Origin of the sequence: Stenotrophomonas sp. TWI1151, from assembly GCF_039673135.1 — a bacterium.
In the GTDB taxonomy this organism is placed as follows: domain Bacteria; phylum Pseudomonadota; class Gammaproteobacteria; order Xanthomonadales; family Xanthomonadaceae; genus Stenotrophomonas.
On record NZ_JBDJLA010000011.1, the window covers coordinates 56123 to 113793 of the forward strand.

46 protein-coding genes (2 of these 46 running past the window's edge) are annotated in these 57671 nt (G+C 67.4%); 24 read left to right on the plus strand and 22 right to left on the minus strand.

All coding sequences use genetic code 11. The annotated features are described in order from the left end of the window. The 5 genes from ABE422_RS13675 to gdhA all read left to right on the plus strand — a co-directional run. Positions 1-858, plus strand: partial view of a 2-isopropylmalate synthase gene (locus tag ABE422_RS13675; RefSeq protein ID WP_313219644.1) — the 3' portion only. 690 nt of this gene lie to the left of the window's left edge; only the last 858 of its 1548 coding nucleotides appear in the window; its start codon lies off the left edge, out of view; it ends in the stop codon at positions 856-858. 41 nt (positions 859-899) lie between these two features. Continuing rightward, positions 900-2321 (plus strand): 3-isopropylmalate dehydratase large subunit, encoded by a 1422-nt coding sequence (gene leuC / locus ABE422_RS13680; protein ID WP_313219643.1) that lies wholly within the window; start codon positions 900-902, stop codon positions 2319-2321. Further along, positions 2321-2899: a 3-isopropylmalate dehydratase small subunit gene (gene leuD, locus ABE422_RS13685; RefSeq protein WP_038686391.1), complete on the plus strand. Its 579-nt coding sequence runs from the start codon at positions 2321-2323 to the stop codon at positions 2897-2899. Before leuC ends, leuD begins: the two co-directional genes overlap by 1 nt. Further along, positions 2889-3950 (plus strand): 3-isopropylmalate dehydrogenase, encoded by a 1062-nt coding sequence (leuB, locus tag ABE422_RS13690; protein WP_313209155.1) that lies wholly within the window; start codon positions 2889-2891, stop codon positions 3948-3950. Before leuD ends, leuB begins: the two co-directional genes overlap by 11 nt. 110 nt (positions 3951-4060) lie before the next feature. After that, entirely contained in the window at positions 4061-5404 is a 1344-nt protein-coding gene (gene gdhA, locus ABE422_RS13695) for an NADP-specific glutamate dehydrogenase (RefSeq protein WP_346483153.1), read from the plus strand. 68 nt (positions 5405-5472) lie between these two features. Here the strand turns inward: gdhA and ABE422_RS13700 are convergent, their stop codons facing one another. The 3 genes from ABE422_RS13700 to ABE422_RS13710 form a co-directional block, all read right to left on the minus strand. Beyond that, positions 5473-6513 (minus strand): hypothetical protein, encoded by a 1041-nt coding sequence (locus tag ABE422_RS13700; protein WP_346483154.1) that lies wholly within the window; start codon positions 6511-6513, stop codon positions 5473-5475. A gap of 116 nt (positions 6514-6629) precedes the next feature. Beyond that, the gene (locus ABE422_RS13705) at positions 6630-9800 is read right to left on the minus strand and encodes an efflux RND transporter permease subunit (RefSeq protein ID WP_313209152.1); all 3171 of its coding nucleotides are present in this window, start codon (positions 9798-9800) and stop codon (positions 6630-6632) included. Positions 9801-9804: 4 nt separating this feature from the next. Continuing rightward, entirely contained in the window at positions 9805-10941 is a 1137-nt protein-coding gene (locus tag ABE422_RS13710; protein WP_346483155.1) for an efflux RND transporter periplasmic adaptor subunit, read from the minus strand. A 122-nt stretch (positions 10942-11063) separates the two neighbouring features. Here ABE422_RS13710 and ABE422_RS13715 point away from each other — a divergent pair, with 122 nt between their 5' ends. From ABE422_RS13715 to mgtE, 5 genes are all read left to right on the plus strand, one after another. After that, entirely contained in the window at positions 11064-11729 is a 666-nt protein-coding gene (locus tag ABE422_RS13715; RefSeq protein ID WP_346483156.1) for a TetR/AcrR family transcriptional regulator, read from the plus strand. A 131-nt stretch (positions 11730-11860) separates the two neighbouring features. Next, entirely contained in the window at positions 11861-12508 is a 648-nt protein-coding gene (locus ABE422_RS13720; RefSeq protein WP_313209149.1) for a protein-L-isoaspartate O-methyltransferase, read from the plus strand. A 16-nt stretch (positions 12509-12524) separates the two neighbouring features. Then, on the plus strand, positions 12525-13889 hold the full coding sequence (locus tag ABE422_RS13725; protein ID WP_121039628.1) for a TolC family outer membrane protein: 1365 nt from the start codon (positions 12525-12527) through the stop codon (positions 13887-13889). Between the two features lie 458 nt (positions 13890-14347). Further along, positions 14348-15016: a hypothetical protein gene (locus ABE422_RS13730; protein WP_346483157.1), complete on the plus strand. Its 669-nt coding sequence runs from the start codon at positions 14348-14350 to the stop codon at positions 15014-15016. A gap of 156 nt (positions 15017-15172) precedes the next feature. Then, positions 15173-16555 carry a magnesium transporter gene (mgtE, locus tag ABE422_RS13735; RefSeq protein WP_346483158.1) on the plus strand — a complete coding sequence of 461 codons (1383 nt, stop codon included), beginning with the start codon at positions 15173-15175 and terminating at the stop codon, positions 16553-16555. Between the two features lie 48 nt (positions 16556-16603). On the opposite strand, the gene waaA is transcribed toward mgtE, so the two are convergent. Beyond that, positions 16604-17902, minus strand: coding sequence for a lipid IV(A) 3-deoxy-D-manno-octulosonic acid transferase (waaA, locus tag ABE422_RS13740; RefSeq protein WP_313209146.1), 1299 nt, complete (start codon positions 17900-17902; stop codon positions 16604-16606). 95 nt (positions 17903-17997) lie between these two features. Here waaA and ABE422_RS13745 point away from each other — a divergent pair, with 95 nt between their 5' ends. After that, positions 17998-18918 carry an LpxL/LpxP family Kdo(2)-lipid IV(A) lauroyl/palmitoleoyl acyltransferase gene (locus tag ABE422_RS13745; RefSeq protein WP_313209145.1) on the plus strand — a complete coding sequence of 307 codons (921 nt, stop codon included), beginning with the start codon at positions 17998-18000 and terminating at the stop codon, positions 18916-18918. A 266-nt stretch (positions 18919-19184) separates the two neighbouring features. On the opposite strand, the gene ABE422_RS13750 is transcribed toward ABE422_RS13745, so the two are convergent. The 4 genes from ABE422_RS13750 to ABE422_RS13765 form a co-directional block, all read right to left on the minus strand. After that, positions 19185-19580, minus strand: a complete 396-nt coding sequence (locus tag ABE422_RS13750; RefSeq protein ID WP_346483159.1) for a transposase — start codon at positions 19578-19580, stop codon at positions 19185-19187. 71 nt (positions 19581-19651) lie between these two features. Further along, positions 19652-20896 carry an O-antigen ligase family protein gene (locus tag ABE422_RS13755; protein ID WP_346483160.1) on the minus strand — a complete coding sequence of 415 codons (1245 nt, stop codon included), beginning with the start codon at positions 20894-20896 and terminating at the stop codon, positions 19652-19654. Between the two features lie 58 nt (positions 20897-20954). Further along, positions 20955-22067, minus strand: coding sequence for a glycosyltransferase (locus tag ABE422_RS13760; protein WP_313219632.1), 1113 nt, complete (start codon positions 22065-22067; stop codon positions 20955-20957). A 15-nt stretch (positions 22068-22082) separates the two neighbouring features. After that, entirely contained in the window at positions 22083-22280 is a 198-nt protein-coding gene (locus tag ABE422_RS13765; protein ID WP_019183790.1) for a zinc-finger domain-containing protein, read from the minus strand. A gap of 388 nt (positions 22281-22668) precedes the next feature. Here ABE422_RS13765 and ABE422_RS13770 point away from each other — a divergent pair, with 388 nt between their 5' ends. Further along, entirely contained in the window at positions 22669-26019 is a 3351-nt protein-coding gene (locus ABE422_RS13770) for a GH92 family glycosyl hydrolase (RefSeq protein WP_346483161.1), read from the plus strand. Beyond that, positions 26016-26714, plus strand: coding sequence for a basic secretory protein-like protein (locus ABE422_RS13775; RefSeq protein ID WP_313209140.1), 699 nt, complete (start codon positions 26016-26018; stop codon positions 26712-26714). The genes ABE422_RS13770 and ABE422_RS13775 overlap by 4 nt, the downstream gene beginning before the upstream one ends. Positions 26715-27359: 645 nt before the next feature. Here ABE422_RS13775 and ABE422_RS13780 read toward each other — a convergent pair. Both ABE422_RS13780 and ABE422_RS13785 read right to left on the minus strand, forming a co-directional pair. After that, positions 27360-29651 (minus strand): NADP-dependent malic enzyme, encoded by a 2292-nt coding sequence (locus ABE422_RS13780; RefSeq protein WP_121039652.1) that lies wholly within the window; start codon positions 29649-29651, stop codon positions 27360-27362. A gap of 199 nt (positions 29652-29850) precedes the next feature. Continuing rightward, the gene (locus ABE422_RS13785) at positions 29851-31200 is read right to left on the minus strand and encodes a dicarboxylate/amino acid:cation symporter (protein WP_121039654.1); all 1350 of its coding nucleotides are present in this window, start codon (positions 31198-31200) and stop codon (positions 29851-29853) included. Between the two features lie 261 nt (positions 31201-31461). Here ABE422_RS13785 and ABE422_RS13790 point away from each other — a divergent pair, with 261 nt between their 5' ends. After that, positions 31462-32628 carry a porin gene (locus tag ABE422_RS13790; RefSeq protein ID WP_313209139.1) on the plus strand — a complete coding sequence of 389 codons (1167 nt, stop codon included), beginning with the start codon at positions 31462-31464 and terminating at the stop codon, positions 32626-32628. A gap of 75 nt (positions 32629-32703) precedes the next feature. Continuing rightward, entirely contained in the window at positions 32704-35349 is a 2646-nt protein-coding gene (locus ABE422_RS13795; protein WP_346483162.1) for a PAS-domain containing protein, read from the plus strand. 10 nt (positions 35350-35359) lie between these two features. On the opposite strand, the gene ABE422_RS13800 is transcribed toward ABE422_RS13795, so the two are convergent. Genes ABE422_RS13800 through ABE422_RS13815 form a run of 4 tightly spaced genes read right to left on the minus strand, consistent with a single transcriptional unit; the run spans position 35360 to position 39230 of the window. Then, positions 35360-36010: a response regulator transcription factor gene (locus tag ABE422_RS13800; RefSeq protein WP_346483163.1), complete on the minus strand. Its 651-nt coding sequence runs from the start codon at positions 36008-36010 to the stop codon at positions 35360-35362. Continuing rightward, positions 36003-37163 carry an ABC transporter substrate-binding protein gene (locus ABE422_RS13805; RefSeq protein ID WP_346483164.1) on the minus strand — a complete coding sequence of 387 codons (1161 nt, stop codon included), beginning with the start codon at positions 37161-37163 and terminating at the stop codon, positions 36003-36005. Before ABE422_RS13805 ends, ABE422_RS13800 begins: the two co-directional genes overlap by 8 nt. Continuing rightward, positions 37160-38542 carry a sensor histidine kinase gene (locus ABE422_RS13810; protein ID WP_313209198.1) on the minus strand — a complete coding sequence of 461 codons (1383 nt, stop codon included), beginning with the start codon at positions 38540-38542 and terminating at the stop codon, positions 37160-37162. The genes ABE422_RS13805 and ABE422_RS13810 overlap by 4 nt, the downstream gene beginning before the upstream one ends. Next, positions 38532-39230, minus strand: a complete 699-nt coding sequence (locus ABE422_RS13815; protein WP_313209135.1) for a response regulator transcription factor — start codon at positions 39228-39230, stop codon at positions 38532-38534. The genes ABE422_RS13810 and ABE422_RS13815 overlap by 11 nt, the downstream gene beginning before the upstream one ends. Before the next feature lie 156 nt (positions 39231-39386). Between ABE422_RS13815 and ABE422_RS13820 the strand changes: the two genes are divergently transcribed. Genes ABE422_RS13820 through phbB form a run of 3 tightly spaced genes read left to right on the plus strand, consistent with a single transcriptional unit; the run spans position 39387 to position 42703 of the window. Beyond that, on the plus strand, positions 39387-40568 hold the full coding sequence (locus ABE422_RS13820) for a porin (RefSeq protein WP_313219627.1): 1182 nt from the start codon (positions 39387-39389) through the stop codon (positions 40566-40568). Positions 40569-40608: 40 nt separating this feature from the next. Then, the gene (locus ABE422_RS13825) at positions 40609-41937 is read left to right on the plus strand and encodes a CitMHS family transporter (protein WP_070473693.1); all 1329 of its coding nucleotides are present in this window, start codon (positions 40609-40611) and stop codon (positions 41935-41937) included. A gap of 25 nt (positions 41938-41962) precedes the next feature. Continuing rightward, entirely contained in the window at positions 41963-42703 is a 741-nt protein-coding gene (gene phbB, locus ABE422_RS13830; RefSeq protein ID WP_019183776.1) for an acetoacetyl-CoA reductase, read from the plus strand. A 243-nt stretch (positions 42704-42946) separates the two neighbouring features. Here the strand turns inward: phbB and ABE422_RS13835 are convergent, their stop codons facing one another. The 3 genes from ABE422_RS13835 to rsgA all read right to left on the minus strand — a co-directional run bounded on the left by ABE422_RS13835 (position 42947) and on the right by rsgA (position 47801). Beyond that, positions 42947-45244, minus strand: coding sequence for a TonB-dependent receptor (locus ABE422_RS13835; RefSeq protein WP_313219626.1), 2298 nt, complete (start codon positions 45242-45244; stop codon positions 42947-42949). A 177-nt stretch (positions 45245-45421) separates the two neighbouring features. Continuing rightward, the gene (locus ABE422_RS13840) at positions 45422-46675 is read right to left on the minus strand and encodes a flavohemoglobin expression-modulating QEGLA motif protein (protein ID WP_259259171.1); all 1254 of its coding nucleotides are present in this window, start codon (positions 46673-46675) and stop codon (positions 45422-45424) included. 19 nt (positions 46676-46694) lie between these two features. Further along, positions 46695-47801 (minus strand): ribosome small subunit-dependent GTPase A, encoded by a 1107-nt coding sequence (gene rsgA, locus ABE422_RS13845; protein WP_265308967.1) that lies wholly within the window; start codon positions 47799-47801, stop codon positions 46695-46697. Positions 47802-47976: 175 nt separating this feature from the next. Here rsgA and ABE422_RS13850 point away from each other — a divergent pair, with 175 nt between their 5' ends. The 5 genes from ABE422_RS13850 (at position 47977) to ABE422_RS13870 (ending at position 51364) form a co-directional block, all read left to right on the plus strand. After that, positions 47977-49251: a pyridoxal phosphate-dependent aminotransferase gene (locus ABE422_RS13850; protein WP_313209132.1), complete on the plus strand. Its 1275-nt coding sequence runs from the start codon at positions 47977-47979 to the stop codon at positions 49249-49251. Continuing rightward, positions 49251-49871 (plus strand): GDSL-type esterase/lipase family protein, encoded by a 621-nt coding sequence (locus ABE422_RS13855; protein WP_313209131.1) that lies wholly within the window; start codon positions 49251-49253, stop codon positions 49869-49871. The genes ABE422_RS13850 and ABE422_RS13855 overlap by 1 nt, the downstream gene beginning before the upstream one ends. Positions 49872-49888: 17 nt before the next feature. Continuing rightward, positions 49889-50572 carry a class I SAM-dependent methyltransferase gene (locus ABE422_RS13860; protein WP_346483181.1) on the plus strand — a complete coding sequence of 228 codons (684 nt, stop codon included), beginning with the start codon at positions 49889-49891 and terminating at the stop codon, positions 50570-50572. Between the two features lie 68 nt (positions 50573-50640). Further along, a complete protein-coding gene (locus ABE422_RS13865; RefSeq protein ID WP_313219624.1) occupies positions 50641-51006 on the plus strand; it encodes a hypothetical protein in 366 nt (121 codons plus the stop codon). A 34-nt stretch (positions 51007-51040) separates the two neighbouring features. Beyond that, positions 51041-51364, plus strand: a complete 324-nt coding sequence (locus ABE422_RS13870) for a hypothetical protein (protein WP_313209129.1) — start codon at positions 51041-51043, stop codon at positions 51362-51364. 32 nt (positions 51365-51396) lie between these two features. Here the strand turns inward: ABE422_RS13870 and ABE422_RS13875 are convergent, their stop codons facing one another. Beyond that, entirely contained in the window at positions 51397-52173 is a 777-nt protein-coding gene (locus ABE422_RS13875; RefSeq protein ID WP_346483165.1) for a polysaccharide deacetylase family protein, read from the minus strand. A 58-nt stretch (positions 52174-52231) separates the two neighbouring features. Between ABE422_RS13875 and grxD the strand changes: the two genes are divergently transcribed. Next, positions 52232-53158: a Grx4 family monothiol glutaredoxin gene (grxD, locus tag ABE422_RS13880; RefSeq protein ID WP_121039705.1), complete on the plus strand. Its 927-nt coding sequence runs from the start codon at positions 52232-52234 to the stop codon at positions 53156-53158. 82 nt (positions 53159-53240) lie between these two features. Here grxD and ABE422_RS13885 read toward each other — a convergent pair whose 3' ends face one another. The 4 genes from ABE422_RS13885 to ABE422_RS13900 form a co-directional block, all read right to left on the minus strand. Then, positions 53241-53780 (minus strand): DUF924 family protein, encoded by a 540-nt coding sequence (locus tag ABE422_RS13885; protein ID WP_346466068.1) that lies wholly within the window; start codon positions 53778-53780, stop codon positions 53241-53243. 52 nt (positions 53781-53832) lie between these two features. Beyond that, positions 53833-54609, minus strand: coding sequence for an AMP nucleosidase (locus ABE422_RS13890; protein WP_088432404.1), 777 nt, complete (start codon positions 54607-54609; stop codon positions 53833-53835). 68 nt (positions 54610-54677) lie between these two features. Continuing rightward, positions 54678-55052 carry a hypothetical protein gene (locus ABE422_RS13895; protein ID WP_313219621.1) on the minus strand — a complete coding sequence of 125 codons (375 nt, stop codon included), beginning with the start codon at positions 55050-55052 and terminating at the stop codon, positions 54678-54680. 160 nt (positions 55053-55212) lie between these two features. Beyond that, positions 55213-57671 carry the 3' portion of an autotransporter domain-containing protein gene (locus tag ABE422_RS13900; RefSeq protein ID WP_346483166.1) on the minus strand. It continues 958 nt past the right edge of the window, so 2459 of the gene's 3417 nt are visible here — the last part of the coding sequence; its start codon lies off the right edge, out of view; the stop codon is at positions 55213-55215.

Here is a 57671-nt window from a genome sequence, read left to right on the forward strand (position 1 = left end):
GTCAACGGTATCGGCGAGCGCGCCGGCAACTGCTCGCTGGAAGAAATCGCGATGGTGCTGAAGGTACGCAACGCCTTCTACGACGAAGACACGCACATCAACACCCAGCGCATCGTCGCCACCTCGCAGCTGCTGCAGCGCCTGGTCGGCATGCCGGTCCAGCGCAACAAGGCGATCGTCGGCGCCAACGCCTTCGCACACGAGTCGGGCATCCACCAGCACGGCATGCTGCGTCACCGCGGCACCTACGAAATCATGCGCCCGGAAGACGTGGGCTGGGAATCCTCGCAGATGGTGCTGGGCCGCCACAGTGGCCGCGCTGCGGTCGAACAACGCCTGCGTGCGCTGGGCTTCTTCCTGTACGAGGAGGAACTGAAGCACGTCTTTGAACAGTTCAAGGCACTGTGCGAACAGCAGCGCGTGGTCACCGACGCCGACCTGCAGACCCTGATGCAGGGCAGCGCTACCCAGAACGGCTACCGGCTGGCCTCGATGACGATCAGCGACGTCGGCAGCCGCGCCAACGCGCTGGTCGAGCTGTCCGATCCTGACGGCAACCGCGTTGCCGAGACGGCGCAGGGCGATGGTCCGGTCGATGCGCTGTTCGGTGCATTGTCGGCCGCCACCGGCGTGCAGTTGATGCTGGACAGCTACCACGTGCACAGTGTGGGCATCGGCGCCGATGCGCGCGGCGAAGCCAACCTGAGCGTGCGCCATGAGGGCGTGGAGTACGAAGGCACCGGCACCAGCCGCGACATCATCGAAGCCTCCGCACTGGCGTGGCTGGAGGTCGCCAACCGTCTGCTGCGCCAGCGCAACGCGACGGCCGAGCAGCCCGCGGCCACCGCCGCGGCCTGAGCACCCCCACTACGTACCCCGAACCGCAGCAAGGCCAGTCCATGACCCCAGCTCCCCGCACCCTGTACGACAAACTGTGGGATGCCCACGTCGTCGTTCCCGAGACCGACAGCGCGCCCGCCGTGCTGTACATCGACCTGCACCTGATCCACGAGGTGACCTCGCCGCAGGCCTTCACCGAACTGCGCGAGCGTGGCCTCTCCCCGCGCCGGCCGGACCGGACCAAGGCGACGATGGACCACTCCACCCCCACCCTGCCGGCCGGTGCCGACGGCAAGCTGCCCTATGCCAGCGCCGCCTCCGAAGCCCAGGTGGCGATGCTGGCCGACAACTGCGCCACGCACGGCATCGAGCTGTTCGACCTGCAGTCGGCCAGCCGCGGCATCGTGCACGTGATCGCCCCCGAGCAGGGCTTCACCCAGCCGGGCATGACCATCGTCTGCGGCGACAGCCACACCTCCACACATGGCGCGTTTGGCGCGCTGGCCTTCGGCATCGGCACCAGCGAGGTCGGCCATGTGCTGGCGACGCAGTGCCTGCTGCAGCGTAAAGCCAAGACGATGGCGATCACCGTCGATGGCGCGCTGGCCCAGGGTGTCGGCGCCAAGGACGTGGTGCTGCACATCATCGGCGTGATCGGCGTCAACGGCGGCACCGGCCACGTGCTGGAGTTCCGCGGCAGCGCCATCGAGGCGATGGACATGGAACAGCGCATGACGTTGTGCAACATGTCCATCGAGGCCGGCGCTCGCGCCGGCATGGTCGCCCCCGACCAGACCACCTTCGACTGGGTCGCCAACACCCCGCGCGGGCCCAGGGGCGCCGACTTCGATGCGGCCGTTGCCGCCTGGTCGCAGCTGCGCAGCGATGCCGGCGCGCGCTTCGATGTGGAGGTCCACATCGAGGCCGCCGACATTCGCCCCACCCTGACCTGGGGCACCCACCCCGGCACGGCGATCGCGGTGGACCAGCCGATCCCGGCGGCCAACGATGCGGCCGACCAGAAAGGCCTGGACTACATGCACTTCCACGCCGGGCAGACCCTGGCCGGCACCCCGGTGGATGTGGTCTTCGTCGGCTCCTGCACCAACGGCCGGCTGAGCGACATGCGCGAAGTGGCACAGGTGCTGCAGGGCCGCCGCGTTGCCGACGGCGTACGCATGCTGGTGGTGCCCGGTTCGGAGATCGTCAAGCGCCAGGCCGAAGCCGAAGGCATCGATGTGGTGGTGCGCGCGGCCGGCGCCGAATGGCGCGAGCCGGGCTGCTCGATGTGCATCGCCATGAACGGTGATCTGGTCGCGCCGGGACAACTGGCGGTCAGCACCAGCAACCGCAATTTCGAAGGCCGCCAAGGCCCCGGTTCGCGCACCCTGCTGGCCTCGCCGATGACGGCCGCCTGGGCTGCGGTGAACGGCCGCGTGGCCGACCCACGCGAACTGTACGCCACGCTGGAGGTGGCCTGATGAGCGGCTTCCGTACCCTGACCTCGACCAGCGTGGTGCTGCGCGAGACCAATATCGACACCGACCAGATCATCCCGGCGCGGTTCCTGTCCACCACCGAGCGCGCCGGCCTGGGCAAGCATGCCTTCAACGACTGGCGCTGGCAGAGCGAGGGCGTGCCGAACCCGGCATTCGCCTTCAACCAGCCACACAACGCCGGGCGCAGCATCCTGCTGGCCGGGCGCAACTTCGGCTGCGGCTCCTCGCGTGAGCATGCGCCGTGGGCGCTGACCGACCTGGGCCTGCGCGCCATCGTCAGCAGCGAGATCGCCGATATCTTCCGCGGCAATTCGCTCAAGAACGGCCTGCTGCCGATCGTGCTGGACGAGGCCGATGTGCAGACCCTGATGCAGCGTCCGGATGACGAATTGACCATCGACGTGGCCGCGCGCGAACTGCGCACCCCCGATGGACGCGTGTATGCCTTCCCGCTGGACGGCTTCTCGCAGACCTGCCTGCTGGAAGGCGTGGACCAATTGGGGTATCTGTTGGGTCGTACCCCTGACATTGAACGTTACGAGAGTGAACATGCACGCTGAGATTGTCGTATTGCCGGGTGACGGCATCGGTCCGGAAGTCGCCGCCGCCGCCGTCGCGGTGCTGGAAGCCGTCGCCACCCGTTTCGGTCACACCTTCGGGTTCCAGGAACACGATATCGGGGGCATCGCCATCGATCGCCACGGCGAGCCGCTGCCGGCCACTACGCTGGAGGCGTGCCGCAAGGCAGACGCCATCCTGCTTGGCGCGGTCGGCGGCCCGAAGTGGTCGGACCCGAATGCCAAGGTCCGCCCGGAACAGGGCCTGCTGGCGATCCGCAAGGCGCTGGGTCTGTACGCCAACCTGCGCCCGGTGCGCACGCACGCGGCCGCGCTTGGCGCCTCGCCGATCAAGGCCGAACTGCTGGAGGGTGTGGACTTCGTGGTCGTGCGTGAGCTGACCGGCGGCATCTACTTCGGTGAGAAGACCCGCACCGCCGACACCGCCAGCGACCTGTGCAGCTACAGCGTGGGCGAGATCGAGCGCGTGCTGCGCACCGCGTTCCGCCTGGCCCAGACCCGCCGCGGCAAGGTCACCTCGGTGGACAAGGCCAACGTGCTGGAAACCTCGCGTCTGTGGCGCGATGTCGCCGCGCGGATCGGCCGCGAGGAATTCCCGGACGTTGCACTGGAACACCAACTGGTCGATTCGATGGCCATGCACCTGCTGGCCAAGCCCCGCGAATACGACGTGATCGTGACCGAGAACATGTTCGGTGACATCCTCACCGACGAGGCCTCGATGTTGGCCGGCTCGCTCGGTCTGCTGCCCTCGGCATCGCTGGGCGAGCCCGGCGCAGTGGGCATCTACGAGCCGATCCACGGCTCGGCGCCGGACATCGCCGGCAAGGGCATTGCCAATCCGTACGCGACGATCTTCAGCGCCGCGATGCTGCTGCGGCATTCACTGGGGCTGGACGACGAGGCTGCTACGGTCGAGGCCGCGGTGTATGCCGTGCTGGATGACGGCGTGTTCACCGCCGATCTCGCCGCCAAGGGTTTTGCGGTGAGTACCGCCGCAGCAACCGACGCGGTCCTTGCCAAGCTGCAATGATCGTCACGAACGCGGCCTGAGGGCCGCGTTCGTGTGTCTACATCCCGCACGGCCTCCCTGTCCCGTCGGCCACGTCGCAGCCAGCGGCCGGCCCCCAACAAGGAAAGCCTTTGAACCCTCGTTCCTCTGCCGACTTTCTCGCCCACGTGGCCCAGCGCGATCCGCATCAGCCGGAGTTCCTGCAGGCCGTCAAAGAAGTGATCCAAAGCCTGTGGCCGTTCCTGGAGCGCAATCCCCGCTACCTGGAACAAGGCCTGCTGGAGCGGCTGGTGGAGCCCGAGCGGGTGATCCAGTTTCGCGTGGCCTGGGCCGATGACGCCGGCAAGATCCATGTGAATCGCGGCTGGCGCGTGCAGCACAGTTCGGCGATCGGCCCGTTCAAAGGCGGCATGCGCTTCCATCCGTCGGTCAACCAATCGATCCTGAAGTTCCTCGCGTTCGAGCAGACCCTGAAGAACGCGCTCACCACCCTGCCGATGGGCGGTGGCAAGGGCGGCTCGGACTTCAATCCCAAGGGCCGCAGCGACACCGAGGTGATGCGCTTCTGCCAGGCGCTGATGCTGGAACTGCATCGCCACCTGGGTGCCGACACCGATGTACCGGCTGGCGATATCGGCGTCGGCGCGCGCGAGGTCGGCTACATGGCCGGCATGATGAAGAAGCTCACCAACAATGCCGCCTGCGTGTTCACCGGCAAAGGTCTCTCCTATGGTGGCAGCCTGATGCGCCCGGAGGCGACCGGCTTCGGCACGGTCTACTTCGTCGAGCAGATGCTGCACCATGCCCGCCGCGATACCGATGGCGCCAGGGTGTTGATTTCCGGCGCTGGCAACGTGGCCCAGCATGCCGCGATCAAGGCCATCGAGCTGGGCGCGAACGTACTCACGCTTTCCGATTCCGGCGGCACGCTGTACGCCCGCAACGGCTTCGACGAAGCGGGCCTGCAGGAGGTGATGGAACTACGCAACGAACGTCGCGGCTGCCTGTCCGAACTGGCTGATGACAAACGCTTCGAGTACCTGGACGGCAAGCGCCCCTGGCACATCCCGGCCGAGATCGCCCTGCCCTGCGCCACCCAGAACGAACTGGACGAGGACGACGCCCGCGCCCTGGTGGACAACGATGTGCTGTGCGTGGCCGAAGGCGCCAACATGCCGTCGACACTGGAGGCCATGGAGGTCTTCCTCAAGGCGGGCACCCTGTATGCGCCGGGGAAGGCCAGCAATGCCGGCGGCGTGGCCACCTCGGGGCTGGAAATGAGCCAGAACGCGCAGCGCCTGTCATGGCATCACGCCGATGTCGATGAGCGCCTGCACGGAATCATGAAGGATATCCACGCCAACTGCGTGCGCCACGGCAAGCGGGCCGATGGCAGCGTGAACTACGTGGATGGCGCCAATATCGCCGGCTTCGTGAAAGTGGCCGATGCGATGCTGGCGCAGGGCGTTTACTGAGGGCAGACCGCTGTAGAGGCGCAGCGGTGTTCATCCGCTGCGCCCTGCAGTACGTCCTGCCAACGTGATCAGTACGCCGAGCGGACCTCGCTCGTCATGCAGCCGGCCAGCACGGCACCGCTGTCGGTGGGTATCACGCTGAATGCCCGCACGCGCGTGAATCCAGCGGCCCGCTCCCGCGTTGCTTCGCGCTTCCAATACCCTTCCACCTGACGATCCACCGCGCCCAGGCCAGTGGCGTCGAGCACCGCCTTCAGCGGCGCATCGCCCATGTCGGCTGCGAGGTAGCCGCCATACGCGAGGACGATCGACGTCGCAGCCAAGCCCTTCAACGCCACCGGCTGCTCCAGGGTGATGACCATGACCGGCATCTCCTGGCCATCAGCACGGTACTCACGCTCGGCCACCGCGCGGACATTGTCCGGCCATGCCAGCGGCGACAGTTCCGAGACACGCTCCCGCAGGTTGGCGATGCGCCGCATGGCAGCGTCGTCCGCCCGGCATTCGAGCGCGGCGCCCATATCATCCGCCGTGGCCGTCTCGCGCAATCGGGGTGGAAGGCGCGCCTCGCGCATCGGACCGGGGTAGTCACAGCCCAACCGATAGCCCGCACCATCGCTGCTCACCACGATGGCGCCCGGCGATGCCGGATCGCCTGATGCGGCGGGCGCTGACCACATCTGGAACGGCTCACGCAACGTATTCGACCGGTGCCGAAGTCCGTTCCTGCTGACGATGCGCGCACGCTGCCCTGCATCGATGGGAATCGAGAAGCCCATGTCATCCGCCACCACGCGGTGCGTTGTGACGCCGTGTGCCGTCAACGTCACCGGCATGTCGATGAGGGTCGTCGCGTGCTCCTCGTCACCGCTGCGCGTGAAGCTCCAGCCCTGCAGATGGGCCGGTCGTTCCTGCGCCGTGCCATACGCTGCACCACGCAACGCGGTCGTCACCGCCTGCATCGTCGCCGGTGAGGCACGGCACTCCAGCAGCTCGACGAGATCGCGCTGGAAACTGGCAGCGGTGGTCGCCTGCGCTGGCAACGCGGAAACCATCAGCAGAACGATCGCCGCCGCAGTGGCGAACGGAGAAGAGGAACGTGACGACATCATGTGCGACCGAAGAAATCCGGTGTGCATTGTGCGCTTGCTGGCACGACGAAGGCGACAGGCCTTTGCGTCGCACTCAAACGATGAAGCCGGCCACCGGCCGGCTTCATCGTCCCTCAGCCTTCGCTGGTCTTGGCCTCGTCCGGCTTCACCCGGAACCACGCCGCATACAGTGCCGGCAGGAACACCAGGGTCAGCACGGTACCGACGATCAGGCCGCCCATGATCGAGATCGCCATCGAACCGTAGAACGCACTGCGCGACAGCGGAATCATCGCCAGCACCGCGGCCAGCGCGGTCAGCACGATCGGGCGGAAGCGGCGCACGGTGGCGTCGATGATGGCGTGCCAGCGGTCGTGACCGGCATCGATGTCCTGCTGGATCTGGTCGATCAGGATCACCGAGTTGCGCATGATCATGCCGGCCAGCGCAATGGTACCCAGCAGTGCCACGAAGCCGAACGGCGCGCGGAACAGCAGCAGGAACAGCGTGGCGCCGATGATGCCCAGCGGCGCGGTGACCAGCACCATGGCCGCACGCGAGAAGCTGCGCAGCTGCAACATCAGCAAGGTCGCCACCACGATCAGGAACAGCGGCATGCCGGCCTTGATCGAATCCTGGCCACGGGTGGAATCCTCCACCGTACCGCCGGTTTCAAGCAGGTAGCCGGACGGCAGCTCGGCACGGATCCCCTCCAGCGTCGGCAGGATCTGCTGCACCACGTCCAGCGGCTGTTTCGCGTCGGCAATGTCGGCGCGCACGGTCACCGTCGGCAGGCGGTTGCGGTGCCAGATGATGCCGTCCTCGAACACGTACTCCAGGCGCGCCACCTGCGACAGCGTCACCGAGGTGCCGCTGGCGGTCGGAATGGCCAGGCTGCCCAGCATGTCCAGCCGCACACGTTCGTTGTCCGGGCCACGCAGCAGCATCTCGATCAGGCGGTTGCCTTCCCGGTAGGTGCTCACGCTCATGCCCGACAACGAGGTGCCCAGCAGCTGGCTCACCTGCGCGCTGCTCACACCCAGTGCGCGTGCACGATCCTGGTCGATCACCAGCCGCACCACTTTGCTCGGCTCGCTCCAATCCAGGTTGACGTTCATCACGTGCGGGTTTGCGCGCACCTTGGCTTCCACCTGCCGTGCGATGGCCTGCACCTGCTCGATATGCTCGCCGGAGATGCGCATCTGCACCGGGTAGCCCACCGGCGGGCCGTTCTCCAGGCGGGTCACGCGCATCTGCACGTCCGGGAACTGCGGAATCACGTCCTTGAGCAACCAGTCGCGGGTCGCCTCACGTGCGGTTGCATTCTCAGTCAGCACCACGAACTGCGAGAAGTTGGTGGCCGGCAGCTGCTGGTCCAAAGGCAGGTAGAAGCGCGGCGAGCCGGTACCCACGTAGGCCACAAAGTTGCTGATGCCCTCACGGTCCTTGAGCAGCGTTTCCAGCTTGGTCGCCTGGGCCTGGGTGGCCTGCAACGAGGCCCCCTCGGCCAGTTCGATGTCCACCATCAGTTCCGGGCGGGTCGAATCCGGGAAGAACTGCTGGGGCACGAAGCGGAAGATCAGCAGCGAGAACACGAACAGCGCGGCCGTGGCGGCGATCACCCACCAGCGATGGCGCAGGCACACATCGAGGAACCTGCGGAAGCGCACGTAGAACGGACGCTGGTACGGATCATGGTCGTGCGCATGCACCTTCGGCGCGATCCAGCGCGCGAACGCGGGATGGCGGTCGGCCCACTGCAGGCGGCGGGCATGCCAGCGCCCGGCCAGGCTGTCCGGCTTGGGCGGCTGCGGGTTGAACAGGTCCGGCAACATCTTGTCGCCCAGGTACGGGATGAACAGCACGGCGGCGATCCACGACACCACCAGCGCGATGGTCACCACCTGGAACAGCGAGCGGGTGTATTCGCCGGTACTGGAGGCGGCCGTGGCGATCGGCAGGAAGCCGGCCGCCGTGATCAGCGTACCGGTCAGCATCGGGAAGGCGGTCGACTCCCACGCGAAGCTGGCCGCGCGCAGGCGGTCGTAGCCCTGCTCCATCTTGGTGGCCATCATCTCCACCGCGATGATCGCATCGTCCACCAGCAGGCCCAGCGCCAGCACCAGCGCGCCCAGGGAAATCTTGTGCAGGCCGATGCCGAAGTAATGCATGACGAAGAAGGTCATCGCCAGCACCAGCGGAATCGTCACGCCCACCACCAGGCCGGTGCGCAGGCCGAGCGAGAAGAAGCTCACCAGCAGCACGATCACCACCGCTTCGGTCAGCACCTGCACGAACTCGCCGACGGACTCTTCCACCGCATGCGGCTGGTCGGAGACCTTGCGCAGCTGCATGCCGGCCGGCAGTGTCTTCTGCAGTCGCTCGAACTCGGCATCCAGCGTACTGCCCAGCTTGAGGATGTCGCCGCCGTCTTTCATTGCCACCGCGATGCCGATGGCGTCTTCGCCCATGAAGCGCATCTTCGGCGACGCCGGATCGGCAAAACCGCGCTTGATCTCGGCGATGTCGCCCAGGTGCACGGTGCGGTCGCCAGCCTGGATCGGGAAGCTGCGGATGTCCTCCACGCGCTTGAACTGGCCGGTGACGCGCAGCTGCACCCGGTCGGTCGGGGTTTCAAAGAAGCTGGTCGCGGCAATGGCATTCTGGTCGGCCAATGCCTGCTGCACCTGCTGCAGCGACACGCCCAGCGTGGCCAGCTTGGTGTTGGACAGCTCGATCCAGACCTTCTCGTCCTGCAGGCCTTCCAGCTCGATCTTGCCCACATCCGGCACGCGCTGCAGTTCCAGCTGGATGCGGTCGGCGTAGTCGCGCATCACCGCGTAGTCGAAGCCCTGGCCGGTCAACGCGTAGATGTTGCCGAAGGTGTCGCCGAATTCGTCGTTGAAGAACGGGCCGACGATTTCGCGCGGCAGCGTCGGCTTGATGTCGCCCACGCGCTTGCGCACCTGGTACCACAGGTCGGGAATCGCCTTGGAGCGCAGGCTGTCGCGCGCCACGAAGATCACCTGCGATTCGCCCGGGCGTGAGTAGGAGCGGATGAACTCGTACTGCCCGGTGTTCAGCAGTGCCTTCTCGATCGGCTCGGTGACCTGGCGTGAGACCTGTTCGGCGGTCGCGCCGGGCCAGTTCGTGCGCACCACCATCACCTTGAAGGTGAACGGTGGATCTTCGGACTGGCCCAGATGCTTGTACGACCACGCGCCGATGATCGCGAAAGCGAGCATCGCAAACAGCACCAGTGGCCGGTTGCCCAGCGCCCATTCGGAGAGGTTGAAGCGGCGCACGGGATCAGTTCCCCTTGCCGGCAGCAGGCGCGGCAGGCTTGGCCGCCGGTGCCTGCACCGGGCGGTTCTGACGATCCACCGCGGTCACCGGCTGGCCCTCGCGCAGCAGATGGCCGCCGGCAGCCACCACCCAGTCGTTCGCGCTCACCCCGCTCAGCACCGGAACGGAGTCAACGCCATACGCCCCGACCGTCACCGGCGTGGCTTTCAACGTGCGCTTGGCCGGATCGACCACCCACACGCTGCTGCGCCCATCGGCACCGCGCTGCACCGCCGCCAGCGGCAACTGCAGCGTGCCCTGGCGACCGGCCGCGGCGAACACGCGCGCGCTCTGGCCCAGCTCGACCTCGGTCAAGGCTTCCGGTGCGAGGCTGACGCGGGTGGCATAGGTACGTCCTTGGGCATCGGCGGCCGGGGCGATCTCACGGATCGTGCCGGCCAGCAGCTGGCCCGGGCGGTTCCACAGTTCCACCTGCACCGGCTGGCCCACCTGGTAATCACGGATGTTGCTTTCCGGCAGGGCGATCACGACTTCGCGGCCGCCATCGGCGGCCAGGGTGAACACGGTCTGCCCGGCGCTGACCACCTGCCCGGCTTCGGCCTGGCGGCTGGCGATCACGCCATCGGCGGGCGCACGCAACTGGGCGTACTCGGCCTGGTTGCGGGCCACGGCCAGATTGGCGCGGGCGGCATTGGCCTGGCCCTGCGCCGCCTTGAAGGCAGCGGTCTGGCTGTCGAGTGCGGACTGGCTGACCAGTTGCTGCTCGGCCAGCGTGGCGTAGCGCTTCTGGTCATCGCGGGCGCGGATCAGATCGGCTTCGGCGGCCGCGAGCTGCGCCTGCGAGGCACTGGCCTGTGAGGCGTAGTCGGCGGCGTCCAGCTCGGCCAGCAGCTGGCCCTTGCGCACGCGCTGGCCGGCATCGACATGGCGCTTGATCAGGCTGCCCCCGACGCGGAACGACAGCGGGCTTTCCTCGCGGGCGCGGATCTCACCGGGATAGGCAGCCACTTCCTGGCCGGTCACAGTGCCCGGGTGGACCACCAGCACCGGCATCGGCGCGACCGGCTCGGCGTCCTGCTTGCCACATGCTGCCAGCGCGATCGCCAGCAACCCACCACCCATCCATCGCATGTTTTTCATGAGGTCCTGGACCTGAAAAGTAACCCGGGAAAAGCCGCTGGAGACACACTGTTCCAGCTGCTTCAATATTGAACCAGCCGGTATAGTATAAATATCGAACCGATTGGTCTAGTATTGATTGGATGACTGATCCGACCTCCTCCACATCGCCCTCCAAGCCGGCCGCCAAGGCCGCCGGGCCGGGGCGCCCGAAGGATCTGGGCAAGCGCGCGGCCATTCTGGACGCCGCCAAATCGCTGTTTGTCGACCAGGGCTACAACGGGGTGAGCATGGACAGCATCGCCGCCCAGGCAGGTGTCTCGAAGCTGACCGTTTACAGCCATTTCGGCGATAAAGAGACCCTTTTCACCGAAGCTGTGCAGTCCAAGTGCGTCGAGATGCTGCCTGACGAACTGTTCGTCACCGACGTCGAAGGCCCGCTGCGCGACCAGCTGATGGGCATCGGCCACGCCTTCTTCAGCCTGATCACCTCCGATGCGGCCGTCGCGGTGCAGCGGGTGATGATGTCCCCGGATACCGATGACCGGATCCGCGAGATGTTCTGGCTGGCCGGCCCGCAGCGGACCACCGACGCGCTCGCTGACTTCCTGCGCGCCCGCACCGCCCGCGGCGAACTGGAGATCACCGACTGCCAGACCGCCGCCCTCCAGTTCCTGACCTTGATCAAGGGCGAGCTGCATACGCATATGATGTGCGGGTTGCGGCCGGCCCCGGCCGAGTGCGATGCCGACGCCCACGTGTCCGCCAGCGTCGACTTTTTCCTGCGGGCGTATGCCCGGCGGCACTAAACTGAATGGACCGGAGGTCGCGGTGACTTCCGGCACTGCGACCCCGGCGCGACGGCAGCGATGCTTTCAGCGCGCCGCCGGCTCCCGGCACCGGTAAAATGGCCGGCCCACTGCGCTGGATATAGAACCTCATGACGATCGATTACTCCCACGCCCGCGAACTGATGGTTGAACAGCAGATCCGCCCCTGGGATGTGCTGGAAATCCGCGTGCTCGATGTACTGGCACGCTTGCCGCGGGAGGCGTTCGTCGCTGAATCGCACCGGGCCCTGGCTTACGCCGATATCGAGCTGCCGCTGGGCAACGGCCAGAAGATGATGAAGCCGGTCATCGAAGGCCGCACGCTGCAGGCGCTGGATCTGCAGCCGGGCGATGAAGTCCTGGAAATCGGCACCGGCAGCGGCTACCTGAGCGCCTGCATGGGCGAACTGGCCCGCGAAGTCCTGAGCCTGGAAATCGATGCCGACCTGGCCACCACCGCGCGCGCGCGTCTGGACGCTGCCGGCCTGGGCAACAACGTCCGCATCGAAACCGCCGACGCCCTGACCTGGGACACCGAGCGCCGCTTCGATGCGATCTGCGTCACCGGCGCGGTGGATGTCATCCCGTCACGTTTCGCCCAGTGGCTGCGTCCCGGCGGTCGACTGTTCGTGATCCGTGGCCGGTCGCCGGTCATGGAAGCGGTGCTGGTCAAGGCGGACGGCACCACTGAATCGCTGTTCGAAACCGATATCGACTACCTGCGCGGTGCCGCCCCGGCACCCCAGTTCCAACTCTGAGTCCAAGGAAGCCGCAATGATCCGCCGATCCCTCGCCTTTGCGCTGGCCGCCGCCCTGCTGCCGATGACCGCCTCTGCCGCCGACCTGCTGCAGGTCTACGAAATGGCGCGCAACGGCGATCCGCAGCTGTCGGCTGCCGAGTCGACCCGTCTGTACGACAAGGAAGGCGCTGTGCAGGCGCGTGCCGCCCTGCTGCCGCAGCTCAACGGCGAGGCCTCGCTCAACCGCAGCCGCACCAACCCGAACCATGATCTGACCTCCAGCTCGTTCACCACCAAGAGCCGGAACTACACGATCAACGGCAGCCAGACCGTCTTCAACTTCACCCAGTTCGCCAACCTGCGTTCGCAGCGCGAACTGAGCCGCGCAGCCGATTTCACCCTGGATTCGGCCAACGACGACCTGATCGTGCGCACCTCGGCGGCGTACTTCAACGTGCTGGTGGGCATTGAATCGCTGTCGGCCGCGCAGACCAACGAAGCCGCTGCCAAGAAGCAGTTCGACTTCGCCGACAAGCGCCTGGAAGTGGGCCTGGCGCCGATCACCGACGTGCACGAAGCCCGCGCCCAGTACGACCAGGCGCGCGCCAACACGATCATCGCGCAGAACACCTTGGCCGACGCATACCAGGCGCTGACCGAACTGACCGGCCAGCCGGTCACCGACCTGCGCGCCCTGCCGGCCGATTTCCGTCCGGAGCTGCCGGCCAAGTACGCCACCATCGATACGCTGGTGAACGAGGCCGTTGCGCAGAACCCGGCGCTGAAGGCGCAGGAACTGAAGGTCAACGCTGCCGAATCCGGCGTCTCGGCCGCCCGCGGCGCGCACTACCCGACCCTGTCGCTGGGTGCCACCGCCGGCAAGTCGGCCAGCTGGGGTGATGTGGTCGGCGACGGCGGCAGCAGCTTCAGCCCGGACCGCCGCACCAACAGCGTCGGCCTGACCTTGAACGTGCCGATCTTCTCCGGCGGCGCCACCCAGTCCGGCGTGCGCCAGGCCCTGGCCCAGCGTGATATCGCCCAGGACGGCTACGAGCAGCAGAAGCGCGCGCTGGATCGCAACACGCGCAATGCCTACCAGACCCTGGTGGCCGGCATCAGCGAAGTGGAAGCGCGTCGCCTGGCCGTCGTGTCGGCACAGAGCGCCTATGACGCCTCGCAGGTCGGCCTGGAAGTTGGTACGCGTACCGTGCTGGATGTGATCCAGAACCAGCGCATCCTGTTCTCCGCGCAGCTGGACTACGCCAACGCCCGCTACACCTTCCTGCAGAACCGTCTGCAGCTGGGCCAGGCGGTCGGCACGCTGGACATCGCCGAACTGCAGGACATCAATCGCCTGCTGACCCAGAAGGCGGCCACGCCGAGCACCACCGTCAACTGATCGACGGCACAGCGCTTGACAGAAAACCACCCGCATGCGGGTGGTTTTTTTATGCGTGCACGTGGTTGATTCCGACACCTCGCGCGCGTCACACACGCGATCACTGCCGTGGCGATTTCATCGCGTAATGCCTACCCGCGCACACTCTCCACCGTGAACCGGTCCACAGTCCGGTACGTGTCGTTGAAAATGGCTTGACCCCTCGGCATGGGCCGACTATGGTCCGCCCCGCACCACCTTCCCTTTCCCTCCAGAGGCCCCCTCCTTGGACAGTCATAGTCGATCTCGTTGCTGCTCCTGAGCCGACGGACCCACTGACCCCAAGGTCGGTTCCGTCCGCACAGGACGGGGCCCACCGGCGCAGCTGACACGCTCGCCCGCCTCGCATCATCCGTATCGCCGTTCCACCGACCCCAAGAAGGGTGCCGCTGGCGTTTCCGTTTGCCTGGAGATTGCCCATGCACGTTTCCCGTGTGTTCGCCCTGCCGCTCGTGGCCGTGGCGATGCTTCCGTTCGACACCCGCGCCGCCGCCAGCCTGATGGTGGATGACGCCTCGATCACCGATGCCGGTCGCTGCCAGCTGGAAAGCTGGGGCCGCCATACCGATGCCGGGTCGGAGTGGACCGCCGTGCCGGCCTGCACCTTCGCCGATACCGAGTGGTCGCTCGGCGTGAGCCATCAACATGCTGCTTCGTCCACGCAATGGGCGCTGGGTGCCAAGCGCGTGCTGCGCGACATCGACCAGCGCCGTTGGGGCCTGGCGCTCAGTGCGGGCGTCGGCAGCGACTGGCGTCACCTGCGTGGCGATGACTGGGGCGTCAACGCGCCCCTGACCCTCGCCCTTGGCGCAAGCGATCGCACGCTGCTGCACCTCAACCTGGGCTGGGCCCGCACGGCCGGCGCACGCGGCCGCACCGAGGGCATCGGCCTGGAAATCGTCACCGCCCCACACTGGTCGCTGCTGGCCGAAACCGCGCGTGACGTCACACGCCAGCGCAGCAGTCAATTCGGCGTCCGCCACGAACTCTGGCGCGGCGCCAGCGTGGATCTGCTGGCCGGTCGTGTGCACCACCAGCGCGATGGCCACTGGATCACGCTCGGCTTCAATCTGGCCTCTGCACCGTAACGCCCTGCGTGCCGACTGACGGCACCGACCGACCGGACCGCGTGCACCTCCGCACACGGCCCATGCACCCACCGATACCTGCCCCGCTCGAGCCCTGCCCGCGCGTCGGCCTTGTGTACCTCAGCGCGCTGCGCTGCTTTTTGCTGGAGAACCACCATGAACCGCGAAGACCTCCTGTTCTCGATCCGCACCCTCTCGCTTTCCCTCGACACGGCCGGCTTTGTCAGCATCGCCGCGACCACGCATCCCTCCGACCTGGTCGATGCGCTCGATGCGCTGAGCGTGGACAAGACACTCCCCTTGCTGATGATGCTCGACCCGCAGGCACGCGCCGAGCTGTTCGCGCACTTCACCGAGATACGCCAGGATCAGCTGCTGGCCGCGATGCCGCGCGAGGCGGTGGTGCAGCTGTTCGAACACATGCCCTCGGATGACCGCGCCGATCTGTACAACCGGCTCGGCGATGATGCCAAGCAGAAACTGCTGCCGGCACTGACCAAAGTCGAGCGCGACGACATCCTCAAGATGGCGTCCTATCCCGAAGGCACGGTCGGCTCGGCGACGACGTCCGATTATGTGTGGGTGTCACCGGAGATGACCGTTGCGCAGGCGCTGGCCCATATCCGCGCCACTGCGCTGCACAGCGAGACGGTGAACATCCTGTTCGTGCTCGACCACACGCTGCGGCTGCGCGGCACGGTGGCCCTGCGTGATCTGGTGTTGGCCAACGAGAACCGCACGGTCGCCTCGATCATGCATGAGCAGCCGGTCGCCGCAAAAGCGCACTGGCCCAGGCTGCAGGCCGCCGAACTGATCCGTCGCTACGATCTGCTCGCGCTGCCGGTGACCAATGGAGGGGACCGCATGATCGGCATCGTCACCGTGGACGATGCGATGGACATCGAGAAGGAACAGGATGCCTCGCAGCTGGCACGCTTTGGCGGCACGGCCAGCGGAAACGGGAACGATCTTGATGTGCGCAGCACGCCGCTGAAGCAGATGTTCCGGGTACGTGTGTTCTGGCTGGCGATCCTGACCTGCTTCGGCATCGTCACCAGCACGTTTGTCGCCGCGCAGGAGGAGCTGCTGTCGCAGGTGATCGTGCTGGCCGCCTTCATCGCCCCGATCGTGGACATGGGCGGCAACACCGGCAGCCAGTCAGCCACGCTGGTGATCCGCAGCATGGCGCTGGGGGAACTGAAACTGAGCTGGCGCGATGTGTGGTTCGTGATCCAGCGCGAACTGCCGGTCGCGGCGGGGCTGGGCATCACCATCGCCGTACTCGAAGCGATCCTGGCCTACTTCAGCAAAGGCGTGGGCATGGACGTGCTGATGGTGGTGGGCTCGAGCATGCTGGTGTGCACCGCGTTGGGCGGCATCATCGGCGCACTGCTGCCCTTCGCCGCACGCCGCATCGGGGCGGATCCGGCCACGCTGTCGGCCCCGTTGATCACCTCGGTCATGGACCTGATCGGCGTGTTCATCTACTTCGGGTTCGCGTATGCCTTCCTGGGTGACCTGCTGGTCTCCGCGGGCTGATGGATCGGCAGGCCTGGTCGCCGCGCATCGCGGCCAGGCCGGTCTCGATCACGCCACCGGCGGCGGCAACTGCGGGGCGATCAGGGCCACGGTGCGCTTGAGCGCACCGCGGCCGTTGCTCACCAGCGCACACCCCGCGCGCGCCATGTCTTCGCGTGCCTGCGGATCGCGCAGCAGGGTCAGCAGTGCATCGCCGACACCGTTGGCATCCTCGGCGATCACCACCGCACCGGCTTCGCGCATGCGCCGGGAAATCTCGGCGAAGTTGTGCAGGTGCGGGCCGGTGACGGCGGCCGTGCCCATCGCCGCCGGCTCCAGCAGGTTGTGCCCGCCGATGGCCTGCAGGCTGCCGCCGACGAAGGCCACCTGCGCACAGCCGTAGAACGACATCAGCTCGCCGAGCGTGTCGATGACGAAGACATCCGTATCGGCCTGCGGCCACTGCTGCTGGCGGCGTGTCGCGACCTTCCAGCCCTGCTCGCGGGCCAGCGCTTCCACCCGCGGGAACCGCTCGGGATGCCGCGGCGCCCACAACAGCAGCAGCCCCGGCATCGCCTCGCGCAGGCGGCGGTGCAGATCGAGGGTGGCCTGCTCTTCGCCCTCGTGCGTGCTGGCGGCGATCCAGACCGGGCGCGTGGCGGGCACCAGATCATGGAAGCGCGCGATGAAGTCCTGCACGTTCGGCGTGGCGATGTCGAATTTCAGATTGCCCAGCGGCTGCACCTGGTCCGGGCGCGCCCCGAGCTGGATGAAGCGCTCGGCATCATCGGCCGACTGTGCGGCCACGCAGGTGACGGTGCGCAGTGCACGGCCGATCAGCGGCCGCAGCAGCCGATAGCCACGCAGCGAGCGCGCCGACAGTCGGGCATTGAGAATGTAGACCGGAATCCGGCGGTCGCGGCAACCGAACAGCAGGTTCGGCCACAGCTCGGTTTCCAGGATCAGCGCCAGGCTGGGCTTGAAGTGACCCAGGAAGCGGCCGACGCTGCCCGGCACGTCGTAGGGCAGGTACACGTGGTCGACCGCATCCCCCCATAGCGCGCGGACCCGTTCGGAGCCGGTCGGGGTGATGGTGGTGATCACCCAGCGGATGTCCGGGCGCAGCGCGCGCAGGGCATTCACCAGCGGCGCGGCGGCATTCACCTCGCCCACCGAGACCGCGTGCAGCCAGACCCGCGGCTGGCCGCTGGAGTGCGGATAGGAGGCATAGCGCTCATCCCAGCGCTGGAAGTACTCGCGCACCCGGAAGCCCCGCCAGACCAGGTGGTACACGGTGATCGGCAACAGCAGGTACAGCACGGCCGAGTACAGGCCGCGCAGGATCCATTCGACAGGACTTTTACGCATGCGCAAAGGATACGGGAGCGGCGCGGGGAAGACACGCCGCGCCGCCGTGATGGCCGCGCCGGGACGCATCCGGGCGCATCCATTAGAATCGAGGCATGTCCGATAACGCTTCCACCGCCACCCGGCCGTCCCTGCGCAATCCGCGCCACTGGCCGACCTTCGCTTTCATGCTGGTCGCCTTCGCGATCGCCCGCCTGCCCTGGATGCTGCAGCGCGCGCTCGGCCGCGGCGTCGGCACGGTCGCCTACCGGCTGGCCAGCAGCCGTCGGCGTGCCGCCGAGGTCAACCTGAAGCTGTGCTTCCCCGAGAAGGACGACGCCTGGCGCCAGCGCCTGCTGCGCGACAGCTTCGACGCGCTGGGCGTGGGCATCTTTGAATTCGCCCGGGCCTGGTGGGGCAGCATCGACAGCATCCGCCCGCAGGTGCAGATCGAAGGGCTGGAACACCTGCACCGCATGCAGGCGCAGGGCCGTGGCGTGCTGCTGGTCTCCGGCCACTTCATGACCCTGGAGATGTGCGGCCGCCTGTTGTGCGACCACGTGGAGCTGTCCGGCATGTACCGCAAGCACCGCAACCCGGTCTACGAATGGGCGGTGAAGTTCGGCCGCCTGCGCTACGCCAAGGCGATGTACGCCAACGAGGATATCCGCGCCACCGTGCGGCACCTGAAGAAGGGCGGCTTCCTCTGGTATGCCCCGGACCAGGACATGCGCGGCAAGGACACGGTGTTCGTGCCGTTCTTCGGCCACACTGCCTCGACCATCACCGCCACCCATCAGCTGGCCCGGATGACCGGCTGTGCGGTGATCCCGTATTTCCACCGTCGCGAAGGCGGGAAGTATTTCCTGAAGATCGGCGCACCGCTGGAGAATTTCCCCAGCGAGGATGTCGAGGCCGATACCGCCCGCGTCAACCAGGCCATCGAAGCGATGGTGCGCGAGGCGCCGGACCAGTACCTGTGGATCCACCGCCGGTTCAAGCGCCAGCCCGGTGGGCGGAGCGATTACTACCGGTAGAGCCACCCCATGGGTGGCTGCACGCCCCCCTCGGTAGAGCCACCCCATGGGTGGCTGCACGCCCCCCTCGGTAGAGCCACCCCATGGGTGGCTGCACGCCCCCCTCGGTAGAGCCACCCCATGGGTGGCTGCATGGTGCCAGACCGCGGGCAGCCACCCATGAGGCGGCTCTACTCTTCCATGGGCCACCGCGACCACGCGTGCGGGTACTCCCCCAGCGCACTGGCCAATCCCGCACGTATCGGGTTGGCGAGGATGTACAGCGCCTAACGGCGCAAGGATTCCTCATTTCTCACGGCGTGGTCGAAGTACCCGTGCTGCCAGAGCTTTCCCGTTCGCTGCAGACGCTCATTCAACAATCGGCTGCTGCGTGATTTGAACAGCAGCATGCAACGAGCCAAGGTGTCTTGCCGCAGTTGGATCAACCAATGCACGTGGTCCGGCATTACCACCCAAGCTAACGCGCAACTGACCCCGCAACGATCCATGTAACGCAGCGTGTCGATGATTACTTCTGCATTGAGGGGATCCTCGAACCACTTGCGCCTGTCGTGCGTGGTGGTGGTGAGCGCGTAGCAATACCCTGGATGCGAGTATCGGCCGCGTTGGAGGCGTGGGCTGGCCATCGCACGAGGGTGCGTTGACCGGGGCGTGGAGCCCATCGGTGGATGGCGCGCGTGTGCGTCGGTATGTCCCCATGCCCGGGCCACAAGCAGCCACGCATGGCGTGGCTCTACCCGTCGTCGCGTGCCAACAGACTGCCCGCATACAGCGCGGCCAGCAGCAGCGTGAGGCCGCCCCAGAAGGTCGAGTAGAACGCCAGATGGGTATTGAGCGGGAACACCGTCACCGCCAGCGCGAGCATCGCCGGGCGCGCGCGCTCGCGGGCCTCGGGGGGTGCAAAACGCCACGCGCGCCACGCCTGGGCCACGGCCGCCAACCACAGCAGCAGGCCGAGGAGGCCGGTTTCGGCGAGGATCTCGAGCACGATCTGGTGCGCGTGCAGTGCTGGGCCGGCGCCCCACACTTCCTGGGCGGCCGGGTCCGGATTGCACGCGGGGTAAGCGTCGCGGAAACCACGCGCACCGACGCCGTTGATCGGATGCGCCTCGATCATGCAGGTTGCTGCGGCCCATATCTGGGCGCGGCCGGACAATGCCTGATTGACGCCGTCGTTCTCACCTTCCCACGCCATGGCGGTGCGCGCGACCCGGTCACCGACCTGCGGCACGCTCACGGTGAGGACGATCGCCCCCACCGCGCCGACCGCAACGCAGGCCAGCAGGCCGCGCACGCCGATCAGCCGCCAGCCGGAGAGCACCAGCACCAGGGCATAGGTCAGCCACGCCGCGCGCGAACCGGCCAAGACCAGCACGACCCCCACTGCGGCGGCCACCAGTGACCAGCCGAGAATGCCGGCACGCCGTGAGGCGGCGAACAACAGGAACGGCGAGAGGCTGGCCAGCACCTGGCCGAATTTGAGGTTGCACGGGCCGAGCACGCCGCTGAGGCGATCCACCGCCGCCATCTCCTGCGGTGAACACAACCCATGGCCGCTGACCGCCCACTTGAGCTGATCCATTGACCAGAACAGCGGGCTGCTGCCGACGATCGCCTGTGCCAGCGCATCCACCGTCCACAGCCCGGTGATCACCGCCAGCCCGCCCAGCGTCAGCGCGCGCCGCTGCGGAGTCGCCACGGCGATCGCCACCAGCCACATGAACGGCAGATAGCGCAGGCCGGCGGCCGCCTTGCGCCACGCAGTGCCGGGGTCGATCGCATCGAAGGCGGAAAATGCCTGCGGCAGCCAGTAACCCAGGAACAGGATGCTGGTCAGTGCCCACGCAGGACTGCTCAGCAGACGTTGCTTGCCCTGCAGGCGCAGCTGCACCATGCGCACCGCCGCGTACAGCGCGCCCAGCACCAGCACGCCCTCGGCGATGCCGGGCAGCGGCCACAACGCGACAAACGCAATCACCCACCACGGCGCCCAGCGGCCCGCACGGGAGCCCGGCGAACCGGGAAGGACGGTGGGCTCAGCCGATGAGGGAGGTATAGAGCTGGAGCGTGTCACGCTGCATGGCCTGCAAGGTAAACGGGATCCGCGTCGGCAGTGAGGGCGGCTGCAGCAGCAACTGCTGCGCGCGCGCCAGCAGTGCATCGGCGTCGCCCAAGGGTACCGCGCCGGAGGGTTGCAGCTGAGTCAACAACTCGCCGACGCCGCCATGGTTCCAGCCCAGCACGGGGCGGCCCACCGACAGCGCTTCGACCACGGTGCGGCCAAACGCTTCGGCCTTGTCCGAGAGCTGCAGCACCAGATCACTGGCCGCATAGGCCTGCGCGATGCGCGAGGTCGGCGCGGTCATCAGCACGGCATCGAACACACCCAGGCTGCGCGCCTGGGCGTCCAGTTCGGCGACATAGGATTCGCGGCCCGGCTCGCGCGTGCCCGGCATCCACAGCTTGGCCGGCACGCCGGCGGCATGTAGTCCTGCCAGCAGGCTCAGCGCGTGGCGATGCCCTTTCAGGCGGGTGCCACGGCCAGGCAGCAACAGCAACGGTGCCTCGCCGACCAGCGCGGGATGCTGCTCGGCCACGGCCAGGCGCGCACGCCGATCCTGCCGGCCCACGCGCGGGAACTGCGCGACATCGACACCACGGGGTATCACCTGCAGGCGCTCGGCCGGCACACTGGGGTAGTGCGCGCGCACGAACTCACGCACGCTGTTGGACACGCAGATCACGCGCTCGCCGCTGGTCATCACCGCGCTGTAGCGACCAGGCGAGTTGAGCCCGTGCACGGTGGTGACCCAATGTGGGCGTGTCGCCGCCGGCAGATTGCGCACGGCGTACAGGCCCAGCCAGGCCGGCAGCCGCGAGCGCGCATGCACGATGTCCGCGCCCACCTCGTTGAACAGGTTGCGCAGGGTCAGCACATGGCGCAGCGTCAGCAGCGATTTGCGGCCGATATCCAGGGTCAGGTGTTCGGCGCCACTGGCGAGCAACGGCTCGACCAGGCGCCCACCGGCGGACACGACGATGGCCCGGTGGCCGGCGGCAACCAGGGCGGAGGCGATCTCAAGGGTGGAGCGTTCGACCCCGCCGGAGTGCAGCGCCGGCAGCAGCTGCACCACGGTCAGTCGGCGCACAGTGTGGTCCGCGGATCAGTCGGCGAGCACGAACACGGCGCCGCAGTACGGGCACGCGGCCTCGCAGTTGGGCTCGTCTTCGATCGGCAGGTACACGCGCGGGTGCGAGTTCCACAGCGCCATTTCCGGCGTCGGGCAGCTCAGCGGCAGGTCGCTGCGGTGCACGGTGTAACGCTTCTCGGCATTGGCGGGCGCGGTGGCGGTATGGCTCATGGCGTGGACACACAAAGGGGGTTGCGAGACCGCCGATTCTAGCATCTGGCGGCCGCCGAAGGCCGCTGCACCCCGCCGGGCACGGCGCGGCGCCGATCACGGCATCCTAGCGGCCACCGGTGTTTTTAAATCGATCCAAATTCATTGTCAATAATGGGCGTTGAAACGAATTTGCCGGATTTAGATCGAACTAATTTCACTTGTCAGGGCCAGTTGTCGTGATGCAGGATCGTCCGGGTACCGATCATCGACCCGATCGCCTGCCCGCCCCCCCACCGGACATGCATCGCCTCTTTCCTGCCGTCTGCCGACGGCTGGGGCGACGCCGTCCGCCGTGGCCATCGATGCGGGTCCTGCCTGCCGCCTGCCCTTCCCGGGAGACCCTTGCATGACCCTGTCCGACCTGCGCCCCGCCCGCCGCGCCCTTCCCCTCGCCCTGGCCCTGGCCTGCGCCTCGATCGCCCTGCCGTCTGCCGCGCAGGGCCTGCAGACCTCGTTCGAGCCGGGTCAGCCCGCCCCGGCCGCCGGCGACGGCGCGCTGCAGGTGCGGATCGGCACCGGGCCGGTGGCGCCCTATGCCGCCAAACCCGGCGTCGGCTACAGCGGCCTGCATGCGCTGCAGTACGCCAGCGCCGGCGGCCACGCGCGCCGCCAGCTGTTCACGACCGACCTGGCCATCGACGCCGATACCACCCTGTCCTGGCTGGTGCTGCCCGAGATCGTCGGCAAGGACACCGTCGCCTCGACCTACGTCTCGCTCGATCTGGTGCTCGACGACGGTAGCCGCGTCTCGGCCAGCACCGCACGTGATCACCACGGCGTGGCGCTGGGTGCGCGTGCGCAGGGCGAATCGAAGACGCTGTACCCGCAGCAGTGGGCGCGCAAAGCCGTTCGCCTGGGCGACACCCCGGCCCTGCGCGGGCGTCGCGTGGTCGCGCTCGAGTTGGAGGTGGCCAGCGCCGACGGCGCACCGGTGGCCGGCTGGATCGACGATGTCCGCCTGGACGCGCAACCGCGCAGCACGCCGCAGCGTCCCTCCGACTGGGTGCTGACCACCCGCGGCACGCAGGCCAATGGCACCTTCTCGCGCGGCAACAATTTCCCGGCCACCGCCGTGCCGCACGGCTTCAATTTCTGGACGCCGGTGACCGACGCCGGCTCACTGACCTGGCTGTATCGCTGGAACGAGCAGAACGATGCGGCCAACCGGCCCCGCCTGCAGGCGCTGGCGCTGAGCCACCAGCCCAGCCCGTGGATGGGCGACCGCCAGACCTTCCAGGTGATGCCGTCGGCGACCCGTGGCGTGCCCGAGGCCGACCGCAGCAAGCGTGCGCTGAGCTTCTCGCGCGACAATGAGCAGGCCCGCCCGTACCGCTATGACGTGCGCTTCGACAACGGCATCGCCGCCTCGATCGCACCGACCGACCACGCCGCGGTGTTCCGCTTCGCGTTCCCCGCAGGCGGTGATGCCAACCTGCTGTTCGACAACGTCGACGCGCGCGGCGGGCTGACGCTGGATGCCGCCACGCAGACACTCTCCGGCTATACCGACACGCGCAGCGGCCTGTCCACCGGCGCCACCCGCATGTACGTGGTGGCCAGCTTCGACCGCCCGTGGCGCAGCAGCGGCACGGTGAAGACCGGACGCCCGACCGGCTACATCAAGTTCGATGCGGGTTCCGACCGTCGCGTCTCCATGCGCATCGCCACCTCGTTGATCTCTGTCGAGCAGGCCCGTCATAACCTCGCCCTGGAAGTGGCTGCTGCCGACGATGTGGATCGCGTGGCCGCGCGTGCGCAGGAGGCGTGGGACCAGCGCCTGGCCCGCTTCGATGTGGGCGATGCCAGTGACGACCAGAAGACCACCTTGTACTCCAACCTGTACCGCCTCTACCTCTACCCCAATTCCGGCCATGAAAACGCCGGCACCGCGGCGGCACCGGACTGGCGTTATGCCAGCCAGGCCAGCGCCTCGGATGAGAACACCGATGGCAGCGCCACGCGCAGCTTCGCGCCGGTGCGCGACGGCAAGGTGTACGTCAACAACGGCTTCTGGGATACCTTCCGCACCACCTGGCCGGCCTATGCGCTGTTCACCAAGGACGATGCCGGCGCGCTGGTGCAGGGTTTCCTGGAGCAGTACCGCGCCGGTGGTTGGGTCGCGCGCTGGTCCTCGCCCGGCTATGCCGATCTGATGGTGGGCACCAGTTCGGACGTGGCCTTCGCCGATGCGTGGCTGAAGGGCATCGGCGGCTTCGACCCGCAGGAGGCCTACGCTGCCGCACTGAAGAACGCGACCGTGGTGCCGCCGGACCGCCATGTCGGACGCAAAGGCATGGACCGCTCCACCTTCCGTGGCTATGCCACCGCCGATGTGCACGAAGGCATGTCGTGGACGATGGAAGGCGCACTCAACGATTTCGGCGTGGCCAACATGGCCGAGGTGCTGGCCAAGCAGGCCGATACGCCGGCCGCGCGCGAACGCTATGCCACCGAGGCCGACTACTTCCGCCACCGTGCGGGCACCTACGCCACGTTGTTCGACCCCGCCGCAGGCTTCTTCCAGGGTCGCAAACCAGATGGTAGCTGGCGCCTGGACGCCAAGGACTATGACCCGCGCGTGTGGGGCCATGACTACACCGAATCCAACGGCTGGACGTTCGCTTTCACCGCCGCGCACGACGGCGAAGGCCTGGCGGCGCTGTACGGCGGGCGCGCGCAGCTGGCGGCCAAGCTGGACACGTTCTTCGCCACGCCGGAGACCGCCGACGCCGCGTTCTCCGGCTCCTACGGCGGCACCATCCATGAAATGACCGAAGCGCGCGATGTGCGCATGGGCATGTACGCGCACAGCAACCAGCCGGCGCACCACATTCCGTGGATGTACCTGTATGCCGGGCAGCCGTGGAAGACCCAGCAGCATGTGCGCGAAATCCTGTCGCGCCTGTACCTGGGCAGCGAGATCGGCCAGGGCTACCCGGGCGATGAGGACAACGGCGAGACCTCGGCGTGGTATCTGTTCGCCTCGCTGGGCATCTACCCGCTGCGCATGGGTGCACCGGAGTACGTGATCGGCTCGCCGCTGTTCCGCCATGCCCGCGTCGAGCTGCAGGGCGGCGCGGTACTGACCGTCAACGCACCGGAAAACTCGGACCGCAACATCTACGTGCAGTCGCTGAAGGTCAACGGCACGCCGTGGACCAAGACCTGGCTGCCGCACGAGTTGCTGGCCAAGGGCGCCACGCTGGACTTCGTCATGGGCCCGGAACCCTCGCGCTGGGGCACCGGCCCGGATGATGCACCGCGCTCGCTCACCGCGCGCGGCCAGCAGCCGGCCCTGCTGCATGATCTGCTGGGCGGTGGGGCCACCGCCCAGCTCGGCGATGGCCGCGCGGCGGAGGCCCTGATCGATGACGATGCGGCCACGGCACTGCCGTTGGGCGGCTCGAGCACGATCACCTTCAGCAACGTCGCCGCGGGCACGCCGTCGATGTACACGCTGACCAGCGGCAATGGCCCCATCCGCGGCGGTGAATGGACCCTGGAAGCGCGCACCACCGGTGGTCGCTGGGTGCAGGTCGACCAGCGCCGCGGCGAAGCCTTCGCCTGGGCGATGCAGACCCGACCGTTCCGCATCGCCCAGCCGGGCCGCTACGCCGAGTACCGGCTGCGCATCGGTGCACCGGGTCGCCTGCAGCTGGCGGAAGTCGAACTGCTCGCACCGGCGGCGGCGCGATGAGCACTGCCCTGCCGATCACCCGCTGCCTGCTGACCGCCCTGCTCGTCAGCGCCGGGCTCGCCGATGCGCACGCATTCGAGACCACGCAGACCCGCGAGGACGTGACCCTGCACTACCGCGACGCCAGCGATGCGCTGGCCGCGCCGGTCCGGGAGCGCATCATCGAGACCTTCTTCGGCGCGTATCTGCGCGAGCGCGCCGATTTCCATCCGGCCGCACCGACGCAGGTCGGCATCGTGATCGACCCGGCTTACGACGGCATCGCCTTTGTCGGCGAGAAGGCGCAGGCGGCGACGATCACGATCAATCCGGCCTGGCTGGCCAAGCACCCGGGTGACATCGATCTGGTCACGCATGAGGCGATGCACATCGTGCAGGGCTACCCGGAGTACGCCAATGCGCGCGTGCCGGGCTGGCTGGTGGAAGGCATCGCCGATTACGCGCGCAACCGCTACGGCAAGGACAACGCCGGGGCGGGCTGGGCATTGCCGACGCAGGTCAAACCGGAGCAGAACTTCGATACCGGCTACCGGGTCACCGCTGCGTTCCTGGCGTGGAGCGAGGCGCAGCACCCCGGGCTGGTGAAGGCGCTGGATGGCGCCCTGCGTGAGGGCCGTTATACGCCGGCGCTGTGGGAAACGCTCAGCGGTACATCGCTGCCGCGGTTGTGGGCGCAGTACGTGCGGACACGCTGATTGCTCCGCGGGCCTGATCGGCGTCTGCGAGGAGCCGGCCAGCGGCCGGCACTACCGGTGCCATCGGTGCCATCGGTGCCCACGGTGCCATCGGTGCCATCGGTGCCATCGGTGCCATCGGTCCCATCGGTCCCATCGGTGCCATCGGTCCCATCGGTCCCATCGGTGCCCACAGGGCCATCGGTGCCATCGGTGCCATCGGTGCCCACGGGGCGATGGCAGGTAACGACGGTGGGTCGGTAGGCTTTCGTGGGTCAGCGCGCGCCGACCAAGCCGGCGTACAACGCGAACAACTGCTGGAAATACCGCTTCGTGCGTGGATCGCGCATGACACCGTTCCCGTGGCTGATCGTGGAGGAGCTGGTCGGGCCCAGGGTGGCGACGCCCCCACCGGAGCGCCACCACGGCCGGGCCGCGTGGGGGTATTGGGCGCTTGGGAGGTTGCAGAGCCATGACGTCTGTGCGGCGCGTGTGTGGCAGATGCACGTGCCACAGCGACCGCACGGCGAAGGCAAAAAGGGACCGTCGCGTCGTTCCTGTTACTGAGGCCTGCCGACCCACGGTCGGCAGCTACCCGTTTCGCAGCGCGAAACCAAAACGCGCCCCGAAGGGCGCGTTTTGGCAACTTGAGGTGGAAAGAACGCTTTAGGCGTTCTTCTCCGCCTCAAGCTGCTTGCGGATCTGCGCATCCACGGCCGCGATGGCGGTCATGTTGAGCACGCGGCGCGAGGTCGCGCTGGTGGTCAGGATGTGCACCGGCTTGGCCACGCCCATCAGGATCGGGCCGATCGCCACGCCGTCGGTGAACACGCGCACCAGGTTGTAGGCGATGTTGGCCGCTTCCAGGTTGGGCAGCACGAACAGGTTGGCACGGCCCTTGAGCGTGCTGTTGGGCAGCAGCTTCTGGCGCAGGGCTTCATCCCATGCGGTATCGCCCTGCATTTCGCCATCCACGTTCAAGCGCGGGTTGCGCTTGAGCAGCATCTCGCGGACCGCCCGCATCTTCAGCGCGTCCTTGGAGTCGTGGCTGCCGAAGTTGGAGTGCGACAGCAGCGCCACCTTCGGTTCGATGCCGAACAGCTTCATGCGATACGCCGCCTGCAGCGTCGCTTCGGTGATCTGCTCGGCGGTCGGGTCTTCCTGCACGTGGGTATCCACGAAGAAGAACACGCCCTGCTGGTTGATCACGCCGGTCATCGCCGAGGTGGAGGTCACCTTGGCTTCCAGCGGCAGCACGCTGCGCACGTAGCCAAGCTTCTTGTGGAAGCGGCCGACCACGCCGGTCAGCATCGCATCGGCTTCGCCACGCGCCACCATCACTGCCGCGATCAGGGTCGGGCGCGAGCGCATCAGGTTCTTGGCGGCGGCCACGGTCACACCGCGACGGCCGGTGAGGTTGTGGTAGTACTGCCAGTACTCGTTGAAGCGCGGATCGTCGTTGATGTTGGTGATGTCGAAATCGACACCGGCCTTCATGCGCAGGCCGAGGCGCTCGACCCGGGCCTCGATCACGTCCGGGCGGCCGATCAGGATCGGCTGCGCCAGGCCTTCATCGACCACGTTCTGCACCGCGCGCAGCACCACTTCTTCCTCGCCTTCGGCGTACACCACGCGCTGCTTGTCCGAGCGGGCGCGGTCGTAGACCGGCTTCATCATCAGGCTGGTGCGGTAGACGAACTGGGCCAGCTTCTCGCGGTAGGCGCCCATGTCGGCGACCGGACGGGTGGCTACGCCGGAATCCATCGCGGCCTGCGCCACGGCAGCCGACAGCTCCACCAGCAGGCGGCGATCGAACGGACGCGGAATCAGGTAGTCACGGCCGAAGCTCGGGGTCTCATCGCCATAGGCCGAGCCCAGGTCGCTGGCCTCGCGGCGTGCCATCGCGGCGATCGCGTGCACGCAGGCGATCTTCATTTCTTCGTTGATCGCGGTCGCGCCGACGTCCAGCGCACCGCGGAACAGGTACGGGAAGCACAGCACGTTGTTGATCTGGTTCGGGTAGTCCGAACGACCGGTACCGATCAGTGCGTCCGGGCGGACCGAACGGGCCACTTCCGGCATGATTTCCGGGGTCGGGTTGGCCAGGGCGAAGATCACCGGATCCTTGGCCATGGTCTTGACCATGTCCGCGGTCAGGATGCCCGGGGCCGACAGGCCCAGGAAGATGTCCGCACCATCGACGATCTCGGCCAGCGTGCGCTTGTCGGTATCACGCGCGTAACGCGCCTTCTCCGGGTCCAGGTCGGTGCGGCCGGTGTGGATCACGCCGTCGCGGTCGAAGGCCAGGATGTTCTCTTTCTTCAGGCCCAGCGAGACCAGCATGTTGACGCAGGAGATACCCGCTGCGCCCATGCCGGTGGTGGCCAGCTTCACGTCTTCGATCTTCTTGCCGGTGACGAGCATGGCGTTGAGCACGGCCGCGCCGACGATGATCGCGGTGCCGTGCTGGTCGTCATGGAACACCGGGATGTTCATCCGCTCGCGCAGCTTGCGCTCCACGATGAAGCATTCCGGCGCCTTGATGTCTTCCAGGTTGATGCCGCCGAAGGTCGGCTCCAGCGAGGCGATGATGTCGACCAGCTTGTCCGGGTCGTTCTCATCGATCTCGATGTCGAACACATCGATGCCGGCGAACTTCTGGAACAGCACGCCCTTGCCTTCCATCACCGGCTTGCCGGCCAGCGGGCCGATGTTGCCCAGGCCCAGCACGGCGGTGCCATTGGAGATCACGGCGACAAGATTGCCGCGGGCGGTCAGTTCACTGGCCTGCTGCGGGTCGGCCATGATCGCCTCGCAGGCGTGTGCCACGCCCGGGGAGTACGCCAACGACAGATCGCGCTGGGTCAACATCGGCTTGGTCGCGGTGACCTTGATCTTGCCGGGCGGCGAGAGCCGGTGATAGTCGAGGGCTGCCTGTTTGAAATCTTCGTTGGACATCGCTTTCTGCAGATGAATGGGCGAGAGGAACAGGGGATCATACCCCCGTTGGCGTGGACGGACCTGTCGCTACGCTGTCGCGGTCATGCTGCAACCGCACATATTCCAGCGCCGCGCACCGGGCCTTCAAAATAAAACATGGCCGCGACGCCCCGGCAGGAACGGCACGACCATGCACCACACAATCAGGTCATCGGGCTCAGTGCGCCGGGGCCGGCAGCGTGTCCGGCAGGTCGGCGACGACCAGCGGCGGCAGCTCGGCTTCGCGGCCGTCCAGCACCATCGCCAGGCGGTCGCGATCCAGCGCGTTCTCCCAGCGCGAGACCACCACAGTGGCCACCGCATTGCCGATGAAGTTGGTCAGCGAGCGGCATTCGCTCATGAAGCGGTCCACCCCCAGGATCAGCGCCATGCCGGCCACCGGCACTTCCGGCACCACGGCCAGGGTGGCGGCCAGGGTGATGAAGCCGGCCCCGGTGACGCCGGCGGCGCCCTTGGAGCTGAGCATCGCCACCAGCAGCAGGGCGATCTGGTGGCCCAGGGTCAGCTCGGTATTGGTCGCCTGGGCGATGAACAGCGCCGCCAGGGTCATGTAGATGTTGGTGCCGTCCAGGTTGAACGAGTAGCCGGTCGGGACCACCAGGCCCACCACGGACTTGCTGCAGCCGGCCTTTTCCATCTTCTCCATCAGCGAGGGCAGCGCCGATTCCGAGGAAGAGGTGCCCAGCACCAGCAGCAGCTCGGCCTTGAGGTAGCGGGCCAGCTTGAACACCGAGAACCCGCACAGGCGGCAGACCACGCCCAGGATCACCGCCACGAACAGGAAGGCGGTCAGGTAGAACGAGCCGACCAGCCAGGCCAGGTTGACCAGCGAGCCGACCCCGTATTTGCCGATGGTGAAGGCGATCGCGCCGAACGCACCGATCGGAGCCGCCTTCATCAGGATGTGGACCAGGCGGAACACCGGGGCGGTCAGCGCTTCCAGGAAGGTCAGCACCGGGCGGCCCTTGGCGCCGGTCAGGGCCAGCGCGATGCCGAACAGCACCGCCACGAACAGCACCTGCAGGATGTTGCCTTCGACGAAGGCGCTGACCAGGGTGGCCGGGATGATGTCCAGCGCGAAGCCGACCAGGGTCAGCTCATGCGACTTCTGCACATAGCCGTTGACGGCGGTCTGGTCCAGATCGGCCGGGTTGATGTTCATCCCCGCGCCCGGCTGCACCACGTGTGCCACCACCATGCCCACGATCAGGGCCAGCGTGGAGAAGAACAGGAAGTAGGCCATCGATTTGGCGAAGACCCGGCCCACGGTGCGCAGGTGGGTCATGCCGGCGATGCCGGTGACGATGGTCAGGAAGATCACCGGGGCGATGATCATCTTCACCAGCTTGATGAAGGCGTCGCCCAGCGGCTTGAGCGATTCGGCGAAGGCCGGCTCGTAATGGCCGAGGATGGCACCGAGAACGATCGCCACCACGACCTGGAAATACAGTTGGCGGTAGAACGGCAGCGGCTTGGCCGCCAGCGGGGCGGTGGTGGGAACGTGCATGGAAAGCTCCGGCAGTGTCACGAAGGATGCCGGCCGCGCTGGGCGGCATCTGGCGTGGCCTTTTTACGCCCGCATCTCGCCAACGCAGATAACCTATTGGTACTAGCCCCCCGGTTCAGCTGGCCGGACTGCCTACACTGCCCCGGCACCGCGCCCCCACGGCGGCGGGTGGCCCGGCAGCGGATCAGGGGGAGAGACCCACAGATTTGCCGTCCGCGGCCGTTGTTGTTCTGCCCCACCCTTATCTAGCAGCTACCGCCCATGCGCCCTACGCCCCTGTTCATCGCCCTGGCCCTGACCACCGCCCCGCTCGCCGCCACCGCGGCCGACTGGGACAACTGGCCGACCAAGACCACCTTCAGTGACGGTACCGAGCTGGCAGCCACGGCCAACATTGCCTACGACCTCAACGACTTCTCCGACGGCAGTGGCATCGAAGATGCCGACGCCGTGCGCCGCAAGGAGTTCGGCGCGACCCTGAAGAAGAAGGGCGTGTACGACGCCATGGTCTATTACGACTTCCAGGCCGACACCTGGCTGGATGTGTTCGTGCGCTTCGAAAGCAAGGCCTTCTTCGGCAGCGACATCGGCCGCTTCCGCTTCGGCTACATGAAGACCCCGGTCGGCCTGGATGCCGGCACCTCCTCGCGCGCCGGCAGCTTCCTGGAAACGGCCCTGCCCGTGCAGGCGTTCTACGAAGGCCGCCGCACCGGTGCCGAATGGGTGCTGGAGCGCCCGCAGTACCTGTTGCAGGCCGGCGCCTATGGCGGCAAGGACCTGCAGGGCGACAACCCCGGCACCACCCAGGCCGTGCGCGGCGTGTGGACCCCGGTCAAGGCCGCAGGCGACGTGGTCCACCTGGGCCTGGCCTATTCGCAGGAAAACCCGCGCGGCTACCGCGATGGCCGTGATGTCTCGCATGCCGCCAGCGCGCGCCTGCGTGCGCGTCCGGAAGCCGGCCTGACCGACATCCGCCTGGTCGACTCCGGTGCCCTGACCACCGCCGACAAGATCGTGCGCGCCGGACTGGAAGGCATCTGGATCCGCGGCCCGTTCTCGCTGCAGGGCGAAGCGCTGCAGACCACGGTCAGCCGTGACGGCAAGCCGGATTACACCGGCAATGGCCAGTACGCGATGGCCAGCTGGATCCTGACCGGCGAATCGCGCCCGTACAACGCCGGTGCCGTGGCCAACGTCAAGCCGGCCCACGACTACGGCGCGGTGGAGCTGGTGACCCGCTACAGCCGTATCGATCTGGACGATGCCGACGTGTTCGGCGGCCGCCAGCATGATTGGACCATCGGCGCCAACTGGTACCTGACCTCGCACTTCAAGTTCCAGGCGAACTACGTCAAGGTCGATGCCAGCCGGCGCGGCGTGCGCAGCCAGCCGGAAATCTTCGAACTGCGCGCGCAGATGCACTTCTGAGCCCTGCGCCGCCGACCGCAACCGGCGCGGCGGGCGTGCACACCACGCCCGCCGCGCGATCGTAGACTGCCGCCCATGTACTGGCTCGGCCGCCACCGCACCCTGCTGTTGACCCTGCTGGTGATGATCGGCGGCACCGTGCTGTGCGCGGCCGCGGCCGGCCACTACGCCTGGCGCCGCGCGCTGGCCGCCGAGAGCGGCCAGGTGCAGCGCCAGCTGGAGCTGTACGCGCAAGGCCTGCAGCAGCGCATCGACCGCTTCGGCACGCTGCCGCAGGTGCTGGCGCTGGACCCGGACCTGCGCGGGGCGCTGCAGCGGCGCCCCGATGCCGCCGCCCGCCAGCGGCTGAACCTGAAACTGCAGCGCGCCAACCAGGTCACCCGCGCCTCCACCCTGACCCTGGTCGGGCGTAACGGCGTGGCCGTGGCCGCCAGCAACTGGGACCAGGCCAGCAGCAACGTCGGCGAGGACTACAGCTACCGCCCCTACTACCGCCAGGCGCTGGCCACCGGCCACGGCCGGTTCTACGGCATCGGCATGACCACCGGCGTGCCCGGCTACTACCTGTCGCAGGCGATCGAGGAAGACGGCGCGCGCATCGGCGTGGTGGTGATCAAGATCGAACTGGCCGCGCTGGAGCAGGAATGGCTGACCAGCCCGGACGTGGTGCTGGCCAGTGACGAGCACGATGTGGTGTTCCTGGCCAACCGCGACGCCTGGCGCTACCGGCTGCTGCGCCCGCTGGGCGCCGCCGAACGCCGCGAGATGCTCGACAGCCGCCAGTACGCCGACCGCTCGCTGCAACCGCTGCGGGTACGCACCGGCAGCGTGCTGGACGATGGCGGCCGGATGGTCCACCTGCTCGATCCTGTGCTGCCGGGCGAGATGCTCTGGCAGACTCTGGCACTGCCCGAGGAGCAGTGGAGCCTGCACCTGCTGCACGATGCCGGCGCTGCCACCAGCGCCGGGCGCAGTGCCGCCATCGGCGGCGGTGCGGCATGGCTGGCACTGGGCTTCCTGGTGTTGTTCATCCAGCAGCGGCGGCGCCTGGCCGCCCATCGCCAGCGCAGCCGGCGTGAGCTGGAAAGCGTGCTCAAACAGCATGCGCAGGAGCTGCGTACCGCGCAGGACGGTGTACTGCAGGCCGCCCAGCAGGCCGACAGCGGTCTCAGCCGCAGCCTGGCGCACCTACCGCAGGGCGTGGTGGTGATCGACAACGAACAGAAGCTGGTGGCGTGGAACGCGCGCTATCTGGAGCTGTTCCGGTTTCCGTCCGGCCTGATCCAGGTCGGGCGGCCGATCGAAGAGATTTTCCGCTTCAACGCGCGCCGTGGCCTGCTCGGGCCCGGGCCGATCGAAGAAGCGATCGAGCGTCGCCTCAACCATCTGCGCAGCGGCCGCCCGCACATGCGCGAGAGCGAGAAGGACGACGGCACCGTGCTGGAAATACGCGGTAATCCCCTGCCCGACGGCGGCTTCGTGACCAGCTATGCAGACATCACCAGCTACAAGAACACCGCGCGCGAGCTGCGCTCGCTGGCCGATGCCCTGGAGCATCGCGTGGCCGAGCGCACCCGCGATCTGGACGAAGCACGGCGCGAGGCCGAGCGCGCCAACCGCTACAAATCACGATTCGTGGCCTCGGCGGTGCACGATCTGCTGCAGCCGCTCAACGCGGCGCGCATGTTCGTCTCGGTGTTGCGCGGCAAGCTGGGCGGCGATGCGCGGGAATTGAGCGAGCATGTCGACGCTGCACTGGCCGCGCAGGATTCCATCCTCAACAGCCTGCTGGACATCTCGCGGCTGGAGTCCGGCACGTTGCAGACCCACGTGCATGCCTTCGCGCTGTCGCCGCTGCTGGAAACGCTGGCGCGCGAATTCGGCATTGCCGCCGAAGGCCGTGGTCTGCAGCTGGACTGGGTGGACACCTGCGCGGTGGTGGTGAGCGACGAAGCCCTGCTGCGCCGCATCCTGCAGAACTTCCTCTCCAACGCGCTGCGCTACACCCCGCGCGGCCGCGTGCTCATTGGCTGCCGGCGCGCCGGCGATCAGCTGCGTATCGAAGTGCACGATCAGGGCCCGGGCATTCCCGAGAGCCTGCAGCGCGAGATCTTCGAAGAGTTCCGCCGCCTGGATGACGGCGTGGACCAGGAGCGCGGCGCCGGGCTGGGCCTGGCGATTGTCGAGCGCATCGGCCGCCTGCTGGGGCACCGCATCCACCTGCGTTCCACCCTGGGCAGCGGCAGCGTGTTCGCGGTGGACGTACCGCTGGGCGCCGCCGCCGACGTACCCCTTCCCGCCGCCGCCCCGGTGCCGAACGCCGAGCCGGGCGACGACAGCCCGCTGCGCGGCTGCCGGGTTTGGAGCATCGACGACGACCCGCGCGTATGCGCGGCTACCCGCGCGCTGCTGGAACGCTGGGGATGCACGGTGGCGCTGGCCGATGGCCCGCAGCCGGCGCTGGAGATCGCCTCGGCCTTCAACCCGCCGCAGTTGCTGCTGCTGGACGTGCGCATGGGCCAGTGGCACGGCCCGGACCTGTACGAAGCACTGTGCACGCTGTGGCAGGCACGCCCACCGGTGATCCTGGTCACCGCCGAGCGCGACGATGCGTTGAAGGCGCAGGCGATGGAGAATGGCTGGGGCTTCCTGTCCAAGCCGGTACGCCCACCGGCGTTGCGGGCGCTGATGACACAACTGCTGGTGCGGCATCGCAGCTGAGGTTGAGCCTCTACAGTCCGGCGCCGGCATCCCCTTCCGGCTCCAGCGCTTTCACCAGCACCGCCGCCTGCGTTCGGCTGTGGCACTCGAGCTTCTTCAGGATGGCGGTGACGTGCACCTTGACCGTGTTCTCGGCCAGGCCCAGTTCGTAGGCGATCTGCTTGTTGAGCAGGCCGTCGGCCAGGCTCAGCAGCACGCGGAACTGCTGCGGGGTGAGCTGGGCCAGGCGCGCGGCCAGCAGGGCATCGGATTCAGAACGTTGCGCAGCCATTGCCGGGAACCACACGCCGCCGTCGAGCACGGCGGCCACGGCCTGGCCGATGGTCTCGGCCGGCGCCGACTTGGGAATGAAGCCGGCCGCGCCGAACTGCTGCGCACGCCGGATCACCCGCGGGTGGTCGTTGGAGGACACGATCACCACCGGCACATCCGGATGCGCGCCGCGTACATGCAGCAGCGAGGAGAACCCGCGTGCACCGGGCATGGTCAGATCGAGCAGGACCAGCTCGATCTCTGCATGCTGATCGAGCGCGCTCTCCAGCGTCGCGGCGCTGGCCACTTCGATCACATTGACCTGCAGCAGCGCCTGGCGCAGCGAATGCACGACCGCAGCACGCAGCAGGGGATGGTCGTCGGCGACCAGAACGGTGATGTCACTCATGGGGTCGATTGTAATGAGGTTGACGGCCAGCGGCCGTCACTACCGCTTCCTGGCGGCGCAGATGGAATGCGCGGGCAGCAGGGGCGGGGGGGGCGCCCCCCCCCCCCCCCTGCTGCATGCTGCCCCGCCATGCGTCCAGGAACTGGCGGCGCTTGAGGCCGTCCAGGTACACCAGCAGGCCAGGGCCGAGTTGGATCGGGCGGTAGCTGCGCTCGGGCGAGGCGCCCCGCCGTTGGCCCGCCGCGGGCAGGATCGGCATCAACCGCGCTTCGCGGGAGAGCACCTGTTGTCCACGGGGCGACAGCAGATAATCCAGGAACCGGCGGGCTTCATCGGGGTGCTTGCCGCCGCGCGGGATCACCGCGGTGCGCAGCATCACCAGGGTGTAGTCCTCCGGCTCGATGATGCCCAGCGGCGCACCGGCATCGATGCGCGCCTGCGCATACGAGCCCAGCACGTTGTAGACCAGCGAGAGCTGGCCGCTGCTGACCCGGTCGAGCAGCACGCCGGTGCGCTCCTCCAGCTGCACGCGGTTGTCGCCCAGCGCTCCAAGCAGCGCGCCGGCCATGCTGCCGCGTTGGCCGTCCTGGGTGGCAAGCAGATAGCCGACACTGCTGCGCTGCACATCGTAGGTCCCCACCCGGCCCAGCAACGGCGCATCCGGCGCCCGCAGCAGCTCCAGCAATTGACGCCGCGTGTGCGGCACCCGCGCCGCCGGCAGCATGCGCGTGTTGTAGACCATCGCCACCGGCTCGTAGCTGATCCCGAATGCCTCATGCCGCCACTGCGCCCAAGCGGGCAACGCATCGGTCTGCGCCGAGCGGTGCGGTAGCGCATGGCCGTCGTTGACCAGCTTGGCCTGCAGGTCCATGCCACTGCTGATCAGCATGTCCGGTGAAGCCGGACCGCTGCGATCACGCAGGTAGCGCGCATACATGTCCTGCGTGATGATGTCCTCGTAGACGATCTCCGTGCCGGGATGCAGGCGCTGGTAGTCGGCGATCACCGTGGCGAAGACTTCGATGTCGGTCGAGCCGTGGATGCGCAGCTGCGCGGTGGGCGCGCCCTGTGCCGGGAAGCGCTGCACATCACCCGGATCAGCGAAGACCGTGGTGGTGAACAGCAACATCAACAGGCCATGCCAGCGTTTCATGCGTGCCTCCTCGGCAGCCGGATGGTGGCGACCAGCCCGCCACCCACACGGTTGGCCAGATCGATGTGGCCGCCATGACTGTCGACCACGCGTTTGACGATCGCCAGGCCCAGTCCGGCGCCGCCGGCCGCCGCGCCTTCGCCGCGCGCGAAGCGTTCGAACACCCGCTCCGCATCGGCGGCCGCGATCCCGGGACCGTGGTCGGCGATGGTCAGCACGCAGTGGCTGTCATCGGTGGTGAGCGCCAGCTGCAGTACGCCGTCGCCGCCATATTTGAGCGCATTGTCGATCAGGTTCTTGATCGCTTCGCGCAGCAGCAGTGCATCCCCGTTGACCCACGCCGGATCGCTGGTCACCGCCAGCTGTACGCGAGGTGCGGGCAATGCCTGCGGCAAGGCCTCGTGCAGGGCCTGGTGCACGATCTCGGCCAGGTCGACCAGGGCGAAACGCTGCAGGTTCGCGCGATGGATCACACTGGCATCGCTGAGCAGCTGATTGAGAAGGCGGCTCATGTGCGTCGCGTTGCGCTCGATCGCCTGCAGGCTGCGCCGCATGTCCTCCGGATCTTCATCATCCAGCGCGAGCTGGGCCTGCGCGCGCAGGGCCGCCAAAGGCGTGCGCATCTGGTGCGCGGCCTCGGCCATGAAGGCGCGCAGCGTTTCATTGCTGGTCGACAGCCGGCCCATGAAGTGGTTCAGCGCACCAACCATCTGGTCCATTTCCTGCGGTGTGGCGGCGTCCAGCGGCCGCAGGTCGGACGGTTCGCGTCTGGACAGTTCGCGTTCGACCCGCACCAGCGGCCGCAGCGCCCGGTGAACGCCGAGTGCGACCAGCGCCAGCGACAACAGCGAAAGCACGACGATCGCGACCAGCGCGCGGGTGACCATGTCCTGTGCCAGCGCCTCGCGCGCCCGCCGGGTCTGCCCGACCTGCACACGCACCTCGGCCTGCGCGGACGGTGATGACACCCGCCGCGAGACCACCACGAAGCGCACGGTCTCACCGCTGTAGGGCGCGTCGAACAACTGCGGGCGATCGCTCGGCGCGCGCGGCGGCGCCGGCAGATCGCCGTAGCCGGTCACGGTCTGGTTGCGCGCATCGAAGACGCGATAGAACACGCGGTCTTCCGGCGCCATGGCCAGCAGGTCGAGCGAGGCGTACGGCAGATCCACCTGCCACTGCGCATCCACCAGCGCCACCGAATCGATGATCGAAAGCGCCGAGGACACCAGCAGGTGATCGTAGGAACGGTTGGCGGCACGCTGGCCGTAGTCACGCGCACCGAAGAACAACGCGACCGCGAACAGCGCCATCAAGCCGCCCAGATACAGCCACAGCGTGCGCCGGATCGAGGTGGGCGCGCGGGCCTCAGTCACCATCGGCACTGCCCTCGGCCGCCGCATCGTGCGCCTCAAGCAGATAGCCGCTGCCGCGCACGGTCACGATGCGCAGCGGTGCCTCGGCCAGTTTGCGGCGCAGGCGCCCGACATACAGTTCGATCGCGTTGGGACCGGCCTCATCGTCGAAGCCGAACAGGCCGTTGCCGATCTCGTCCTTGCCGACCACCTGCCCCAGGCGACCCATCAGGATCTCCAGCAGACGATACTCGCGGTTGGGCAGCTCGATCGGCTGGCCGTCCAGACTGACCCGGTGCGCGGCGTTGTCGAACTGGAAGCCACCGATCTGCACCACCTCGCTGGCCTGGCCACGGGTGCGCCGCAAGAGCACGCGGCAGCGCGCTTCGAACTCGCGGAAATCGAACGGCTTGCCGAGGTAATCATCGGCGCCGACATCCAGCGCCTGCACCCGGTCTTCGATGCCATCGCGCGCGGTCAGCATCAGCACCGGGGTGCTGTCACCGCGCTCACGCATGCCGGCCAGTACGCGCAGCCCATCCAGTTTGGGTAGGCCGATATCGAGTACGACCAGATCGAACGACTGATAGCGCAGCACGCTCGCTGCGGCGAGGCCGTCGCTCTGCCAATCCACGGCATGCCCACTGCGCCGCATGCGGCGGACGATCGCGTCGGCCAGGTCCGGGTTGTCTTCCACCAGCAGGATGCGCATCGGTCGGGATCGGGAAAGGTGCACGAATGCTAGCGCGTGCGGCCGCATCCGTGCGCTTCGCTGCGGTGCAGCAATGGCTGACAGGTGGATGACAGCATCCCGGCACTAGGCTGCGCCAACGCGACACCACCGAACACACGGTACCTGGGAGGGGCCATGGAACTGAACACACTGCGCTGGTGCCTGCCGGCCGCCTGCACGCTGTTGTTGGCCGCACCCGCCTGGGCCGCCGACGACAACACTGACGACCGCCCGGTCACGGCCAGCCTTGGCGGCCGCCTGCACCTGGACTTCGCCGATTTCCACAACGACCGCCGCGGCACGCCGAACAAGGACGACACCGAGATCCGTCGCGCATGGCTTGACGTATCCGGCAAGTTCTTCGTGGTCGACTACAAGCTGGAAGCGGATTTTTCCGGCGACCGGGTCGAGGCCAAGGATGTGTTCGTCAGCCGCAGCTTCGGCGATGCCGGCAAGCTCACCGTGGGCCAGTTCAAGCAGTTCTTCTCGCTGGATGACCGCACCAGTTCGAACTACGGCAGCTTCCTGGAGCGCGGCAATGCCGGCACCACGCTGGCGCCGCTGTATCGCCTCGGCGCCTCCTGGCAGGCCGCGCGCGGCGACATGACGTGGGCCGCCAGCGCCTACAGCCTGGAGAGCATCGACGCGTGGCAGGTCAAGGGCCGTGCCGCCGGTGGCCGTGCGACCTGGGCCCCCGGCGCCACCGCCGGTGATGTCCTGCACCTGGGCGTGTCGTTGGCGCATGAGCGCTACGACACCCCTGGCGCCGACGGCGTCCCCGCCCTGCGCATCCGCCCGCGCCCGGCCGGCCATCTCTCGGACAACAGCCGCCTGACCCTGGTCGATTTCTCGGCCGGGCGCGACACCGACGTCAACAAGTGGTCGCTGGAGTACGCACAGGTGAACGGGCCGCTGTCCTGGCAGGGCGAATTCAGCGGCGCCACCTTCGACGACGGCAGCCAGCGCGGCAAGGTGCTGGCCGGCTACAGCCTGGTCAGCTGGTTCGTCACCGGCGAATCGCGCGTGTACGACCGCAAGACGGGGCGCTTCGGCCGGGTCAAGGATTTCCAGCACACCGCCGGCGCGTTCGAACTGGCACTGCGCTATGACCAGATGCGCGGCGACCAGCACCTGATCGGCCAGCCGGACCTGCGCGACGGCCAGACCGAGGCGTGGACGCTGGGTGGCAACTGGTACATGCGCCCGAACCTGCGCTTCATGCTCAACCTGATCGAAAGCCGCAACCGCGACCGCCTGGCCGACGCCACCGTGGATCGCACGCGCGCGGTCACCGGCCGCCTGCAGTACGACTTCTGATGCCTACTTTCCGCACCGTTTCTTCTGGAGAATGCAGATGATGCTGAGCATCCTCGGCTTTGGCATGGTCATTACATTCATGTATTTGATCATGAGCAAGCGGCTCTCGCCGCTGGTCGCCCTCATCACCATTCCGATCCTGTTCGCGCTGATCGGCGGCTTCGCGGCCGGCATCGACGACATGATGCTGGAAGGCATCAAGAAGATCGCGCCGACCGGCGTGATGCTGATGTTCGCCATCCTGTACTTCGGGGTGATGATCGATGCGGGCCTGTTCGATCCGCTGGTGCGGATCATCCTGCGCTTCGTCAAGGGCGACCCGATGAAGATCGTGCTCGGCACCGCCATCCTGGCGATGCTGATCTCGCTCGACGGCGATGGCTCGACCACCTACATGATCACCGTGTCGGCGATGCTGCCGTTGTATCAGCGCCTGGGCATGAACGCGTTGAACATGACCTGCGTGACCATCCTCGCCGGTGGCGTGATGAACCTCACCCCGTGGGGCGGGCCGACCGCCCGTGCCGCCACCGCGCTGCACGTGGACCCGGCCGACGTCTTTGTGCCGCTGATTCCCTCGATGGTGATCGCCTGCGCCGGCGTGCTGGTGCTGGCCTGGTACCTGGGCATGAAGGAACGCCGTCGCCTGGGCGTGGTGACCCTGCCGCAGGGCGGGAGCTGGATGGACAACAGCGTCTCCGATGATGGCAACACGCTGCCGACGGTGGAAGACGCCGAGGACACCAAGCGCCCGAAGCTGCTGTGGGTCAATCTGGGCCTGACCATCGCCCTGATGACCGCGCTGATCCTGGGCGTGCTGCCGATGCCGGTCCTGTTCATGGTCGGCTTCGCGATCGCCCTGGTGATCAACTACCCGAACCTGGCCGAGCAGCGGCGCCGCGTGGTCAACCATGCCGGCAACGTGCTGTCGGTGGTCTCGCTGATCTTCGCGGCGGGCATCTTCACCGGCATCCTCAACAACACCGGCATGGTCGAGGCGATGTCGCACAGCTTCCTGGCGATCATTCCCGACAGCTGGGGCCCCTACCTGGCGGTGATCACCGCGCTGGCCTCGATGCCGTTCACCTTCTTCATGTCCAACGACGCCTTCTACTTCGGCGTGCTGCCGATCCTGTCCGAAGCGGCCGGCAACTACGGCATCACGCCGGTGGAGATGGCGCGTGCCTCGCTGGCCGGCCAGCCGGTGCATCTGCTCAGCCCGCTGGTGCCCTCGACCTACCTGCTGGTCGGCCTGGCCAAGGTGGAGTTCGCCGATCACCAGAAGTTCACCCTGAAGTGGGCCATCGCCATTTCGATGCTGCTGATGTTCGGTGGGCTGCTGTTCGGCCTGTATCCGCTTGCGTCCTGATCCGCCTACCAAGGAGCCTTCCGCCATGACTCTTCGCATCGCTTACGTCACCAGCGCCATGGGCAGTGTCGGCACTGCCATCTGCCAGAAGCTGGCCCGCAACGGCCACACCGTGGTCGCCGGCTGCGCCCCCAATTCACCGCGCAAAGCCGCCTGGCTGCGCGAGCAACGCGAACTGGGCTTCGATTTCATCGCCTCGGAAGGCAATGCCGCGGACTGGGCGTCGACGGTGGCCGCGTTCGCCAAGGTGAAGGCCGAAGTCGGCGAGATCGATGTGCTGGTCAACAATGCCGGCGGCAGCCGCGATGTGCTGTTCCGCCAGATGAGCCCGGATGATTGGAATGCGGTGATGGGGTCGAACCTGCATGCGCTGTTCAACATCACCAAGCAGGTGATCGATGGCATGAGCACGCGCGGCTGGGGCCGGATCGTGAACATCGGCTCGGTGAGTGCGCACAAGGGCCAGATCGGCCAGGTGAACTTCGCGACGGCGAAGGCGGCGATGCATGGTTTCAGCCGGGCGTTGGCCAATGAGGTGGCGACGCGGGGCGTGACGGTGAATACGATTTCGCCGGGGTATATCGCGAGTCAGTCGATCAGCAGTTTTCCGCCGGATGTGCTGGATCGTCTGGCGGGCTCGGTGCCGATCCGCCGCTTGGGCAAGCCGGAGGAGGTGGCGAGTCTGTGTGCGTGGTTGGCGTCGGACGATGCGGCGTATGTGACGGGTGCGGATTATGCGGTGAACGGTGGTCTGCACATGTTCTGACGGTTTTGCGCATCCCACGTGATGCGTGGCCTCCCCCACGAGGTGAGCCGCGATGCTGGTTGGCATCGCGGCTTTTTTTTGGCTGATTTGCGTTGTGTGGACGTCGTCTTGGTAGTGCCGGCCGCTGGCCGGCGCCTCGCGATGACGGGTTCATGGGGTTGCCGGCCCGCGGCCGGCACGACCGGCACCACCGACCAACGGTCGGTGGCTACCGCGATGGACGGTTGGCGGTGCCCGCGTTGGTCAGAACTCCGCAGCGACCGTCATGAACAGCTGACGCGGCGCACTGGCGTGGATCGCATAGCGGGTACCCGTCGGATCGGTGGGGGCGAACGAACTGAGCTGGCCGGCGTAGCGCTTGTTGGTCAGGTTGGTCGCGTTGAGCGACACCTTGATATCGCGCAGGCCCATGCCCGGCCCGAACGAATACCCCATGCCCGCATCGAACGTCGTCACCCCGGGCACCGACTGGTCATTGGTGTAGGTGTAGTAACGCTTGCCTGTGTACTTCGCGCGCAGGCTGGCGAAGAAACCATCGCGGTTCCAGCTGATCTCACTGGAGGCCATGCGCTCGGGCGTGTCCACCGTGATCTTGCCGGCCACCGGCACGATCGCACCGCCCGAGGTGTAGTTGTCCTCGTAGGTGGTCTTGTTCCACGAGAGCGCGTTGTACCACTGCAGGCCGTCCATCGGCTTGAGGATGAAGGTCAGTTCCGCACCGCGGCTCTTCACCGAACCCACGTTGATGAAGCGCGTGATGCACTCCGGGCGCGTGCCGACTTCAATACTGGTGCAGGGATTGAGCGAGAGCAGGCGGTTGTCGAAGGTCACGTGATAGGCCGCGATGGAGGCCTGGTACTTTTCGCCGAAGGTGCGGAAGCCGGCTTCCAGCGTCTTGGACTTCTCTGGTTCCAGCCCGGCGCTGGCCGCGAAGGATTCCGGCGAGACCTGCAGCGGGCCGCCGCTGCCGCCACCGACGAAGGCGGCGATGTTCTCCGAGTACGAGGCGAACACTTCCTGGTTCGGGCTCAGCTTGAAGCCGATGCCGGCCTGCGGCAGTACCGATTCCTTGGCGGTCAGCGTGCCGGAGGCGTAGCTGGCTTCCGTGCCCGGCTTCGCGTTGGCCGTCATGCGGGTGTTCGGGCTCTTGATGCCCACATCCACGGTCAGGCGGTCGTCCAGGAAGCGCATGCGGTCCTGCACGTAGAACTGGCGCGTGCGGATGTCGAAGTCCTGATCGAACAGGCGGCGGTCGGGGTGGTTGAGGTAGCCGTCATCCAGGAACGGACCGGTGATGTAGTAGAAATTGCGCTCGACGTTGTGGTCGTTGCGCTCATACCACAGCCCTGCTTCCAGCGAATGGATGCCCCACTGCCAGCTCAGCGCGGCGGTGATGCCCTGGCGGTTGATGGTGTAGTTGGTGCTGCGGATGGAGATCGGCAACATCTCCGGGGTGCCGGGGTTGGACGGCTGGCCCGGTGCCCACCAGTGGCCCTGGCCACGGTTCTCATGGTGGTAGCCAAGCAGCTTCAGGCGGGCGCTGTCGCCCAGCGCGAGGTCGGCATCCAGCGAGTACAGGTTGTCGTCGCGCAGCGCGCGGCTCTGGTAGTACGCGTCATCGATGCTGTTGACGCCACCGGTGAACGCACACTTCTGCGCGTTGTAGGTGCCCGGTGCGCAGTACGCGGCGGCGACCGCGCGATCCCAGTCCGGTGCGTAGATGTTCCAGTCCCAGCCGAGGCCACGTGCGAGCATGCTCTTGGACAGGTAGGCGTAGTTGGCCTGGCTCACGCGCGAGGTGGCAGCGAAGGCACCGAAGCGGTTGTCACCCACGTTCCAGACCGCCTTGGCGTTGAACTGGCGGGTGGTCTGGTTCTGGTTCGGTTCGGCCCACATGTCCGAATCCTGATGCACGCCGGACACATAAGCCGAGAAGCCATTGATGTCGCCGGTGTCCACGCGCAGGTAGCCGCGGCGCTGGTTGTCATCGCCGACGGTGACGCTGGCCTTGCCGCCGAACTCGGTGGACGGGTCCTGCGAGAAGTACTGGATGGTGCCGCCGAGGTTGCTGGTCGAGGCGACGCCCAGCGAGCCGATGCCCTGCGACAGTTCCGCACCGGCGAGATTCTCGGCGATCAGCGCACGGGCGATGCTCAGGCCGTTGTAGTTGCCGTAGCTGTTGTCGCCCAGCGGAATGCCATCCAGCGTGTAGCCCAGGCGGCTCTTGTCGAAGCCGCGCAGGCTGATCGTCTGCGATTCTTCGTTGGCACCGAAGGCATCGTTGGACTGTACCGAGACGCCCGGCAGGCGATCGAGGATCTTCTGGCCGCTGGTGCCAGGCGGCAGTACTTCCTTGTCCACGGCCGTGATGCGCTGCACCTGGCGGGTCTCGCCCTGGCCGATCACCGAAACGGTGTCCAGGGTCTGCGCACTGAGCGCGACGTTGGCAGCGGCGGTGGCGTCTACATCGGCAGCGTTGGCGTTGGCATGGGCGGCGCACAGCGCGAGCGCCACCGCGATCGTCAGGGGTCGGGTAAGCATGGTCGTCCGTTACATGGGGGAAGATGACCTGCGCAATGCAGGTGCATGACCAGCATGCGAGCGGAAGATGAAAGGATGTTTACGGTTCAGCGCATCGCAGATGAATTGCGATGCAGTGCTCATTGACGCACTGGGTGCCTGTGGAAGGCGCGCGAGCTTGCCGGCCAGCGGCCGGCACTACTCGGGGGCGAGCTGATCCATGCGGATGCGATTGGCGAACAAGGAGAACGCAAGCATGCCGGCCAATCCGTTCGCGCGACTGACCCAATGCGGCAACCAGCGCGGCGGGCGCAGGATGCCCTCTTCGAACAGCGGTGCGAAGGCGATCGCATCGGTCAGCGACATCTTGCCGGCAAACAGCCAGCGGCAGACCTGCAGGCGGTCTTCGGCCAGCATGTGGCGGAAGAAGGTGTGCACCGAGACCAGCCCGCGCAGGTACACCGTGTCCTTGGTGAAGGCCGCGCCACCGCTCGGGGGCACGCCGCGGAACACGCGCTGGGCGGAGGCGAAGCTCTCTTCGTTGTTCTGGCCGGCCTCGCAGAAGTAGCGGAACACCTGGATGAAATCGGCTCCTTCGCGCGCCATGGCAATGGCTTCGGTGCGCAGGCTGATGCGCTTGAGGCGCTCGATGTCGATGCTGCCGGTGATCTGCTCGGCAAAGGTCGCCAGTCCTTCCTGGGTCGCGGTGACCCGCGGCGAGGACAGCGCCAGGCTGGGCAGGTGCGGCTGCTCGCGGCCGTTGAGCGCGGTCAAGGAATGCACCAGCGCCTCGTGATGGAACAACTGCGCACGGTCGTAGGCGCTGAAACGCGCACTGGTGCGCAGGCGGATCCGGTTCGGGCCGGCGGCCGCCTTGGAGATCAGGTCCGGATCGAGCTGGACGCTGATGATCCGCGATTCGAAGAAGGCATCCAGATCACTCTGCAACTGCAGTTGCAGCGCGGTGGCCGAGACCGGCACCTGTTCTTCGGGCGCAAGCAGCTCGTGGTCCAGTTCCTGCGCGATCTGGATGAAGTGGCGGGCGGCGTCGCGGGTGCTGGGGCCGTTGCCGGGCAGCGGTTGCTCGGGCGCGCCGAACAGTTCCACCGAGTAACGATCCACCTCGGCGGTGCCCAGCGATTCCAGCAGGCCGGCAGCCTGGTCCCAGCTGTGCGCCGAGCGCTGCACGTACAGGCCGATGGGATGGTCGGGATCGCATTGCGCGCTGATCGCGGCCAGCCGGTGGCGGGTATCGGTGAAATCGAGCTTGGGGTAGTCGACCTGCGGGAGCACCGGCTGCCCGCGGGCGACGCTGGCCAGGAACGGCGCCTGCAGCGCGGCCGGCCAGCTGGTCAGCCCCAGCAGTTTGATCCCGCCCACCGCCTCGACCAGTTGGGCATCGAGCGCGGTGTGGTGGGCGACGTCACGATCCACGGTCATTGGCGTGTCCATGGACGGACAGTAGCAAAAGCTATCGTCGGCCGCCCTTTCCGCCCGGCCGCCACTGCGCGCCCTTGCCCACGTGCTTGCGCTCGATGGCCTGCTGCGCCTGGCGCACGGCCAGCTTGGCCGCGGCGGCAGCCACTTCTTCTTTCAGCTTGAAGTAGTTGAGCAGGCGCTCTTCATCCAGCGTGCCGTCATCGATGGCCGCGCGGATCGCACAGCCCGGCTCACGCTGGTGGGCGCAGTCGCGGAAACGGCATTGCGCCGACAGGGCTTCCACGTCGGAGAAGCCGCCTTCGCTCAGGGCCTCTTCACCGGTCGGCTTCAGCTCGCGCATGCCAGGGGTGTCGATCAGGCAGGCGCCGGCCGGCAGCGGAATCAGTGCGCGGTGGGTGGTGGTGTGGCGGCCGCGCGAGTCGTTGACGCGCACATCGGCGGTCTTCATGCGCTCGTGGCCGAGCAGCGTATTGGTCAGGGTCGACTTGCCAGCACCGGAGGAGCCGACCAGTACCACGGTCTGGCCAGCGGCGAGCCACGGCAACAGGGCCGAGGCGCTGGCCGGGTCTTTGCCGTTGATCGCCAGCAGCGGAATATTCTGCGCTGCCAGTTCTTCCAGCACGTCCAGGGCGTCCTGGCTGTACTCGGTCTGGTCGGCCTTGGTCAGCACCACCACCGGCTGTGCACCGCCCCCGCCGACCAGCAGCAGGTAGCGCTCGATCCGGCGCGGATTGAAGTCCGCATCCAGCCCGCAGACGATGAACACCGTATCGATGTTGGCCGCGATCACCTGCTGGTGGTAATGCTCGCCGGCCGCGCCGCGCTTGATCGCGGTGCGCCGCGGCAGCAGGGCCACGATCTTGATGCCCTCCAGCAGCACCCAGTCGCCTACCGCCGCGCGCTCGTGGCTGGGGAAGCGTGGGCGCTGCCATTCCGGCGGGGATTCGGTCTTGATCGCCGCTTCGGGCGCATCGGAGACGATGTAGCCGGTGCGATGCTGCTCGATCACCCGGCCCGGGCGCGCCTGCGGGAACTGCTCGAACAGGGCCTGCCAGTCCGGCAGCTCCGGGCCGCCCGGCCAGGGCCAGCCAATGGTCTGCAGGGCAAGGTAATCAGTGGGTTCGCTCATCGTGCCCATTCTAATGGGTGTGGCGACCAGGCGTTGCCGCGGCGGAGCGGCGCAGGCGTGGACGGGTGGAAATCCTTTCATCTGCAACTGCCTTGCAGGGCTAGGCGTTGGGCCGGAAACGCTTGCCCTGCAACGCAACAATTCCGCTACCATGCGGTTTCCATGCCTGAATGACGGCCCGTTCATGTCCACGCCCCCGCTGAAGCCGCTCGCCACCCGCGAGCGCCTGTCCGAAGTCCGCTACGAGATCCGGGGCGAACTGGCGCGACGAGCGCGGGAGCTGGAGGCCCAGGGCCGCAAGCTGATCAAGCTCAACATCGGCAACCCGGGCAACTTCGGGTTCCGCGCGCCTGAGCACCTGCAGCGCGCGATCGCCGATGACATGGGCCGCACCGACCCGTACACCCACCAGCAGGGCCTGCCGGAGGCGCGCGAAGCCATCGCCGCCGCCTACGCCCGTCGCGGCGCACCCGATGCGCACCCGGATCGGGTGTTCATCGGCAATGGCGTCAGCGAGCTGATCGACCTGTCGCTGCGCGCCCTGCTCAACCCGGGCGACGAAGTGCTGGTGCCCTCGCCGGATTACCCGCTGTGGTCGGCCGCGACCATCCTCAACGATGGCCGCCCGGTGTATTACCGCTGCGCACCGGAGAACGGCTTCCAGCCCGACCCGGTCGAGATCGAGGCGCTGGTGTCCTCGCGCACCCGCGCGATCGTGCTGATCAACCCGAACAATCCCAGCGGCGCCAGCTACTCGCGCGATCTGCTGGAGCGCATCGTGGCCATCGCCGCCAAGCACAACCTGCTGTTGATGGTCGATGAGATCTACGACCAGATCCTGTATGACGACGCGCAGTTCCATGCCGTCGCGCCGCTGGCCGGCGAGCACCCTTGCATCACCTTCAGCGGCTTGAGCAAGGTGCATCGCGCCTGCGGCTGGCGCGTGGGCTGGGCGATGCTGTCCGGCGCGGCCGAGCGGCTGGGCGAGTTCCGTGCGGCGATGGACCTGCTCAGCGCGCTGCGCCTGTGCGCCAACGTGCCGGGCCAGTACGCCATCGATGCCGCGGTCAACGGGCCGGACACCATCTCGCCGCTGTGCGCGCCGGGTGGCCGTCTGTATGAAACCCGCCGCGCGGTGATCGAAGCCTGCAACGCCAGCGAGCATCTGTCGCTGGTGGCCCCGGCCGGCGCGCTGTACGCGTTCCCGGCGGTGGTCGGTGCGGCGGCACGCAGCTTCGACGACCATGATTTCGCGCTGGAACTGATGAACGAAGAAGGCGTACTGGTGGTCCCGGGCTCGAGCTTCAACGTGCCTTACCGCCACCACTTCCGCGTGACCCTGCTGCCCGAGCCGGAGGTGATGCGCGATGTGTTCGCGCGCATCGACCGCGCCCTGGCACGCCGTGCCGAGGCCAACACCAAGGTGGTCCCGCTCAAGCCGCGCAGCGCGGTGGCCTGATGGGCCGGCCGTACCTGGCGCTGGGCGATTCCTACACGATCGGCGAAGGCGTCGAGCCGTCCGGGCGCTGGCCGACGCAGTTGGCCGCCGCCCTGCGCGATATCGGCGTGGACGTGGACGATCCAACGATCATTGCCACCACCGGCTGGACCACCGACGAGCTTGAGGCCGGCATCGATGCCGACGCACCGCAGGGTCCGTTCGCGCTGGTAAGCCTGCTGATCGGGGTCAATGATCAATACCGTGGACGCAGCGTGGACGAGTACCGCCCGCGCTTCACCGCGCTGTTGCAGCGCGCGCTCGCCTTCGCCGGCGAGCGTGCACCGCGCGTGCTGGTGCTCTCGATCCCGGACTGGGGCGTGACCCCCTATGCCGTGGCATCCGGCCGCGACCGCGTGCAGATCGGGCAGGAACTGGATGCCTACAACGCTGCCGCTGCGGCCATCTGCGCCGAACATGACGTGGCCTTTGTCGACATCACCGACCTGAGCCGCCAGCTGGGCGGCGAGCGCGTCATGCTGGCCGAGGATGGTCTGCATCCGTCCGCCGCGATGTACACGCTGTGGCACCAGCGCGCCTTCGAAGTCACGCGCGTGCTGTGGGCGGAGCCGACCCGCTGAGCGAGGCCACGCTGCCGCTGGCCAGGGAGCAGGCCCGCCGGATCGCCACGGCGTTCCTGCCGCCGCAGCGGTTCGGCAATCGCCGCGATTATTACTACAGCCGCGGCAAGCTCGGCAGTGATCCGCTGTATCCCGGCGTGCTCGCGGCGTTGAACGATGCGCCTGTGGCGCCGTTGCTGGATATCGGCTGCGGCCTGGGGCTGCTGGCGCACGTGCTGCGCCAGCAGGGCAGTACACTTCCGTATCACGGTGTGGACATCGACGCTGGCAAGGTCGCCCGCGCCGAGCAGGCCGGTGCCCGGGCCGCGCTGCCGGATGCACGGTTCACCTGCATGGACGCCAGCGCGGCCCTGCCCGCCCACCTCGGCAACGTCGCGTTGCTCGACGTGCTGCAGTACCTGCCCGCACCCGCGCAGACTCAACTGCTGCACGATGCCGCCGCGCGCGTGGCACCCGGGGCGCGGCTGGTGATCCGCACCACGTTGGCTGACCACAGTGGCCGCGACCGGACCACGCGGATCACCGACATGCTCGCGCACCTGGTGGGCTGGATGGGCACGCGTCCACGCCACTATCCCGATGCCGGGAGCCTGCGCACTCCGTTGGAAACCGCCGGGCTGCAGCTGCGGATGACACCGCTGTACGGCAATACCCCGTTCAACAACTGGCTGATCGTCGGCGATCGTCCGCTCGCTGCGTAGTCGCCGTGGCTCGCGCCGCGGGCCGCACACGCGCATACTCCCGCCCCCCTTCCGGCAAGGAGCCGCCCATGCCCCGACAGACCCGACATTCCGCGCTTGGCATCGCCGCGCTGATCGTCAGCGCCTGTGGCCTGGTGATGCTGCTGCTGAGCATGCATTACGCGCATGCGCCCGAACACGCGGCCATGCGCGAGCTGCCGTGGTCGCTGGCGGCGCTGCTCGGCAGCAGTGTCGGCCTGGCCATCCTGGCCCTGCTGCTCGGCCTGGGCAGCGTGCTGCAGCCGCGCCGGCGCCGCCTGTTCGGCATCATCGCGCTGCTGGTGACGCTGGGTCTGCTGATCGCACAGCTGTCGCTTGGCGGTTGGATCCGCGACCAGTGGCACGCCTCGCATCCGCCAACAGACGCCGCGGCCGCGCAGCCCCTCGCCCCCTGATTCCTCCGTTTCACCGCATCGACAAGGAGCCCTGATGCACACCCCTCATTCCGGCATGGGTATTGCCGCGTTCATTACCGCCCTGTGCGGTGCCGTGTTGATGCTGGGCCTGATCGTCATCGCCGGCATCATCGAGACCACCACGCCCGGCGGCATGGAGGAGACCTCGATGTCGGCGATCCTGGTCGGCCTCGGCTTGATGTGCACGGCCCTGATGCAGCTGGTGGCCTTTGGCCTGGGCGTTGCCGGTGCAGTGCAGGCAGACCGCCGCCGCGTGTTCGCGATCCTCGGCCTGGTGATCTCGATCGGCAGCATCCTCGGTGTGGTGCTGCTGATGATCATCGGCTCCCTGAGCTGATCCCCGCACTCCCGCCGGCGTAGCCCTCGGCCTCAGTCCGGCAGCCCGGCGTGCAGGCCACGTGCCTGCACCGCCTGCAGCACCGCCTCGATGATGGCCAGGTTGTGGCCATGTGCGGCGCCCTCGTGCAGCAGCACGATGCTGCCCGGCACCAGATCACGGGTGATCCGGTCGACCACCTGATCGGGCGTGCACTCCACCCCGTCGAAACCGCGCGCGCTCCAGCCCACCCGGGTCAGCTGCCACTGCTTCAACGCGGGGGCCACGAATGGATTGGTCATCCCGACCACCGAGCGGTACCAGCGCGGTGGCGTGCCGGCGATCGCGGTGAGGGCCTGCTGGCATTGCGCGATCTCCGCGGCCATGGCCTGTCGCCCCAGCCGCCAGAAACGCGTCTGCGGGTGGCGGTGGCTGTGGTTGCCCAGGCTGTGCCCCCGGGCCAGCATCGCGCGGACCAGGTCCGGCTGCGCCTGCGCGCGTTCACCAACCAGGAAAAAGGTCGCCCTGGCCTCGTAGCGGTCCAGCAGATCGAGCACCGCCGGGGTTTCCGCCGACGGGCCATCATCGATGGTCAGCCAGACCTTGCGGGCATCCCCGGGCAGGCGGCTGAGCACGGGGGCGTAGAAGCGGCTGTTGGGGAGGAAGACCGGCACCATGAACAGGGCATGCGTGGCCACCATCAGCGGCAGGCCGTAGCGCCAGCCCCAGGCGGCCCAGACCAGCACCACCAGCAGCTGTGACAGCACCAGCCACGGCACCCAGCGCCACGGGCGCCGGGGAATGCGATACAACGTTTCCGGTACGGTCATGCCCCATGATGCCATGCCGCGTAGAATAGGCGGTTCGCATATCCGGACCCTGACCGTCATGTCCCTTGATCCCGCCCTGCGCTCGCGCATCGAATCCATTCTCAACGCCAACCGCGTCGTGCTGTTCATGAAGGGTCAGCCGAGCATGCCGCAGTGCGGTTTCTCGGCCAAAGCCGTCGGCGCCCTGCAGGACCTCGGGGTGGAGTTCGACCACGTCAACGTGCTCGCCGACGCCGACATCCGCGAAGGCATCAAAGCCTATGGCGAGTGGCCGACCATTCCGCAGCTGTACATCGACGGCGAGCTGATCGGTGGCAGCGACATCATCCTGCAGATGGCCGGCAACGGTGAGCTGAGCAGTGTGCTCGGCCTTGCCGCCCCCGACCGCACCCCGCCGCGCATCACCGTGACCCCGGCCGCCGTGGAAATGCTGCGTGGCGCGCTGGCCGATTCCCCGGGTGCCTCGCTGCAGCTGGGCATCGACGCGCGCTTCCAGCCGAACTTCCAGCTCGCCCCGCACGACGACAACGCGATCGCCGCCGAGTCCAACGGCCTGCGCGTGCAGTTCGATCTGGCCAGCGCCCGCCGCGCCGAAGGCATCACCATCGACTGGGTGGACGACATCCGCGGCAAGGGCCTGGCGATCGACAACCCGAACGCGCCCAAGGCCGTTCAGGAACTGAGTGTGCGCGACGCTGATGACCAGCTCCGCGCCGGCAGCATCACCGTGGTCGACGTGCGTCCGGCCGACGAGCGTGCGATCGCGGCGATCAACGCCCCGTTCGAAACCTTCGACGGTGACAACCGCGCCCGCCTGGAAGCCCTGCCCAAGGACACCGCGCTGGCCTTCCTGTGCCACCACGGTGGCCGCAGCGCGCAGGCCGCCGAGCAGTTCCGTGCCCTGGGCTTCACCAAGGTGTCCAACATCACCGGCGGTATCGACGCCTGGTCGAACGAGGTGGACAACGGCGTGCCGAAGTACTGATCTTCAGCACGTTGCGGGTAAGAAAAACGCCGGCATTGCCGGCGTTTTTTTGTTCGTGGCGCCGGTGGCGTCCTTCCACCGGTCAACCCGCAAACCCACCCTCGGCCAGATAATCCAGCTCTTCCGGCGTCGGCATCCTCCCCAGCACCGCATTGCGGTGCGGGAAGCGCCCGAAGCGGCGGATGATGTCGCGATGCAGTTCGGCGAACTGCAGGTATTCCTTGTCGCCCAGCGCATCGAACATCGCCACCGAACGTTCCTGGTCCTGCGGATCCTCGGAGTGCTCGAACGGGAGGTAGATGAAGGCCCGCAGTTTGGGCACCAGTTGCAGATCCAGGCCCTCTTCCACCGCACGCATGGCGTAATGGCGCGCCAGGCCATCGGTGGCGTAGGCGTGCGCCGTATCGCGGAAGCAATTGCGCGGGAACTGGTCGAGCAGGATCATCAGCGCCAGCGCGCCTTCTGCGCTGCTCAACCAATGCTCGCGCGCGCGGCGGGCGGCGGCAAAATGTTCTTCCTGGAATTGCTGGCGAAACCGCGCATCGAACGCGTCATCGCGCGCGAACCACTGCTGCGGTCCGGCGTCGCGCCAGAACTCCACTACTTGTGCCGCCACGTCCATTCACTACCCCTGTGGATGGCACGCCCCAAGACGTCCATCCGTTCCATTGCCGTTACTCGTCAAAACGCAGGTGGCGGACCGACTTGCCGTTGCGCCGTATCAGCTTAAGCGCCTCGATACCGATCTGGATATGGTTCTCGACGAACTGTGAGCTGACCTTGGCGTCGGAGACCTCGGTCTTCACGCCGTCGGGAATCATCGGCTGGTCGGACACCAACAGCAAGGCCCCGATCGGGATGTGGTTCGCAAAACCGGCCGCGAACAGGGTCGCCGTCTCCATGTCGATGGCCATGCAGCGCATCACCCGCAGCTTTTCCTTGAAGGCCTCGTCGTGCTCCCAGACCCGGCGGTTGGTGGTGTAGACGGTGCCGGTCCAGTAGTCGTGGCCGAGGTCGCGGACCATGGTCGAGACCGCGCGCTGCAGGGCAAAAGCCGGCAGGGCCGGGACTTCCGGCGGCAGGTAGTCGCTGGAGGTGCCCTCGCCGCGGATCGCGGCGATCGGCAGGATCAGATCCCCCAGCTGGTTCTTGCGCTTGAGCCCACCGCACTTGCCCAGGAACAGCACCGCCTTGGGCATCACCGCCGACAGCAGGTCCATGATGATGGCCGCGTTCGGGCTGCCCATGCCGAAGTTGATCAGGGTGATGTCGTCGCTGGTGACGCTGGCCATCGGCCGGTCCGCGCCTTGGATGGGGGCACCGGTCAGCTGGGAAAAGGTGTGCAGGTAGCCACCGAAGTTGGTCAGCAGGATGTGCTGGCCAAACTGCTCCAACGGCACGCCGGTGTAACGCGGCAGCCAGTTTTCGACGATGTCCTGTTTGGTTTTCATGGGGCTGTTCCGACAAACGACAGGCGACAATTCTGCGAGACCGGCCGCGCGGCGTCGAGCGTGGCCGCTTACTCCCGGTGGTCGATCCCATCGGCCCTGCCCTTGAGGACAAGGGAGACCAGCGAAAGGAGGGCAGCCGGTATGGCCAGCAGCAGGACGAGGGCCGTTGGCGCACCGAACGCCCAGAGCGAGGCGGCAAAGGCGATGGACGATATGCCGACAAACGGAAAGGCGTACTGGATCTGTTTGATCACCAGGTAGCTGGCGGTGGCCGTCAGCAGGGAGAGTGCTGCGAGGAGGATGCGCGCTTCTTTGGGCAGCGCGCTGGGCGACTGCTCGAAGAATCCAGCCACCAGCATGAGGCCGGACGCGAACGCCAGCAGGACAAGCAACCGGTGGTAATGCGTGGCGTGCTTGCGATCGAAGCCTTCGGTGACGTTCATCGACACTTCCTTGTGAATGCAGAGTGGCACGGACGGCCCCCGCCTGTCTGACCCTCCCACGCTGGATGATCACGGGGCAAGTGGCGATCGCGACCTCACGGCCGCAGGCAAGAAAAAGGCGGCCAATGGCCGCCTTTTCCCGTTTACCAGTACCGCTGGATCAGAACTGCACGGACCAGCGCGCGGTGACGCTGCGGTCGCGGGCGTCGTCACCGAAGGTGCCGTTGTAGCCCAGCTCCAGCTGGTTGCGCGGGCTCAACCAGGCCGACAGGCCCAGCTCGGCGACCACGGCGTTGTCGGCAATCGCCGCACCGCTGACCGCGAAGCTGCTGCCGCCGGTCCAGGCCAGATCGGCGACCTGGCTGCGGTCGCCGGAGGCACGGCGGTAACCGACGCCACCGCGCACGTGCAGCCAGCTTTCCTGCTGCCACGAGGTCTTCAGGCCCTTGTCGAACCGAACACCGGCGGTCGCCACGTTGGTGCGGGTGTCGGCGACCTGGCCGTGCAGTGCCGCAGCACCGCCCTGCTCGGTGATGCCGTCCACGTCCACCTCAATGCGCGCGAACTGCAGGTACGGCTCCAGGCCACCTTCGCGACCACCGAAGCGGTATGCGCCCTCGATGAAGCCCTGGCGGGTGGTGGCGTCGTACGTGGCCGACAGCGCGTCCTGGTAGCCGGCAAACGTCAGCTGACGCTTGCTGTCCACGTCATGGCGGGAATAACCCAGACCGGCGCGCAGACCGAACGCCCCCCACTGATTGCCCACGTAGGCACCGAAGTGGGTGTTGTCGATCTCCGACCGGGCGCCGCGACCCGCGGCCTGCTTGATGTCGGTCCGGCCGGTACCAACCAGCCCACCGACCTGCCAACCGCCGCCGAACACATGATCGGCACCGACCAGCAGACCATTGCTGTTGGAATCGGTGCGCGCGGCATTGGCATCGCCGTCGAGCTTGCCGCTGCCACCGATCGCCTGCACCCACGCGCCGCCACCGGCCGCCTCATCCGCGGCCCCCGGCGAACGCACACCCACGGCACGGCTCAGCGCCGCATCACGCAGGTAACGGCTGCTTTCCACCAGCGCCATCGGCGTGGCGGCGTGGAGTTCACCACTCAGCGCGTCCAGTGCCGCACCGACCTGGGCCGGGAACAGCTGGGTCAGCGGCTTGGGCAGGCCCTGGTTGATGGCCAGGCCATCGGCGCTGGTGGCCACGGCGATCTGGTTCGGCGTGACCGCAGCGCTGGCCAGCGCGTTGCCGCGGGCGACGTCGATGCGCAGCCCATTGGCGCTGTAGCCCAGGCTGAACTTCAGGAACGGCGAGAAGGCCGAGAAGTCGGTCGTGGCGAACTGACCGTTGATGCCACCGGCAGCCTGCAGGAAGTTGAACTGCTCACCGAGGTAGTACACGCCGGCTTCCGGCAGTGCCTTCAGGGTGCCATCCAGCGTGGCCGTACCGGTGACGCGCAGCAGATCGCTGCGGCTGCCCGGGGCCAGCTCGGCCTGGTAGATGCCGGTGGCGGTCTGCACGTAATCGCCGTTGATGGTCAGCGTGCCGATCGAGTTGCCCGGGGCGATGATGCCTTCCACGCGGGTGCTGCCCAGCGTGCCGACGCCCTTCAGCGTGCCCTTGGCGCCGACCACGGTCGAGCCGCCCTGCTGCACGCCGTTGAACGACACCACGCCGCCGGTCACGTTCAGCGCCGAGCCATCCAGCACACCCGTGCTGGTGATCAGGCTGGTACCGCCAAGGCTGTTGAGCGTGGTGGAGACCAGGCTGCCGTTGAGCAGGAGCTGGCCGCCCTGTACATCGACCGAAGCGGTCAGTGCATTCGCACCGTCCAGTTCCAGCACGCCGTCGCGCACGATGGCGCCGTTGAAGCTGTTGTCACCGCTCAGGCGCAGCCAGCCGATACCGGACTTGGTCAGCTTGCCCGGGCCGCCGATGTCATTGGTCCAGTCGTCCCACGCATCGCCTTCCCAGACCTTCAGGCCACCGGCTTTCTGGTTCATGACCACGTCGGTGTCCACGCGCAGCAGGCCGTAGCCTTCGATGGCGGTCTTCAGATCGACCATGCCCCAGCCGTAGATCGCATCGACGCCGGGGGCGCCCAGGTCGCGTGCCGTGGTCAACAACACATCGCGCACCTGTGCGTTGTCGAGGTACGGGAAGCGCTCCATCAGCAGACCGAGCGCACCGGTGATGTGCGGTGCCGCCATCGATGTGCCGGTCTTGTAGCCGTAGGTGTACTCAGGGCTTTCGCTTTCGATGAGAAAACGCAGGTAATCCTCGGTCAGCTCCATGCGACCGTTGATCTCGCCGGCCACGATCGTGCTGGCGATGTTGGTGCCCGGTGCGGACAGGCACCAGTTGGCCGAAGCACCACAGATGCTGGAACTGGCATCAATGACGTAGTCCGTCTCACCTGCGGTGGGGAGACGGACATTCGCGACGGCCAGCCAGTACGGCTCGATCTCCGGGTTCCAGCGCGGCAATGCCGCCGTGATGCCAGCCATGCCGCCAGCAGAGTTGCCTGCCGACCACACCTGGATCAGCTTGGAACCCGGTGCACCCTCCGTTTCACCATAGATGCTGCCGTAGACGCCGTAGTCCGCGCCGA

Coding starts and splice junctions, on each gene's coding strand:
- ABE422_RS13810 (WP_313209198.1), bottom strand. CDS start 38,542: ATGGTGACTGAGGCCCGCGCGCCCACCTCGATCCGGCGCACGCTGTGG.
- ABE422_RS13765 (WP_019183790.1), bottom strand. CDS start 22,280: ATGAGCCATACCGCCACCGCGCCCGCCAATGCCGAGAAGCGTTACACC.
- ABE422_RS13895 (WP_313219621.1), bottom strand. CDS start 55,052: ATGAACGTCACCGAAGGCTTCGATCGCAAGCACGCCACGCATTACCAC.
- ABE422_RS13790 (WP_313209139.1), top strand. CDS start 31,462: ATGCGCCCTACGCCCCTGTTCATCGCCCTGGCCCTGACCACCGCCCCG.
- phbB (WP_019183776.1), top strand. CDS start 41,963: ATGACTCTTCGCATCGCTTACGTCACCAGCGCCATGGGCAGTGTCGGC.
- ABE422_RS13795 (WP_346483162.1), top strand. CDS start 32,704: ATGTACTGGCTCGGCCGCCACCGCACCCTGCTGTTGACCCTGCTGGTG.
- grxD (WP_121039705.1), top strand. CDS start 52,232: ATGTCCCTTGATCCCGCCCTGCGCTCGCGCATCGAATCCATTCTCAAC.
- ABE422_RS13835 (WP_313219626.1), bottom strand. CDS start 45,244: ATGCTTACCCGACCCCTGACGATCGCGGTGGCGCTCGCGCTGTGCGCC.
- ABE422_RS13850 (WP_313209132.1), top strand. CDS start 47,977: ATGTCCACGCCCCCGCTGAAGCCGCTCGCCACCCGCGAGCGCCTGTCC.
- ABE422_RS13870 (WP_313209129.1), top strand. CDS start 51,041: ATGCACACCCCTCATTCCGGCATGGGTATTGCCGCGTTCATTACCGCC.
- rsgA (WP_265308967.1), bottom strand. CDS start 47,801: ATGGGCACGATGAGCGAACCCACTGATTACCTTGCCCTGCAGACCATT.
- ABE422_RS13745 (WP_313209145.1), top strand. CDS start 17,998: ATGTCCGATAACGCTTCCACCGCCACCCGGCCGTCCCTGCGCAATCCG.
- ABE422_RS13700 (WP_346483154.1), bottom strand. CDS start 6,513: ATGTCGTCACGTTCCTCTTCTCCGTTCGCCACTGCGGCGGCGATCGTT.
- ABE422_RS13715 (WP_346483156.1), top strand. CDS start 11,064: ATGACTGATCCGACCTCCTCCACATCGCCCTCCAAGCCGGCCGCCAAG.
- ABE422_RS13720 (WP_313209149.1), top strand. CDS start 11,861: ATGACGATCGATTACTCCCACGCCCGCGAACTGATGGTTGAACAGCAG.
- ABE422_RS13785 (WP_121039654.1), bottom strand. CDS start 31,200: ATGCACGTTCCCACCACCGCCCCGCTGGCGGCCAAGCCGCTGCCGTTC.
- ABE422_RS13855 (WP_313209131.1), top strand. CDS start 49,251: ATGGGCCGGCCGTACCTGGCGCTGGGCGATTCCTACACGATCGGCGAA.
- ABE422_RS13865 (WP_313219624.1), top strand. CDS start 50,641: ATGCCCCGACAGACCCGACATTCCGCGCTTGGCATCGCCGCGCTGATC.
- ABE422_RS13780 (WP_121039652.1), bottom strand. CDS start 29,651: ATGTCCAACGAAGATTTCAAACAGGCAGCCCTCGACTATCACCGGCTC.
- ABE422_RS13820 (WP_313219627.1), top strand. CDS start 39,387: ATGGAACTGAACACACTGCGCTGGTGCCTGCCGGCCGCCTGCACGCTG.
- ABE422_RS13805 (WP_346483164.1), bottom strand. CDS start 37,163: ATGAAACGCTGGCATGGCCTGTTGATGTTGCTGTTCACCACCACGGTC.
- ABE422_RS13815 (WP_313209135.1), bottom strand. CDS start 39,230: ATGCGCATCCTGCTGGTGGAAGACAACCCGGACCTGGCCGACGCGATC.
- leuB (WP_313209155.1), top strand. CDS start 2,889: ATGCACGCTGAGATTGTCGTATTGCCGGGTGACGGCATCGGTCCGGAA.
- ABE422_RS13710 (WP_346483155.1), bottom strand. CDS start 10,941: ATGAAAAACATGCGATGGATGGGTGGTGGGTTGCTGGCGATCGCGCTG.
- leuD (WP_038686391.1), top strand. CDS start 2,321: ATGAGCGGCTTCCGTACCCTGACCTCGACCAGCGTGGTGCTGCGCGAG.
- ABE422_RS13885 (WP_346466068.1), bottom strand. CDS start 53,780: ATGGACGTGGCGGCACAAGTAGTGGAGTTCTGGCGCGACGCCGGACCG.
- ABE422_RS13725 (WP_121039628.1), top strand. CDS start 12,525: ATGATCCGCCGATCCCTCGCCTTTGCGCTGGCCGCCGCCCTGCTGCCG.
- ABE422_RS13890 (WP_088432404.1), bottom strand. CDS start 54,609: ATGAAAACCAAACAGGACATCGTCGAAAACTGGCTGCCGCGTTACACC.
- mgtE (WP_346483158.1), top strand. CDS start 15,173: ATGAACCGCGAAGACCTCCTGTTCTCGATCCGCACCCTCTCGCTTTCC.
- ABE422_RS13840 (WP_259259171.1), bottom strand. CDS start 46,675: ATGGACACGCCAATGACCGTGGATCGTGACGTCGCCCACCACACCGCG.
- ABE422_RS13750 (WP_346483159.1), bottom strand. CDS start 19,580: ATGGGCTCCACGCCCCGGTCAACGCACCCTCGTGCGATGGCCAGCCCA.
- ABE422_RS13800 (WP_346483163.1), bottom strand. CDS start 36,010: ATGAGTGACATCACCGTTCTGGTCGCCGACGACCATCCCCTGCTGCGT.
- leuC (WP_313219643.1), top strand. CDS start 900: ATGACCCCAGCTCCCCGCACCCTGTACGACAAACTGTGGGATGCCCAC.
- ABE422_RS13730 (WP_346483157.1), top strand. CDS start 14,348: ATGCACGTTTCCCGTGTGTTCGCCCTGCCGCTCGTGGCCGTGGCGATG.
- ABE422_RS13825 (WP_070473693.1), top strand. CDS start 40,609: ATGCTGAGCATCCTCGGCTTTGGCATGGTCATTACATTCATGTATTTG.
- ABE422_RS13770 (WP_346483161.1), top strand. CDS start 22,669: ATGACCCTGTCCGACCTGCGCCCCGCCCGCCGCGCCCTTCCCCTCGCC.
- waaA (WP_313209146.1), bottom strand. CDS start 17,902: ATGCGTAAAAGTCCTGTCGAATGGATCCTGCGCGGCCTGTACTCGGCC.
- ABE422_RS13775 (WP_313209140.1), top strand. CDS start 26,016: ATGAGCACTGCCCTGCCGATCACCCGCTGCCTGCTGACCGCCCTGCTC.
- ABE422_RS13875 (WP_346483165.1), bottom strand. CDS start 52,173: ATGACCGTACCGGAAACGTTGTATCGCATTCCCCGGCGCCCGTGGCGC.